Genomic DNA, 42,051 nt, shown 5'->3' with positions numbered 1-42,051 from the left:
GTCATCATTTCATGGGTTGAACCCAGCTCCTCCTGTTACTAGAAAATTTAGTTTCGATAATTCTTGATTGTGATATGGGTTTTGGTACATGATTATATACTTATATATTATTTATTATTGTCATTGCGAGCACTTTTTTTTAACGTCATTGCGAGGAGAGACGAAGGAACGACGTGGTAATCTGTATATTATATAGTCCGTTACTTCGAGTCAGCCAATACTGCGAGTACTAATAAGAGTATCCTTAAGAAAAACCCTCTAAGCCTTCATGAGATTACTCACGCGTTATTATTTTTATAACAAAGTGTTCTTGAATGTTCTACATTTGCCACGTCCGCTAGCTTCGCTACGTACCCTCAAGAAAGCAGTGCTTCCTTTCGTGTAACCTCGCAATGACGATAAGTGAAGGTACGTAATGACGCGTTTATGTTTTATTTTTTACTCACTCTTCCTCATCACCATAATCGAATCCTCCAAACGCCCTCTTTACCTCTTCATACAAGTCAAGCCATTCCGGATTGTTGCTATTTATTAAGGCTACTTTTTTTGATCTACTCCCAGCTTTTAATTGCTTTTCTCTTCCAATAGCATCTCCTATCATTTGAAAAGCTTCATAATATACTAGCTTTTCTAAATTGTACTTTGCAGTAAACGCTTTAAGCATATGTTTTTCTTTATGTTGTCTCACACGTAACACAATATTAGAAGTAACACCCACATATAAAGTGGTGTTATTCTTATTCGTGAGTATGTAAACAAACCCTGGTTTCATAACGCTTGTTGTCATAGCGAGCATAGCGTGGTATTCTCTTTAAAGGTGTTCGAGGTTTTATTAAACAGATTGCCGCGTCGTTCCTATGTCACTCCTCGCAATGACAGTAAATTACAACCTCCCGTCCACCGTATGCTTCGGTAATAAAGACTTGACATCGAAAATAACTCCAATGGGAGATTTTAACTTCTGTAAATTTATTTTAAGAAACTCTTTATGGCTCACAGCCAAAACAACGGCATCATAATTAGAACTTATTTCGGTTTTATTACAAAGCAAATCAAAACCATATTCTTCCTTCACCTCTTCAGAAGACGCCCAGGGATCAAACACATCTACCTCCACATCATAGCTTTCAAATTCCTTAATGATATCTATGACTCTAGAGTTACGAATGTCCGGACAGTTTTCTTTAAAGGTGATGCCTAAGACCAATACCTTAGCGCCTTTGATAGTCGCTCCTTTTTTAATCATCATTTTTACCGTTTCTGTAGCCACATAAGATCCCATACTATCATTCATCTTTCTTCCTGCCAAAATAATCTCTGGATTGTAACCAGATTCTATGGCTTTTTGTGCTAAATAATAAGGGTCAACACCTATACAATGTCCTCCAACTAAGCCAGGTGTAAAATTGATGAAATTCCATTTGGTTCCAGCAGCTTCCAATACGGCTTTGGTATCGATGTCTAACAATCTGAAGATTTTAGAAAGCTCGTTAACAAAAGCAATATTGATATCACGCTGTGAATTTTCAATAACTTTGGCTGCTTCTGCTACTTTAATAGAAGGGGCTTTATGAGTTCCTGCAGTAATTATTGATTTATATAATTCGTCGACAACCGTTGCTATTTCAGGGGTAGATCCAGAAGTAACTTTTAAAATTTTAGTAACCGTATGTTTTTTATCTCCCGGATTGATACGTTCAGGGGAATAGCCTGCAAAGAAATCTGTATTAAAAGTGAGCCCAGAAACTGATTCCAGAATAGGCACACAAATATCTTCGGTCACTCCAGGATAGACTGTAGATTCGTAGATAACAATATCTCCTTTTTTTAACACAGAGCCAATACACTCACTGGCTTTGATTAAAGGAGTGAAAATGGGTTTATTTAAGTCGTCGGTAGGTGTTGGAACCGTAATGATATAGATGTTAGAATCTTTTAAAGCTTCCAGTTGATTGGTAACATACAGCCCATTTTTAGAACTGTTTTCAGTAACAAGCACCTTTTTTAAATGGGCATCTTCTACTTCTAAGGTACGGTCTTTTCCTGAATGGAGTTCCGTGATACGTTTGGTATTGATATCAAAACCAACCACTGGGTATTTTTTGGCAAATTCAACTGCTAAGGGCAATCCTACATAGCCTAAACCAACAATGGTAATTTTATTTGAATTCATTCTTACTTAAATATAATTAATTAATAGCTTCTTGTATTATTGGCAATGATTTTAAGAGTTTAGGAAATTCGGATCCATATTCTCGAAATATCAAACACGCTCATCACACAACTCACAACTGACAACACACAACTGAAAACCTATATCCGCTTTAAAAACGCTTTCACTTTCTTAAATATGCCTTTATTATCAGACTCATGATAGGCATTTCCATAAACGCCATAGCCATAACCATAACCATAGCCATAGCCATAGCCATAATTATGATTGGTTTTATGCTTATAAAAATTAAGTACAATATGAATGTTCTTAATCTCTCCTGCTTTAAACTTGGCATTAATTAATTGCAACATGCCTTTTTTAGTAAAATCTAATCGTACCATAAAAATAGATGTATCGGCATACTTTACTAATTCTAAAGCATCGGTTACCAATCCCAATGGTGGGGTGTCTAAAATAATGATGTCGTATTCTAATCGCAGCTTATCAATAAGCGATTTTAGCTTGTCCCCCATTAATAATTCGGATGGATTTGGAGGGATAGGCCCTGCAGGAACCACATCTAAATTTTCAATATGGGTCTGATTATTAACTTCTTCAAAAGACTTCTCTCCAATAAAATAATTGACAATGCCGTTATCATTTTTTAAGCCAAAATCGTCAAAGATTTTTGGCTTCCGTAAATCTAGCCCTAATAGAATGGTTTTCTTCCCGCTTAAAGCATAAACTGTAGCAATGTTAATAGAGCAAAAGGTTTTCCCTTCTCCTGAAACTGAAGAAGTAATCATGATGGTTCTACCCCCTTCTTTGGGTTGTTTGTTTAAAATAAATTGTAAACTAGAACGAATGGAACGAAAAGATTCTGCTACTGCTGACTTCGGTTTTTCAAATACCACCAAATTGTTATGATACCGGTATTTACCAATCAAACCAATGATAGGGATGCTTGATAAGCGTTCAATTTCATCGGAGCCATGAATGGTATTGTCTAATAAAAAGATTACAAAGATTAAAAACATGGGAGTAAAAAAACCTATCATCAATGCCATCATGTAATTTAAGGACTTGTTAGGACCTATCAGGCCTCCTCCTATATCTTTGGCCTCATCAATAATAGAAATATCTGAAATATTGGCTGCTTTCACAATGGCTGCCTCACTCCTTTTATCCATATAGACATTATAGGCTTCCTGACTGATATCCAGTTTTCGCTGGATTTTTAAATACTCCTGCTGATCTTCAGGCAAGCCACTTAATTTGCTTTCTAATAGGGCTATATTTCTATTTAACGTATTTAACTGAATGTTAATGGTACTTTTAGTCGCCTGAATGGTTTCTAAAAGCACATTTTTTTCAGCATCGATGCGTCTGTCAATATCTTTAAAAATATCTGACCCTTCACGGGTTGTATATTCCAAACTTTGACGCTCAATGGCCAAGCCTGTTATTTTACCCACGCTAGTCAAAATGTTTCCTTCACTTATCCCTACTGAAGTAGGGGCTGCAATTTTGGTATAATCCGTCTTCGTTCTTAAATATGTTTCTAAAGAATTTAAATAATTTAGTTTGGCCTCTTCGGTTTCTTTTTGAAGCTCAAATTCTTTTAATTTGGATGACACATCAGACATCTCTGCTCCTACATCAAATACTTTGTTTTTTTTTCGGAAATCATTCATTTCTTGAGCCACGTCTTTTAAGCTGACATTTACTGCTGCCAAACTGCTATCGATGAATTTAATGGTATTAGAGGCATATTGATTTTTACGTTCCAACTCTGTACGACTTAAAATAACAGCTGTAGTATTTAAAAAATCTACTATTTTTTGTTTATTGTTTCCTGTAAGCGCTAACACAAGTACAGACGCTGAATTTCTATTAAAAGGTGCTACTGCAATACCTTTTTGGTAGGTATAAACAACACTGTCAAAATTTTTAAATAAAATATAAAACTCTGAATTGGGATTAACAAGTCTTTCAGACCTTAGTTCTATGGTCCCATTAAAAAAAGGTAAGTTTATTTGTTCACCTATTTGAAAGGTGTTTTTAACAGATCCCAAAGGCAACATAACTGGAAGTTTTTCTTTGGTATCATAGCGCTGTCCTGTTCCCTTTTCACTTTCAAATTGTGTAAATAGCTCAAAACTAGTTTCTGTAAGAAAACGAATCCCTATGAATTGACCAAGCACCTGTGGTTTAGTAAAATCAAGTTTGACTTCAAAGGGTGCTTGTTTGTAGATATCCACTTTTTGATATTTACCTTCAACCAAATATTCCATGTAGTACTGCAAAGAATCCACTACCTTTTCATTATGCGTCCTAGTTTGAAGTGTCGTGATGGTCTTTCCCATTTTGCCAGAAACCCCACCCCAGTTAAAAGAAATACTGGTATTGGCTGTAAAAAACGGATTCTGGTCGTTCTCTACAGAGATTAATGAATTTAATTTATAAATGTTTGGTTTTCTAACATTAATTAAATAGGCAATGATTAAAGCTGAACCAATACATAACAATACCAGTTTCCATAAATTCAAGGCTTTAAACAAAAAGCCTCTGAAATCGAAACTCACATGTTTTGATTCACTAGAATCTATATCAAAATTTTCCTGCGTGGACATGGTCTATATTCTATCAATTAATAAAAGCGTGGTAGTCACTAAAGACAAGGCGGTAATAATGGTTGCAATTGTTTGCATCCCTGTTTCACCAGTTCCCCAGGATTTCTGCTTTAAAGGTTTTACGTAAATAATATCATTGGGCTGGATGTAGTAATATGGGGATTGCATAACCTTAGCATCCAGCAAATTGACATGGTGAATTTGCTGCCCTTGAGGGTATTGCCTAATAATAAGCACATCTTTTCTATTTCCAGTCATTGAAATATCACCAGCATTGGCCAGAGCCTCAAACACATTGACTCTTGCTTGGTATAGGGTTTGCGTTCCAGTACTTCCAACTTCTCCATTAACCGTATAACGGATCCCTGTTAGCTTTACGGAGACAAAAATATTAGCGGTTTCTTTAAACTCTTCTTCTAATAATTTTTTTTCCAGGAGTTGCTCAATCTCTTCTGTGGTATAGCCTAAAACATTGATTTCCCCTAAAACGGGAATACGAATATTCCCATGTAAATCGACTGTAAAGCCATCGAAATACGCGCGCTCTTCCCCATCGGCTCCAAAATTTTCTTCTCCAACCGGGTTAAAGATCTGTACATTTTCCTGATCTAATGCCTTGACACGAATATTTAGAATATCGTTAATCTGGATGCGATAGGGCTTTTGGCTTTCTGTAATCACTTGCGTGGTATCCATAGCCGTTTCCATGTTTTGCAAATAGACCAGTTCCTTGTTTGGAATGCAGGACATAAAACCTATACTTATTAGTAGATATATAAAAACGAAGGGCTTCTTCATGAGGACAGTTATAGTTTAAACACAAATATACCTTTTCAATAGGAATATCAAAACTAATGTAGTTAATTTTGGTTTTTAGTCGTTTATTTGTAAAAAAATACAGTCCTCTTGAACTTTCTAACCGTTGAAAATATATCCAAGTCTTATGGAGAATTAACTCTTTTTAAAGACCTGTCATTTAGTATCCATAAAGATCAAAAAATAGCCTTTGTGGCTAAAAATGGCACTGGAAAAACTTCTATTTTAAACATGCTTTCTGGGAAAGACAGCCCAGATTCCGGGAACATTATATACAGAAAAGACATTCAGGTTGCTTTTTTATCTCAAGACCCACAATTGAATAATACCTTGAGTGTAGAAGACGCCATTTTCGATACCAAGAACCCCATTTTGGATGTTATAAAAGCCTATGAAAAAGCCTTAGAACGCCCTGAGGATACAGAAGCGTACCAGAAAGCTTTTGAGCAAATGGATAGTCACCAAGCTTGGGATTTTGAAACCCAATACAAACAAATTCTGTTTCAGTTAAAACTAGACAACTTAAGTCAGAAAGTTAGCACACTTTCCGGAGGACAAAAAAAAAGACTGGCTTTAGCCATAGCACTACTTCAAAAACCAGACCTCTTAGTTTTAGACGAACCTACCAACCATTTAGACTTAGAAATGATTGAATGGCTGGAAGACTTTTTTGCTAAAGAGCAAATGACCTTGTTTATGGTGACACACGATAGGTATTTTCTGGAACGTGTGTGCAATGAAATTATTGAACTGGACCAAGGTCAATTATATAGTTATAAAGGCAACTATTCTTATTACCTAGAAAAAAGAGAAGCCAGAATAGAAAATGAAGCCATAGAACTTGGAAAAACCAAACAACTCTTTAAAAAAGAACTGGACTGGATGCGCAAGCAACCTAAAGCCAGAACCACCAAATCGAAATCAAGAATTGACGATTTTCACGACATCAAGCACAAAGCGCAACAACGAAGAAACGACCATGAGATTCAGTTAGAACTTAATATGGAACGCTTAGGGAGTAAAATCTTGGAACTCCATAAAGTATCTAAAGCTTATAAAGACAAAACCATATTAGACAACTTTGAGTACACCTTTAAAAAAGGCGAACGCTTAGGTATAATTGGGAAAAATGGGACTGGAAAATCGACCTTTTTAAATCTATTAACACATACCCAACCACCAGATTCTGGAAAAGTGATTCTAGGGGAGACGGTTAAGTTTGGGTATTATACACAAACAGGGATTCAGGTAAAAGAAGATCAAAAAGTAATTGATGTTATTAAGGAGTTTGGCGATTATATTCCATTAAAAAAAGGCAGACAAATAAGTGCGCAACAATTACTAGAACGCTTTTTATTTGATAGGAAAAAACAATACGATTTTGTTGAAAAACTAAGTGGTGGCGAACGCAAACGCCTCTATTTATGCACCGTTTTAATACAAAATCCTAACTTTTTAATTCTGGATGAGCCTACCAACGATTTAGATATTGTGACTCTAAATGTCTTGGAAAGTTTTTTACTAGACTTTCCTGGCTGCCTGATTGTGGTGTCTCACGACCGATATTTTATGGATAAGGTGGTAGATCATTTATTTGTATTTCGCGGTCAAGGAGTTATAGAAGATTTTCCAGGAAATTACAGCGATTTTAGAACCTATGAAAACAGTCTGCCACAAGAAGCTTCGAATAGCGATTCTAAAAAAGATAAAAAGGAATGGAAAAAAGATAGTAATAACAAGCTATCTTATAATGAACAAAAAGAATATAAGAATATTGAAAGTAAGTTAAGCGCTTTAGAATTCGACAAAAAAGCCTTGGAAGAAAAATTTCATGACGAAAACCTTAGTCCTGAACAAATACAAGACTTATCTAATAAACTCCAAAGCATTTTGGATGAGATAGACGACAAAGAAATGCGTTGGTTTGAATTGAGTGCGAAGCTGGAGGAGTGACATAGTTTGCAGGAGTTAGTGGTAGTATGAAAAAAAGATGTCATTGCGAGCGAAGCGTGGCAATCTCTTGATGCTTTCGCAAACAAGTAACAGATTGCCACGTCATTCCTATCGTCACTCCTCGCAATGACATCAAATTTTATACTATGAAGTTACTAGTTTAAATATGATTTACCAACAAAAACAATACATACAATTCCTATTAAAGTCCACCAACCAACATGGTGTTCACTCGCCTTTTGTGTATGATTTGGTGACTAATTGCTTTTACGATAGAACAAAACATTTAGATTACACCCATTTAAAAACCTACAGAAACAGCTTGCTTAAAAACCATCAAACCCTTCAAATAACAGACTTAGGTTCAGGTTCTAAAGTTGCTTCCACCAATTTAAGAACCATTAAATCTATCGCAAAACATTCTGGGACTACCTTAAAAAGAGCAAAACTATTATATAGACTTGCAAGCTATTTTCAATTTCAACAGGTTCTTGAATTAGGAACATCCTTAGGTATTGCAACTCATGCCTTACAGTTAGGAAATCCGACTGCAACAATCACTTCCATTGAAGGTTGCCCAAATATTTCAAATACAGCCAAGTTACATTTAGAAAATACCCAGAATTTAAATCTACTTGTAGGAGATTTTGATCTGCATATTGATACACTTGAACAGGAGTCATTCGATTTGGTTTTCTTTGATGGCAATCACAACAAAGAAGCAACCTTAACCTATTTTGATAAGTTGTTGCCTAAAACTCATAACAACACCCTTTTTATTTTTGATGATATTTACTGGTCTAAAGGCATGACAGAGGCCTGGGAAACAATCAAGAAACATCCTAAAGTTTCTGTAACTATTGATACATTTTTTTGGGGCTTTGTGTTTTTTAGGAAAGAACAGGTAAAGGAGGATTTTGTGATTAGATTGTAATACCTCGATCAACAAACTACACAATGTCATTGCGAGCGAAGCGTGGCAATCTGTTTAATACGGCTTCCCATTCATGAGATTGCTTCGTCCGCTGTCCTCGCAATGACGGCAAGTTGGTGTTTGGTGTTTGGTGTTTGTTAATTTACTTTAAATAATGAACCAAGAGCCAATTACCAAGAATCTTTTATGAAACATCTATTACTACCAAACTTGACACTTTTAACTTATAACCTTTTGCCTTTTCACTTTTTACTTTTAACTTTATCACATGAAAATCTACACCAAAACGGGAGACAAAGGAACCACAGCCTTATTTGGAGGTACTCGAGTTCCTAAGCACCATATTCGCATTGAAAGTTATGGCACTGTCGATGAATTGAATGCACATATAGGTCTTGTAAAAGATCAAAACATAGACCCACATTATAAAAATGTGTTAATACATATTCAAGATCGACTTTTTACGGTTGGAGCCATTTTGGCTACCGATCCAGACAAAGCCCTTTTAAAAAGTGGAAAAGAACGCTTAAACATCCCTAAAATATCAAATGAAAATATTGAGCGTCTGGAACAAGAAATGGACCTTATGAATGATAGCCTCCCTCCTATGACAAACTTTATTCTTCCTGGTGGGCACCAAACGGTGTCATTCTGTCACATAGCACGTTGTGTTTGCCGTAGAGCCGAACGTTTAGCAGCTGCTTTAAACGACTTAGAACCCATAGACCCAAATACCCTGATGTATTTAAACCGTCTATCTGACTACCTTTTTGTCTTGGCACGAAAGTTGTCTTCAGACTTAGAAGCAGACGAGATTAAATGGATTCCCGAAAAACATTAATGCGTTTGTTAAATTTAAATCACTGAAAAGAAATAGGTTTTTTAAACCTTTAAAAACAGTGAGAAAATACGTTCTTTTTATTGATGAACAATTAATTGCTTTTTTTCTTGTATATATAAACTAAAAATTTATTTTTGCAGAAAATTAAAAACAATTAAAAATGTATTGGACATTAGAATTAGCATCTTATTTAAGTGATGCACCTTGGCCAGCAACTAAAGATGAATTAATTGATTATTCAATTAGAACTGGAGCACCATTGGAAGTAGTTGAAAATCTTCAGTCTATTGAGGACGAGGGAGACCAATATGAATCAATCCAAGAAATTTGGCCTGATTATCCAACAGACGAAGATTACCTCTGGAATGAGGATGAATACTAATAAGTAAAAAACATAAAAAGTCTCGTTTAGAGGCTTTTTTTATGCCTAAATTTTCGGGAAACTTAATAACAAACCGTAACTTTGTGAGTTGCAAAACTTAAAAGATACACTAGATATATTTATCAGCATGCAGCTGATACCACTTAAACTAATAACACATGACTTTTTTAGATTCTGTACTAAAAATATTTGTTGGCGATAAATCCAAACAAGACGTTAAGGCTATCATGCCTATAGTAGATAAAATTAAAACGTTTGAAGCTGCCTTAGAAGCACTTTCTCACGATGAATTAAGAGCTAAAACAGATATCTTCAAAGCTCAGATTGAAGCAGCAAGAAAACCTCATAACGAACAAATTGATGCCCTACTTATAAAAGCTGAAGCTACGGAAGACATCGATCAGCGTGAAGAAATTTATCAGGAAATAGACAGCATAAAAGACAGCATTTACGAAGTGACAGAAGGGGTTTTAAATGATATTCTACCTGAAGCTTTTGCTGTGGTTAAAGAAACTGCTAAACGATTTGTAAACAACTCCGAAATAACAGTTACTGCGAGTACTTACGACAGAGAACTTTCTGGCGAAAAAGATTATATCACTTTAGATAACGATCAAGCCATTTGGTCTAACTCTTGGGATGCTGCTGGGAAAGCCATTACTTGGGATATGGTACATTACGATGTACAACTTATTGGTGGTATAGCCATGCATCAAGGTAAAATAGCAGAAATGCAAACTGGGGAAGGAAAAACTTTAGTAGCAACCTTGCCGGTATATCTAAATGCTTTAGCAGGCAAAGGTGTTCACCTAGTAACCGTAAACGACTACCTTGCCAAACGTGATAGCGCTTGGATGGCCCCTATTTTTCAATTCCATGGATTGAGTATCGATTGTATCGATTACCATCAACCAAATTCTGCTGCTCGTAAAAAAGCCTATTTAGCAGACATTACCTATGGAACCAATAACGAATTTGGTTTTGATTATTTACGTGATAATATGGCACATTCGCCAGACGATTTGGTACAGCGTCCACACCATTATGCCATAGTCGATGAGGTCGATTCTGTATTGGTGGATGATGCACGTACGCCATTAATTATCTCTGGACCCATCCCACAAGGAGACAGACATGAGTTTAACGAATTAAAACCAAAGGTTGAAGATATTGTTGCTGTACAACGTAAATATTTAACTGGCGTGTTAGCCGAAGCTAAAAAATTAATTACCGAAGGCGACACGAAAGAAGGTGGTTTTCAATTGCTTCGTGTTTATAGAGGAATGCCTAAAAACAAGGCACTTATTAAGTTTTTAAGTGAAGAAGGTATCAAACAACTACTTCAGAAAACCGAGAATCAATACATGGCAGATAACAACAGAGAGATGCCTAAGGTAGATGCCGAGTTGTACTATGTGATTGAAGAGAAAAACAATCAGATAGAACTTTCAGATAAAGGAATTGATTATTTATCTGGGAAAGACCATCCAGATTTCTTTGTGATGCCAGAAATTGGTGTGGAAATTGCTAAAATTGAAGCACAAAATTTATCTTCTGAAGAAGAAGCCAACTTAAAAGAAGATTTATTCAGAGATTTTGGCGTGAAGTCTGAACGTATTCATACTTTAAATCAATTGCTGAAAGCCTACGCCTTATTCGAAAAAGACATTCAGTATGTGGTGATGGAAAACAAGGTTATGATTGTGGATGAGCAAACAGGTCGTATTATGGATGGGCGTCGTTATAGCGATGGACTACACCAAGCCATTGAAGCCAAAGAAAATGTAAAAATTGAAGATGCCACCCAAACCTTTGCAACCGTAACCCTTCAAAATTACTTTAGAATGTACCGTAAACTGTCTGGTATGACAGGTACTGCTGTAACGGAGGCTGGAGAGTTCTGGGAAATCTACAAATTAGATGTGGTTGAAATTCCAACCAACAGACCTATTGCACGTGATGATAGAGACGATTTGGTTTATAAAACTAAACGTGAAAAATACAATGCGGTTATTGATGAAGTAACAAATTTATCGCAAGCAGGAAGACCTGTTTTAATTGGTACAACTTCTGTTGAGATTTCTGAGTTACTTGGTAAAATGCTTAGTATTAGAAAAATATCTCACAATGTATTAAATGCGAAACAACACAAAAAAGAAGCAGAGATAGTTGCAGAGGCTGGAAATTCTGGACAGGTTACCATTGCTACCAATATGGCTGGTCGTGGAACAGATATTAAATTAAGTGACGCGGTAAAAGCTGCTGGAGGACTTGCTATTGTTGGGACAGAACGTCACGATTCCAGACGTGTAGACAGACAGTTACGTGGTCGTGCTGGACGTCAAGGAGATCCAGGAAGCTCTCAATTCTATGTGTCTCTTGAAGACAATTTAATGCGTTTATTTGGTAGCGAACGAATTGCCAAAATGATGGACAGAATGGGCTTGAAAGAAGGGGAAGTGATTCAGCATTCCATGATTTCAAAATCTATTGAACGTGCACAGAAAAAGGTTGAAGAAAATAACTTTGGGATTCGTAAAAGATTGTTAGAGTATGATGATGTGATGAATTCGCAACGAGAAGTGGTATACAAACGTCGTCACCATGCCTTATTTGGTGAACGTTTACGTGTGGATTTAGCGAATATGATTTACGATACCTCTGAAGGGATATCAGAAACAAACAAAGCAGCAAACGATTATAAGAATTTTGAATTTGAATTAATTCGTTATTTCTCTATGAGTTCTCCTATTACAGCTGATGAGTTTGGTAAATTATCTGTTCAAGATATTGCATCAAAAGTATATAAAGAAGCTTTTAAACATTATAGAGATAAAATGACTAGAAATGCTGAAATAGCTTTTCCAGTTATAAAAAATGTTTATGAAAATCAGCGTGATAAATTTAAACGTATTGTTGTTCCCTTTACAGATGGTGTTAAAACCATTCAGGTAGTAACAGATCTTGAAAAAGCTTATGAAACTGAAGGAAAACAGTTAATTACTGATTTTGAAAAGAATATTGCATTAGCCATTATAGATGATGCATGGAAAACTCATTTACGTAAAATGGATGAGTTAAAACAATCGGTTCAGTTGGCTGTTCACGAACAAAAAGACCCGTTGTTAATCTATAAGTTTGAAGCTTTCGAGTTGTTTAAAAACATGATTGACCATGTGAATAAAGACGTGATATCCTTTTTATTTAAAGGAGAACTTCCTACCCAAGAAACAGGTGCTATTCAAGAAGCCAGACAAACTAGAAAAAAGGAAAAATTAAAAACACAAAAAGACGAAATTCCGAATCTTGACGAGCGTTCTGCTCAAAATAGAGCTGCTGGAAATACGCAACGTCATCAAGAGGTTGTTGAAACCATTGTTCGAGACAAACCGAAAATTGGTAGAAACGATAAGGTTACCATCAAACATGTCATGAGTGGTGAAAATAAAACCCTTAAATACAAACAAGCAGAGCCTCTAATTTCTAAAGGAGATTGGGTGTTGATTGAAGATTAAATCTTGTTTAAAAATATAAAAAAAGTCAAGCTTTGCTTGGCTTTTTTTTATGCATTCACCTCCATAACCGATATATTTTCATTTTAACGAAAAGTCATTTTAAAAGTCATTCTTTTTAGAAAAAATTATTAATTTCACCATAGATTCTTCCTCCTAAATTGAATGTTAATTTTTCGATTAATAGCAAAACACCGAAAATTTAAAATTATGCCTTTATCGTCTATAATAAAAATTAAAAATGCATGGGTCTATTTTGCACTTTTTTGTTTATTAACCCTACCTATTACACTACATTCTCAAACTATTAGTTTTGGTTCTTCAGGTTTAATAAATGAAACTGTAGCAAATCCTACCTCATTAGAATTTGGTCCCGACGGACGCTTATATGTTTCTCAACAAAATGGTGTTATCTGGGCATACACCATAGAGCGTGATCTTTCACCAATGGGTGATGGTGTTTACACAGTAATCGCATCCGAACAAATAACAGCCATAAGACAAGGTATCCCAAATCATTTTGACGATGGCTCTCTAAATATGAGTCAACAACGTCTAATTACAGGAATTATGACAGCAGGCACGGCTGAATTCCCTATTCTTTATGTAACCTCTTCAGATTATTTGATTGGTGGTGGAGGCTCTGGAAGTGACTCTAATTTAGATACAAATTCTAGTATGCTTTCTAAACTTACTTGGAATGGAAGCAGTTGGGATAAACTAGATTTAATTCGTGGATTACCTAGATGTGAAGAAAATCATGCCATTAATGGTTTAGATATGTTTGAAAGAGATGGTATAACTTACCTTCTAGTAGCACAAGGAGGACAAACAAATAAAGGTGCTCCTAGTAATAACTTTGCAGGAACACCTGAATATTTTCTTTCAGCATCCATACTAATTGTAAATTTAACACAATTAGAAAGCATGCCTGTCCATACAGATTTAAGATCTGGTACAACATTTGTATATGATTTACCAACATTGAATGACCCTTCAAGAGCAGATATTGACAATACACATCCAGAATTCCCTTATGAGGCATCACACCCTTTGTATCATGCCACTATTGATATAGGAGACCCTTTTGGAGGGAATAATAGTTTAAACCAAGCTTTTCCAGAAACAGGTGGACCAATTCAAATATTTTCTCCAGGATATAGAAATGCTTATGATGTTGTAGTTACAGAAGGAGGGAAAATTTATAGCTCAGATAATGGCCCTAATGGGCTTTGGGGTGGTTTCCCTAAGATTTATGACAAAGCTACAGATCTCTTCTTAGGAGATGAAAGTACCATAACTTACGATCCTGCAAACCATTACATAACAAATGAATTTAATGAAAATGGAAGTAACTTACATGGAGACCCATTACACTATATAGGCCTTACTACTGATACAAACGGAACCTATTATGGAGGACATCCAAATCCCATCTTAGCCTTTCCTTCAAAAGCACAAGTAAAAGTTTATGAAGATACAGGTTCTACTTGGTCTCTTATAGAATCTCATGATCTAGAAGACCTTTTAATTGGAGTTTCAGGTTATTTTCATGCCTCTTTTTCTATGGATGATTTCCCAGAGCAACCAAGGCTAGGTGAATACTTATTAGATGAACCAATTGCAAGTACAAAAAATAATATTTTAGCTGTTGTAAACTCTTCTACAAATGGAATAACAGAATATACAGCTTCTAATTTTAATGGTGTCATGCAAGGCAATATTTTAACCGCTTCATTTAGTGGAGATATAAATAGATATATTCTAAATACTTCTGGCGATGCTGTTGTATCCAGCGAAACAACTTTTAATGGCTTTGGAAGTATTCCATTAGATGTCACTGCTCAAGGAGATTTAGATATATTTCCTGGAACCGTTTGGGCTGCTACCTATGGGTCTAATAATATAACCATTTTTGAGCCTACTGATATCAATTGTTTACTTCCTGGAGACATTGGATATGATGCCAATGCTGATAATGATGGGGATGGGTATAGCAATCAAGATGAAATTGATAATGGCACTAATATTTGTTCGCAAAGCAGCAAGCCAACCGATAATGATCAAGATAATATTTCCGATTTAAATGATACAGATGATGATAATGATGGTATTTTAGATGTTTTTGACGCCTTTGCATTAGATTCTGATAATGGGACAACTACCAACCTACCAATTGATTATCCGTTTTGGAATAATAATCCAGGTACTGGTATGTTTGGTTTAGGGTTTACGGGATTAATGATTGATCCAAATGGATCTACAGATTATTTAACTCAATTTGACATAGATAATATGTCTTTTGGCGGTGCTGCCGGAAAAGCAACCGTCGATGAAGTCTCTGGTGGTGATGCATTAGGGAATTTAAATACTCAGGATTACGGATTTCAATTTGGCGTTCAAGTTGATAGCAATTCTAATCCCTTTACCATACATTCGAAAATAGAATCTCCTTATTTTGGATCTAGTGGTGCTCAGCAAACACCAGTAGATTTCCAGTCTTATGGCATTAGCTTTGGAAATGGAGATCAGGATAATTATTTAAAAATAGTAATCATGAATGGGATTAGTAATCAAGATGCTATTTATGGCTTACAAGTGTTACTCGAACAAGATGGTGTTGTTATTAGTGATACTAAATATGATATACCAAATATTTTAAACTCGAGTTCGTTAGACCTATATGCATCCATAGATCCAGCAACCAATACAGCACAGCCATTTTATTCTATAGATGATGGGATGACATTAAACTTATTAGGGGCTCCTATTATTTTACCTCTTAGTTTTTTAGATGATTCTGATAATAAAGGGCTAGCTATTTCACTTATTTCTACTGGAAGAACAGCTAGTGGAACTGATACATTTTCAGCAACCTGGGATTTTATAGAAGTAACTGAAAATCAAGATGGCATCCTAAATACACAAAGTACACATTTAGATTTTGGATTAACTCCAGTACAAAATAATATTCGTAGAAAATATATTAGATTATCTAATGAAGGTGGCCCTACAGATAGTTCAATAGAAGTAACTGCAGCTAATTTTACAGGAATTAATGCCTCTCTTTTCTCGACCGAAGCTATTTTTCCAATAAGCATAGGACCAGGAGATAGCTATGATTTAGCTATAGATTTTGATTCTGACAACCAGATAGGAATTAAAGAAGCTAATTTAGAAATCATTCATTCAGGAAATAATTCACCCTTAAACCTAATAAGTTTAACTGGACAGCTAACGGATATTTATAAACCTATAGTAAGAATTAATGCAGGTGGACCAACAATCACGGCCTCTGATGGTGGTCCAGACTGGGAAGACAACACAACGGCTAGCGGCTCTTTCTACAGTGTGTCTGCAGGTTCGCCTTATGTTATTGTAGGACTTTCAGCCTTGGAAGACGAGTCTATTCCAGACTACCTAACACCATTAGAATATTATGAAGTAATGCGTAGTCAAAACGGTAATAGTAATAATTTTGAATATCCAATGATATATACCATCCCTGTACCAAATGGCGATTATATTGTTAATATGTATTTTGCTAACCTATATAATGGAACTAGATTACCTGGTCAACGCATTTTTAGTGTTAATATTGAAAACGAAAGACGCATTGAAAAACTAGATGCTTCAGCAGAATTTGGACATCGCATTGCTGGAATGATTCAAAATAATGTCACCGTTACAGATGGAAATTTAGAAATAGAATTTTTTCAATTTATACAAAACCCAATGGTAAATGCCATTGAAATATTAGGTCTTCAATATCCAGAATTAATAATTGAACCCATTGCAAATAGAACAGATTGTGAATTTGAAATATCTGATTTTTCTGCAGTAGGCTCTGGTGGTAACCCAAATGACAATTTAGTTTATGCCATAAGTGGGCAACCTCTTGGCATAGATATTGAACCAACCAATGGATTAATTTTTGGTAGTATTGATGAAACTGCTATTTCTGGTGGGCCAAATAATGATGGTGTTTACCAAGTAACCGTTACCTTATCAAAACCAGGGAGTTTAGATGTTGAAACAAGCTTTCAATGGACCGTTTTAAACGATAATGAAGCTCCAATTTTAACCTGCCCTATAGATATCATCGAACATGTTTCTGTTGGAACAACCGAAACCATTGTATCTATTTTAAATCCTACAGCAACAGATAATTGCGCAACTACTTTAACTTATAATGCTGTTCGATCTGACGCTTTAGAACTAAATGACCCCTATCCTTTAGGAGATACAACCATTACATGGACTGTTACTGATGTTTCTGAAAACACCTCTTTATCTTGCATGCAAACAGTAAGTGTTATCATACCAGAATTCACAATAGATTTGCAAGTTAGTTTGCAAGGACGTTCAGATTATAGTGGAGCTTACTCCGTGATTTTATACGATGTAAATGATTTACTTACGCCTGCATATAGCTTAACCGAAACCAGTAATAATGCTGGTCAAATAACTTTAAGTACGACAGTTAGTCAAAGTCAGTATAAAATTCTAGTCAAACATCCTATGTATTTACAACGCGTTTTAACAGTTAATTTAACTTCAAATGCTTCTGAAACTATCACAGAGCTTTTAGCTGGAGATGTTAATAACGACAATACAATTAATATATTCGATTTTGGTATCTTATCGGGTACTTTTGGACTAAATTCTGGTGATATAGGATTTGATCCTTCAGCAGACTTTGACCATAATCAAAACATAAATATTTTTGATTTTGGTCTATTATCTGGGAATTTTAGTTTAAATGGAGAAACACAAAACGATTAAATAATAATGATGATGAAACATATACTCACACACATTTCAAAAGTACTTATACTTTCAACCTTTGTTTTAGGAAGTACACTTGGAATGGCTCAAAATATCAATTTAGTAGCTTCAGTAGATGAAACCCCTCCTTTATCTATTGGCCAAACTTTCAATTATACCATTGAAGCTGTAGCTGGTACAACAGCTTATAGAGGTGTTCAAATATATCTAAATTATAATCCGGCCATTATTCAAATTAATAGTTTGACACCTAATAACAGCGTACTAAATGTTCCATTAGCAAATGATACCTCCACTCCGGGAATTATTAGATATGCAGCTGGAGCTTTTTCTGATATTACTGGAACAACCACTGTGTTTACAGTTTCTTTTGAAGTAATAAGTGTTAGTGAAGGAGTTATGATTACACATGATTTATTTGAAAATGGAAATCCAAATGGAACAGGAGTTACAAATACATTAGGACAAAATATTTTAGGAACTGCTAATAATATCCTATTAGAAACATTAGCTGTTGAATATAGGTCTTTTAGTGATATATTTAGCATCTATCCAAATCCAGTAAAAGGTGTTTTACACATAAAAACCTCGATTATGACAGAGTTAAGTGGAATTAGTTTTTATACTCTTGAAGGAAAATTAGTGTTTGAAGATAAAGAGGTTATATTATCTGACAATGGCTTAAGTCTAGATGTTTCAAATAAATTAATAAATGGCTTGTATTTAATGACCCTAACTTCAACCTTAGGTGAGCAGGCAACTTACAAGATTATAGTAAATAAATAATAAGGTATTAGATTTTACTACTACATCAAATGGTAATATTAATGTAATTCTACCTGACTGTACTTAGCATTTACAACAATGGTTTTGTTGCTTGATAAATTACCTGATGAGAAGGATGTATTGACCTCATTAGATGTTTTGGTAGGATGCTTCAAATTAGAGTACTTCCCTTTATACTGTAAATTATAATCAACATTTGGAAGGCTTAATCGAGCTTTACTATTTTCAAGTACGATATTTAAATTATTAAAGGAGTTAGTAATATTTTCTATAATTAAGTCTCCAAAACTACCATCTATAATAGCATTCCCTTGCAAGGTTCCAATATTTACATTGGATGAATTGGCATTTAAAACCAATCTATTTACAGTACTTATATGTGCTTTTTCTACATAGTTTAATTTTAATTCTCCCATCAACCAATTAGAAATAGTTACAGGTGAATATGATGCATTGATGGAAGTCTGGCTTCCATCAATGCTGTTTGCTATTAAAGTGGTATGTGATACATTTGCTTTTAAATTCTGTATTAAAGAAGCCATTTTCAATTCGCCATAACGCACATTCACTTTTAGTTTGGCACCTTTTGGCATTTTAATCTTTATGGTTTTATTTACTTTTTGATTCTTTAATTCAGAAGGAGATTCAAATAATCCTCGTTGCATTTCTTCTTTTACTTTATGTTGCTCTTCTATTAATTTGGCTTGCTCTTCCATTTGCTTTCCAAAATTATCACCCCAGGATTCCATCTGCTTTCCAAATTGTTCACCCCAAGCTTCCATGTCTTTACCAAATTTTTCGCCAAATTCCTTTCCGAATTTTTCTCCCCAAACTTCTATACGCTTTTGAAATTCTTTCATTTCTTCACTAGATTCAACTTCTTTTGCCCAAGCTTCCATTTGCTTTGCATAGACTTCCCCATAGGTTTCACTATACTCTCTACTCCACCTTTCCATATAGGCATCACCTTCTTTTTTGAATTTTTCAAAATCAAAATCTGAATTATGCATGCCTTCCGGTAATTCAGGTAATTTTGGCATTTTTGGCATTTTTGGCATGTCTTCCAAATGTAAAGACTCTAAAAGATTATCCACTATAGGCATATTTGCCAATTCAAATTCTAAATCTTGTAAAGCATTAAAAGATTGTTCATCGAACAAATTGTTGTTATTTGCCCAAGATTGATTGTCTGTTCCTGAAGTGATAGACACCAAGTTATTTGATCCTTCCACTTGAATTTTCCAGGCATCCAAATATTTCTTAAGCTCTTCTTTACTTAAAGACCTGCTTTCTACATAGGCTTCTATCTCTATAATGTCTTTATTCCAAGTATCTATTTCAATATTGGTATAATTGGTATTTAAGTTCAAAGTTACTTGATCTGTAACCCTTATGGATTGTGAGATTTTATCTAATTTTTCTTGAGCCCAAAGACTTAAAGTACTAAGAAAAAATAATCCTGTAATTATTATGTGTTTCATTTTATGATTGTTTTATACGTTTGTTCGTTTATTGATTGAATCTGTTGTTTGCAAGGTTTGCAATTGTTCTTTTAAGCGATACATTAGGTTTAAACGAAACTTTAAATTGGTAATTAATGCATTAACTGTTAACTCGTTTGGTCCTGAATTAGTTAGTTCTAAAGAGATACGTTTGTATTCTTTATTTAAAGCCTCTAACTGACTCATATACCCATTGATAAGTTCTTTATTATCTGGAGTTAATTTTACTTTAGACAATTCTAAATTGATGTTTGCCAAATAGTAATCTTCTACCTTTTTTAAATCTGGCGATATGTCTCTTAAGGATTTTGTTGGTATCTCTTCAAATTCTATTGGAGTATCTGCTACTTGGACTTCCATAGGCTTTTCAAAATATTTATATACCCCAAAACTAAAGCCCAACAGCAACACCAAACTAGCTGCTATTTGCAACCAAGACCAAGAAGGTTTGCCATGCTCTGGTAGTTTTTTATCTAATTTATTTAGAAAACGTAAATCATGTCCTTCAGACATTTTTTCTCTAAAGTTTTCATTGTCTTTTTTAAATAAATCTCTAATATCTTGTGCCATTTTTTCTAAGTTTTAATAGTTCCTGCAATTGTAATTTACCTCTGTAAAGTTGTGTTCTAGAAGCTACTTCAGAAATATTTAGAATGTCTGAAATTTCCTGATGGTCGTAGCCTTCCATTAAATAAAGCATGAGGACATATCTATATTTTTCTGACAGGCTGCTAATAGCTTCTTTAACGTCGTCTATTGTTACCTTATCGTCTACTAACCATTTGTCCTCATCCCTTGTGTCGACTACTTTTAAGTGCACATCTTCTAACTCAACCATAGGTTGGCTCTTAGATTTTAAAGCATCTAAACTGGTGTTGATTACAATACGTTTTAACCAAGCTCCAAAAGTTACTTCAGCTTGAAATTGATGCAGTTTAGAAAATGCTTTAATAAAAGCATCCTGTACTATATCTTCTGCTTCTGCATCGTGTTTCACAAATCGTTTTGCCACAATATACATTCCATGGCAGTACTGGTTGTATAACTGCATTTGTGCCTGACGATTGTTTTGTTTGCATTTTTCAATGATATCACTCTGAAACATGCTTTTCTTTTGGTTTTTGGATTAGTTCACTTTAAAGACGAACAAAAAAATGGGTTGTTGCAAAAAATGAAAAATATTTTTGAAGATATCGAAAATATTTGAAAAGAAATTTGCGTTTCACTTTTACATGATATATCTTTTAAAGTATCTTTATCTCTTAAAAATTAGTACCTATGAATAGATTTTTAAAATGGATTATTGGACTTTTAGTACTTGTAGCTATTGGTGTTTTTGTGTACTCTATTTTAAATGATGGCTTATTTAAAAAACCCTTAAGTCCTAAAAAAAATGTCAGTTTTGTTGTTGACGATGTTGAATTGAAAGTGTTTTATAACAGACCATTTAAACGCAATCGTGAGATATTTGGTGCTTTAGTTCCATACAATGAAGTTTGGAGAACAGGAGCTAATGAAGCCACAACTTTTGAAACCAATATTGCTTTAAAGGTTGGGAATGATTCACTTCCAGCTGGAAAATACACCTTATGGACGATTCCAAACGATTCTACATGGCACGTTATGTTCAACCAAAAACAATATTCTTGGGGAGTTGACATGGAAATGAAACCTATGAGAGAACCAGAATTTGACGTTATAGATATTGAAGTTCCTGTTCAAAAATTAGATACAACAGTTGAGCAATTTACAATTGGTTTTGATAATTCAACAGATAACTTATCTTTAACCATGGCTTGGGATGATACAAAAGTAGTTGTTCCTTTAAAATAAAAATAACTTCGTGGCAAAAGATAAAACAACAGCATTAAATGAAAAAGACGGTATTCCTGAACCTGATAGTGTCAACACTTCGTCTATTAAAAAATTAAAATCTATACGTCATCAACAGCCTTCTGCTAAAGATTTAATTTCTGATATATTGAAAGGCGATATGACGGCTTTAAGTCGAGCCATTACCATTATAGAAAGTAAAAACCCTCAACATTTTGAAAAAGCTCATGCTATTATTATGGGTTGCTTGCCTCATGCTAATAAATCCATTCGAATTGGTATTACTGGAGTTCCAGGAGTTGGTAAAAGCACCTTTATAGAAGCTTTTGGAACCCATTTAACTAGTATAGGCAAAAAAGTAGCAGTACTAGCTGTCGATCCTAGTAGTTCCTTAACCAAAGGCAGTATTTTAGGGGATAAAACAAGAATGGAAGACCTCGTTAAAGACACCAATGCGTTTATAAGACCTTCGGCTTCTGGAGACTCTCTTGGTGGTGTAGCCAGAAAGACTAGAGAAACTATTATTTTATGTGAAGCTGCTGGTTTTGATAGCATTATTATTGAAACGGTTGGTGTAGGACAAAGTGAAACGGCTGTTCATAGTATGGTTGATTTCTTTTTGTTACTTAAACTTGCTGGAGCTGGAGATGAATTACAAGGAATAAAACGAGGGATTGTAGAAATGGCAGACCTGATTGCCATTAATAAAGCCGATGGAAATAATTTAAAAGCTGCCAAAATAGCTAAAGTAGAATTTAACAGAGCCTTACATTTATATCCTAAAAAATCTTCTGAATGGCAACCAAAAGTTTTATTGTGTAGTGCTATAAAAAATGAAGGGATCGAAGCTATTTGGGAACAAATTCAAGACTATATCCAAAGGACTTCAAATAATACTTATTTTCAAAAAAAACGTAATGAGCAGAACAAGTTTTGGCTAATCCAAACAATTGAAGATCATTTAAAATCTAATTTCTTTAATAATAAAGAGATGAAACTGGCTTTAGATAAACAGTTGCAACTTATTGAAGACAATAAAACTACACCTTTTGCAGCTGCAGATTATTTGTTGCGTATGTAAGAAACTTACAAACGTTAAAATTCTGAACTTAATGACATTTTTATCACTATAATATGTCATCATTTTTTCTTGATATCCTATAAATTATCCAGACTAGTATCTCTTAAAAAATAAATAAAAATACTAGCACTTTTATAAATGATATTAGTTGAAATTTCTTGTTTTTCTAACTTCTTTTTTTTACTAAAGATTAAGGTTAAATATCAAATTCTTTCAAATTACACCCTTTTTAAACTTTGTATTTAACTATTCTAAAAAATAATCACATAAATTTACAAACACCTGTTTTACAGTTGATTATTTATCATTTTTTACTTTCAAATTTCGGGAAATACAAAAGACATCCTCTTTATTTATAGTATTTCTATTCATACATTTCAACTTTGAATGATATTTCAAAAATGCTTCCATTCATGTTTTGCATCTCTAAAAATCATTCTTTAAAACTTAACAAATAATTATTTTAAAACTAAAACAATGAGAAAAATTACCTTTTTATTAATGATGCTCTTAAGCATTACGGCCTTCTCCCAAGTAGAGATTGTTGAAAACTTCGACTCCGGATCACAATATCAATTACCTAATGGTTGGACAGAAAGTGCGCTTTATGCCTTTACTGCATCGTCAGAATTTGCTTGTGGCAATACAGGGTTAAGTACTACGGCTGTTATTGCAGGAACAGGAACCTCAACTTTAACGACACCAAACTACACAGCTGTTACAAATGCAACAGACTTATCTATTAGCTTTAGTATAAATGTCTTTGAACAAGACAGTCAGTTTCCTCCTAGAACTTATAGTCCTCCTGCATCAAACTGGGGGAGTTTAGTAGTAGAATATACTACAGATGGAGGTACAACATGGACTAACGCTGTTACAATAGACGATTCTAATTTTACCTATGTTGGCACTACAACATGTATGACAGTTCCTACAGTAAATGCTGGTGCTCTAGTAGCTGGAAGCGATTTCCAGGCTCGTTTTGTTGCAACTTCTGTAAATGTTAACGGTTTTGCACTTATGGTAAAAGTAGATAATATTTCTATTACTCAGGTAGCAACTACGGTTCCTAATTGTGATCTTGTATTATTGAACCCTACTGATGGTTCATCTACTGCAGATACAAATGTTGAATTAACATGGCAACCAGCAACAGGAATACCAACTGGATATAAAGTATCTGTAGGTACAACTTCGGGAGGTACAGATATTGTAAATGAAGATACTACAACTGGTACCACTTATTCCTTAAATGGATTAGGATTATTATATGAAACTGAATATTTTGTAAATATTGTGCCTTATAATAGTTATGGTGATGCCATGGGTTGCATTGAAAAAAGTTTTACAACTCGTGTAGAACCAATAGAAGGTGCTGCTTGTAGTAGACCTCATGTAGTAAGTTCATTTCCTTATCTTGTAGCTGGAGGCAACACTGCAAATTACGAAAACAATGTTAATACTGGAAGTTGTGGTGCCAATAACACATCTTATATCACATCAAACGATGTCTTTTATGAAATAACTCCTGCCGCAGACATGTCTATAAATATAGATTTGGTAAATATTAATAATAATAACGTAGGTATGCACCTAATGAAAGGTTGTCCTACAGACACAGATAAAGAGTGTATTGGCTTTGATGGAGAATGGAATACTTCTGCTGGTTTAGGAATATACGATGCCGTATTATATGCTGGTAATACTTATTTTTTAGTTTTAAGTGCTGGAGGTACATCTACCACTTATACGTATGATTTAATTATAACTCAAAATTCGTGTATCAACCCAACTTTTACATTAACAAATGTTCCAGATTGTGGCACAGGTATGTTCTCAATTGATGTTGATGTAACTTCTTTAGGTTCTGCAACAACTTTAACATTAACAGATGGTACAAGTTCTACAGCTATTAATGCTTTAGGTCTTGTTAATATTGGTCCATATCAAAGTGGTGAAACTATTACCGTTTCAATAACTAACGATCAAGATAACTCTTGCTCGTATACTGAATCAATATATTTCTATTGCCCTCCTTCAAATGATGAGTGTGCTAATGCCATTTCACTTTCTGTTAATACAGATGATACTTGTACGCTAGTTACATCTGCAACTAATGCAGGAGCCACAGAATCTATGTCAGATCCTGCTTCATGTAATGGAAATACTAATGATGTATGGTTTAGTTTTGTAGCTGATGGATCTTCAATGATTTTAGAATACTTGAATGTAACTGAAGCTATAGGTACAGGTGGAATATTTCAATCTACTGAATTATATGAAGGATCTTGTGGTACTTTAACTAGTTTGGCTTGTTTTACTGGACAATATGCTGAATTAGTTAATTTAACGGATGGTAATACTTATTATTTAAGAAACAAAACTAACATTACTGGTGAATACGCACAAAACTTTGATGTTTGTTTAAAAACACCTCCAGCAGCTCCTTCAAATGATGAGTGTAGTAATGCAACCATATTAACTTTATCTACAGATGACCAGTGTGACAATCAAGCGACAGGTACAACTTTAGGCGCTACCCCATCTGCCGAAAATACGTGTAACACTCCAACTAACCAATATAAGGATGTATGGTATATATTTACACCTACTGAAATGGCTTACTATTCATTTTCGGTAACAACATCTGCTCCTGCAAGCCCTAGTTTTTCTATATACAGTGGAACTTGTGGTGCTCTAACAGCAGTTAGTTCATATTGTTCAACAGGTGTACAAACTCACCAATTAAATAGTGGGGAAAGCTATTATGTTATGGTTCGTTCTAATAGTACAAGTCCAGGTTTTGAATTTAATTTATGTGTTTGGCAATTACCTCCTGCTGTAAGTAATGACGAATGTTCTAATCCAACTATTTTGTTAGAATCTATAGACTCTAATGGTAACAATGCTATTTCTGGCACTCTAGATAATTCATACCCTTCATCTGAATCTTGTTCATCTAACAATAGAACCATCTGGTATAGTTTTACGCCTACTTATACAGGATTATATAATTTCAATTTAACACAAACTACTGGTTATCCTAGCTTTACAGTTTATAATACAGACGACTGTTTGTTAACTTCTGGTAATTATGTTAGTGGATTTTACTGCTACAATTCTGGTCTTAAAACTGCAGAAGTAGTTGCTGGTACAACTTATTTAATTGCAATACATGGATCTAGAACTCAAGCTAGTGCATTCGATTTAATGGTGTATCCAGACCCATCATTAAGTATCGAGTCTACTATTTTCGAAACTTTTAAATATTATCCAAACCCAGTTGTTAATACATTAACAGTTGAGGCTAAGAATACCATTTCCAAGGTAAGTGTTTACAATATTGTTGGACAACAAGTGCTAATGGTTAATCCAAATAGCATAAAATCTACAATTGACATGGATGGATTAAAAGATGGTGTGTACTTTGTTACAGTAACTATTGATGGTGCTCAAAAAACTATTAAAGTGGTTAAAAGATAAGCTATAAAAGCTTTGAATATATTAATAGCAATTTAATATCCATGGGCTTATATTAAAACAGCCCATGGATTATAAAAAATAGATATCTTAATAATAATTAATATGAGTGATTAACATATTAGTTTTGGATATTTATTACATACTCAAAAATGAGTAGTTTTTTTCAGAAAAAAGCAGCTGTAATGGCTGCTTTTTTTATGCATTAAAATAATAAAGCAATCCTTAACACTTTTTATTATACCATTTAATTACAATCAAACAGTACAAAAAAAAAATACATTTTAAATAAGTTTAGTATATTTACTTTTCTATAGTTTTCTTAAAAAAGATTTAGATTAAGAGTTTGAAAACTATATTTGCATTTAAACTATAATACAATATGCTGTTTGACAAATAAAAACACACATCCATATTTTAAAGAATTTCTGTTAACTAAGACCTTATTTATTACAATTATTAGTTTTTTGCTATCAATAAGTTTTTATTCACAGGAGAATGATCTTGTCTTAAAATCAAAAGAGCTTATTTATTCAAATCCTGATGAAGCTATTAAAATAGCCAATCATATTTTAACTACAAGTCCAAAACTTCAGGATAGAGCCTTCGTTAATTTACTTTTATCTAAAAGCTATTTAGTAAAAGGAGATTATAATAATGCGACTATTCATGCTTTTGATGATATTTACCAACTAGAAGAGATTGATATACATACACGAATAGAAAACAATATAATTAAAGCCACCCTTTTAAGAGAGTTATATCTAGATAGACAATCTGAAGAGTATCTTAAAAAAGCGAGCCTACTTACCTCTAAGTTAACTTCTGAAAAAGAACTCTTTGAAAGTTATATTTATCTAGAACAGATTAACATGCTTCTTGACAGACTACATACAAATGAAGCTATGACAGCTATTACAGAAGCTGAAGTTATATTTAAACACTTTTTTAAAAAAAATTCTACAGAAAACAGGGCTTTTATTCTAACTAAAGTCCGTGCATATAATACCCTTTCTAAATACGATTCTGCTTTTGTTTATATTGATAAAACTCTTAACTTATTAAATGTTTCACAAGAAAACAATCTTTTTGAAAAAGCCATAATCTACAAAGAATTAGGTCACCTTTACTTACAAAAAAAAGAATATAAAAAAAGTGAAGAAACACTTTTTATAGCCTTACGTTTTGCTGAAATATTAGACAATCCATTTCTATTAGAACAAATAAATCGAGATTTAGCCATTAGCTATCTAGCATCTAATCAAAGAAATAAACATAAAACTTATAACGACGTCTTCTTAGTTTTAAATAATACAATCGAACAGATTGAGCAAGAATCGGTAAGTACATTTTATAATATTATTAGTGGACAACAAGAGAAACAATTGCGAACAGAAAATCTAAAATATAACAACTACTTATATTTATCTTTGGGAGTTTCTCTCTTTTTTATAGTTGTTGGCATGTTTATTTTATTAAAAAGCGAATACAAAAAAAAACGTATCAAAGAAATTATTAATTATTTAGAGATAAGCAAAAATAACTTTATAAAAGTATCTCCAAAACCAAAACAAAAATCAAAAAGATTAATAATTCCTAAAAAAACTGAACAAAGTATCTTATTAAAGCTTAGTCACTTTGAAAAATCTAAAAAATTTTTAAACAAAGATATGTCATTAGCTGTTTTAGCTGGTCAATTTGAAACTAATACTAAATACCTCTCAGAGATTATTAATAATCATTATAATGACAATTTCAATACTTATATAAATAAACTTCGTATTAATTATATAATTAAAAAATTAAAAAATGACTCAAACTACATAAATTATAAAATTAGTTATTTAGCGGAGGATTCTGGTTTTGCAACCCACAGTAGTTTTGCTACAGTCTTTAAAACAATAATCGGCATGTCTCCAGCTACCTTTATAAGTTTATTAAAAGAAGAAACTAAAAAGAATAAGAATACTAATGAATAATAAAACTAAATATCAGTTTCTTTTCTGTTTGTTTTTTTTACAAACCATTTTACTTTCTGCATCAGATATACAAAACAAACAGGTAGATAGTATTTTAAAAGTTGCAACACAAAATGTGTATGAAAACCCAAACAAAGCAATTACTCTTGCTTTATCAATATTTGATAACACATCCCTTTCATTAAATTCTAGAATACAAGCTTTAATTGTCGTTTCTTCTGGGTATACATCAAAGAGAGACTATAAAAAATCTTTGGAATATATTAATATAGCAAAAGATTTATCAAGTGATATAGACGATAAAAAACTCCAAATTAAAATTTTATTTATGACTGGTATTCAATATCAGCAATTAAAAATTTTCGATAAATCCATTGAATATATGGAAGAAATAGAAAAAAGATCACTTCTACATCCTGAAAGAGATTCTGTTGGAGGTTACCTGGCTACTAGTTATTTAGTAAAAGGATTTATATATAAAGATAATTTAAATTGCGACATCGCTTTAGAGTATTTTAATAAAGCTCTTAAAGAATATGAAAGACTTGGAATTAATTATCATAATAGAAGTATAGGTTATTACAACAAAGGAAATTGCTATATTTTACTTTCCGAATATACTAATGCTAAAGAAAGCTTTAACAAAGCTATTGAATTAGCTCAAATTGAAAAAGCTAGTAGTTTAATTTCTTTTGCCCAAAAAGGATTGGCTGAAGTAAATACCTTAGAAGGTAAATATAATGAAGCCATTTTATTATTACAATCTGCTTTAGAAAAATCTAAAAATGTAGGAGACTTGGTTTTAAATTTAGGAATTTACAAAGGTCTTTTTGAAAATTATTTAGCTTTAAATCAATTGAAAGAATACCAGAATTATTACGAATTATATTTAAAAACTCAATTAGAAGTTAAAATTTCTGAACGTAATTCTATTAGTGATTCAGTTGCTGAAAATTCAAAAATAATCAATGAAGAATTAACTTTAATACAGTCTGAATTTAAAAATAAATTTGATTGGATTGGCATAACAGTTTTAACTTTTATAGCCATCATTTTAATTAAAGAAACAAAAAATAAAAAAACCATAAAAGCACTTCAACATAAAATTAATACCCTACAAGACAGAACACCTCTCTCAAAAGAATAACATCGCATAAATATTTTAAACTATTTATAATTAAATAGTTAATAAGCATTTTAACCTTTTAAAATTCGGGAAATACCAAAGACTAAATTTATATATATAGAATTATTCTCTATATATTTATCCATTAAAATTACTAACTGAAATTGTTTGACAATGAGAAATACGTTACAAAATAATGTAGCTAAAACTTATCTAGTTTCTACAAGAAATTTAAATGAGTTTAATTCAACTGCTCCAAAAAAAAGCATCAAAAAAAGAATATTTTATTTTGTAGCTTCTTTAGCTATAATTTTAATGATTTCTAACAAGGGGTATGCCCAAATAAACGAAACATTCGACACAGGAATTCCAAGTTCTTGGACATTATTTGGAAATGGCATAGGAACCTCTGAATGGAGTTCTACACCAGATGGTTATTTAGGAACACAGGGAACATCCATTAACCCAAGTGCAGATAATATTGGTAGTGGAAACACTGCACAATACTTTTTAGTAACACCACAAATTTCTGTTCCAGAAAACGGTGAAATCCACTTCTACACAAAACAAGCAAGTGCCATTGATAATGGTGCTCAATACCAGATTCGTATTTCAACTGCAGCACAACCAGACATTAATGGTTTTAATATTGTTTTGCAGTCTTATACAGAGACAAATTTAAATTTAGGATTACAAACAGAATACGAAAAAAAAGTTGTAGAAATTCCATCATCAATCCCAGTTGGTTTTAATATCTATCTAGCTTTTGTTGCAGTTAATACACAAAATGGAGCCTCTCCTTCAGGAGACGAATGGTTTGTAGATGAAGTTGCCGTATTAGAAGGTTGTACAGAAATTGATAGTGACTCTGTAATAATAGATAATATAACAGTAGATTCAGCCGAGGTAACTTGGACACACCCTACAGCAACTAATTTTGAAATCCAAATATTACCTTCTGGTGGTACACCAGCAGATAGTGGAATTCCTGTTGTAGGAACAAGCTATACATTAGTAAACCTTGATGAACAAACAGAGTTTGACATCTATATAGCTGCTATTTGTGATAACGACACACAAAGTGACTTCACTGGTCCTTACACCTTTGAAACATTAAAATACGGACTTTCTTGTGATGAACCTATAGTAATTCCAGATATATCAACTAACCCATATGTTTTAGTTGATAATCTACAAAACTGGGCCAATCCAAATGAGACATATACTACAGAAGGTACTAATTGTATTAGTGGAGGTTTTCCTGGAAGAAACTATTTAAATGGAGATAAAGTCTTTTTAACTTATACACCTACCGAAGATGGTCTTCTTACTTTAACAACAACAACTGCCGTTGTAACTGGTGGTGGAACCAATAATTGTTACAATAACCAAACATCTCTTTTAGTTTACGAAAGCTGTGATGATGTAGGTGTTAACTGTATTGCAGGTGTTAATACCGTTGAAGAATTTGCACCTCGCACAATCTCCAACCTTGTAGTTCAAGCTGGTCAAACATATGTTATTGTATTATCTTCTGAACACAATTCTGGAGCTGGTATTTGTTTTGAACTTGTAATTTCTAGTCCAACATGTGCACCTCCTGGAGAAATTGTTTATAATAGTTTAACAGATTCTAGTGTAAGTCTTTCATGGGATAATAATGGTGGTTTTGCAGATTCATGGGAATATGCAGTTGTTCCAACAGGTGCAGGTGAACCTACAGGTTTAGGCACCCCTACTAATTCCAATTCTGGAAATGTAGTTACGGGTTTAACAACCTCTACAACTTACGATGCTTATGTAAGATCTGTATGTAACGGAGCACCTGGTATTTGGAGTCTACCAAGTACATTCACTACACAATGTTCTACTTTTGGAGTACCTTATTCAACAGATTTTAATACGGCAACAAATGAAAATCCTGAACCTTGCTGGACGACTATTGATGTTAATAGAGATAATGTTACTTGGGGATTTTTAGCTGGATATGCTACACTTTGGACTGCAGATAGTCGTAATGTTAATAATGATTATTATGTATCCCCTAGAATAAACTTTGATGGCACACCTAAACGTGTACGTTATAAACAAAGAGCTACTCAAGGGGTATCAACCTATTCCTTAAAATTATCAACAACAGGTATTGGACTAGATGATTTTACAACTGTTTTATTACCACAAACACAAACTAACAGTACTAGTTTTACAGAAATTATAGTTGATATTCCAGAAAATATAACTGGCGATGTAAATATTGCTTGGATAGTTGAACCTAACTCAACCGAAACGGCTTCTAGATTCTCTATAGATGATGTTTTTATAGAAGACAAACCGACATGTCCTGACCCATTAAACCCTTTAGCTTTACAAATAACTACCAATTCAGCTTGGTTTCTTTGGACAGCAGGAGATATAGAAACACAATGGGAAGTAGCTATTCAAGATTTAAATTCTGGTGTTCCAACAGGAAGTGGAATTTTAACAACTAGCAATTTTCCTCATATAGCAACAGGTTTAGAATCTGGACACAGATATGAGTATTATGTTCGTGCTTATTGCGATACTGATGATCAAAGCGATTGGATTGGTCCAGTTGCTTTTACTACCCTTTGTGAATCTTATGATACCCCTTTTTATGAAAGCTTTAATGAAGCTGATCCAAATACTCAAAAGTTTTGCTGGAAAATCACAGATGGAAATGGAGATGGTACTAAATGGATGATTGATGATGAACATGCATTTATGCAAACTTCAGCTTTTCAACCAGCTACTAGTTATAATGATTATTTAATATCTCCAGCAATAAACCTTGATGGCAATACAAAAGAAATTAAATTTAAATACAGAGCAGATTTTACATTCTTTACTGCTTTTCCTAGATTTGGTTTAGAAGTGTTGATGTCTACAACAAATACAAGTTTAGGAAGTTTTTCAGTAATCAGCCCTCTGGAAATATTTAATAATCCAGAATATCAAGAAAGAAGCATCATTATTAATGGTACAGGAACCGTCTATATTGCACTTAGAATTCCTCCTGAATTTAATGTGGCTGAAGGGTATTCATTGTTAAGTATCGATGATTTTAGTATCACAGATGCACCAGCTTGCCCTAACCCTTCAGATTTAACGGTTAATTCTGTTACTGTTAATAGTGCAGAACTATCATGGACTCTAGGTTACCAAGAAACAGATTGGGATATCGTAGTACAAACAGCTGGATCTGGAGTACCAACTGGTAATGGTGAAGCTGTTACAGCCAGCAATTACTCAGCGACAGGATTATCTCCAGACACCGAATATGAGTTTTATGTTATGGCTAATTGTGGTACAGAAGAAAGTGAATGGGTAGGTCCTGTTACATTTAGAACACCATGTACTCCTTACTCGACACCTTTTGTAGAAACGTTTAACTCAGACTCTAGCACTCAAGATTGTTGGATGGTTGTAAATAATAATCATGATTTACGTTTCTGGGAATTAGATAGCGCATTTTATCCGTATGAAGGAGATCAAACTGCAGCTATGTTTACAGGGACAAATGGACAAAACGAAGATTGGCTAATCTCGCCAACTATAACCATTACAGAAAATCAACGTTTAAGATATTACTATAGAGTAAACGATAGCTTTTTTACAGAAGATTTAGAAGTATTACTCTCAACTAATGGCACTAGTTTAGATCAATTTACAACTGTTTTATACGACTCTGATGATGATCCTGTAGTACTTAATAATGATGAGTATTTGGTTAAAATAATTAATTTCCCAGATGGTCTAACTGGCGATATTAATATTGCTTTTAGAGTACCATTCTTCCCTAGTACAGGTCCATATAGAGGACAGACTTTAGCAATAGACAATGTAAATATTGAAGATATCCCTAATTGTCCTCCTCCAACAAACATATCATTAACAGGACTTACAGATACTCAAGTTCAAGTTGGTTGGGATATCAATGGTGCAGAAACAGCTTGGGAAATTTCTGTACAACCTTCAGGAACACCTGCTCCTGTAGGAGATACAGACCCTAATTATTTATATAATGCTTCTACAAACCCATTTTTAATAACTGGACTCACCTCCTCTACTATGTACGACATCTATGTTAGAGCTGTTTGTAATGGAGAAAGCACTTGGACAGGTCCAGTTGAAGTTTTAACACCATGTAGCTTTGAAAATTTATGCCAATATACTTTTGTTTTAACTAGTGATGCTGCTCTAGGTTCATTAGAAATAACACAAAACAATCAAGTAGCACAGTCTATTGGATTTAACGGCAACGTAAGTGGTGCTCAATTCCCAATTTTCTTATGTTCAGGAGTTCAATTTTCAGTTTATTTCCATACTTCAGGTTGGGCTGCATCACAATATGAAAATTTCCAGTTTGAAATTCTAAATGATCAAGGTGTTTCTGTTTTCACAAGTCCTATTGGTTTAATTCCTAGAACAACTTACTATACAGGCACCGCAGTTTGTGGAGCAATAGCTTGTCCACAACCTACAGACTTAACTATAAATGATACAAATACCATTTCATGGACACCAGGAGGAACTGAAACTCAATGGGAAGTAGCAATACAACCTTTTGAAAATGGTACCATACCTCAATCTGGAACTGTTGTTTCTAACAATTTTTACACTCTAACAGATGTGGATTTCAGTAATCCAAATGCAGCCTCGTATGAGTATTTTGTTAGAGCCATTTGTGGCACTGACAATCAAAGCTATTGGTCAGGTCCATTTGAGTTTATACGAAATAATGATATTTCGAATGCTATAGTTGCACCTATAAACTCAAGTGAAACATGTGATCAATTAATATCAAATGTCTCATTTATTGGAGCAACTCCATCGCCAGAAACAATGAGTTGTGATGGAATAAACGATGGTGATGTATGGTTTAAATTTGTAGCTGAATCGAGAATTCATATTATTAAAGCTATTAATTATTCTGGAACCTTACGAGATACTGATATTGGATATCCTGAATATCCAAATACTATAATGACTTTATATAGAGAAATTAGTGATGGAAATATTGAAGAAGTTATTTGTAGTTATGATAATATTATTACTGCAATGTACTCTTCTGAATTAATAGTAGGTGACACATACTTTATTCGCTTTACAAAAACTGAACCAGCAACAACAGAATACACATTAGAATTATGTATTACAACACCTGAAAATTTCTGTAATGTTGAAACTGAAAATGGAGGTTTTGAGCAACCTGTTGTTCCTGGTTTAAGCGGGCTTAACTCCATGATAACATCTAGAGTGGTTCCTGGTTGGAGACAAAATTTTGATAACAGAAATCAAATCCTAGTTTGGGAATCATTAAACGCTCCAGGAATTTCTTCTTTTGAAGGTAGCCAATGTGCTCAAATTCTAGAAGATGAAGAAATGATAATAGACCCTAATGATCCTGAAGTATATGGAATATTTCGTGAATTTGACACTTCAGAATCTACGGTAATGGATTATAATTTTGCCTATTTAGGAAGATTCGATGGAAATGCATTACAATTATTTGCAGGCCCTCCTGGAGGCCCATACACATTGGTTCGAGAACAAATAGCTAATACATTTGAATGGATTGTAGTTTCTGGTCAATATCAAGTTCCTAATAACCAAGACTTGACTCGCTTTATTTTTAGAGCTTCAGGTAGTGATGTTATAGGAAATGTTATTGACGCTGTGAGTTTCAATTCTAACAATGATATAATAACATCATCTTCTGAAGTTGATTGTACAGACCCAACTATCATTGTTGAAGCAAATGGTACAGGAACCTGGATTCCGGATCCTAATAATCCTGGAGAAGTGATAATTGATGATGTAACAAGTAATAACACAAGTATTTCAGGATTCTTACAATCTGGTGTTTACACATTTACCTGGCAAACACGCTATTGTGAAAATACTGTTGAATTTACCTATAATGGCATCTCAGACATGCCAACTGTTGAAACTCCAGTTGCATATTGTTTAAATGCTACAGCACAACCCTTATCGGCAACCCCTACGGGTAGCTATAGCTTAATTTGGTATACACAGCCTGTTGGAGGAACTGGTAGTACTACTGCCCCAACCCCAGACACCTCTGTAGTTGGAGACACGTCCTACTATGTTGCTAATGCAGATACTAATGGTTGCGAAAGTCCACGTGCTGAAATTATAGTAACGGTTAATGATGCTATAATTCCAGAATTATCATTTAGTTATGAGACTACTTGTATTGTTGTTTCTGATAATCCAATACCAACTTTAAGCACAGGTTTTGAAACTGGTGGAATCTTTAGTTCAGCAACACTAACTGTTGATTCAACTACGGGAGAGATAGATTTAAGTTCGGCAACTGTAGGTATACACGATGTTTTATATACTTTTGATGGAGATTCAGAAACATGTTTAATTGCAGAAACTTATACAGCAACCATAGAATTTACTGCTGCTAGTACACCTGTTACAACCTTTGATTATGGTACAGAACCATTCTGCTTAATAACAAGTACTACTGTGCTTCCTAATTTAGCTACAGGATTTACAACTGGAGGAATATTTAGTTCTACAACTCTGACAGTTGATGCTAGTTCTGGTGAAATCGATTTAACTTCTGCAACAACAGGTATGCATGATGTTATATACACCATTGACGCAGATTCAACAATCTGTATGGAAGCTAGTACCTATACCACTTCAATAGAAGTTCTAGAGACTATAGTTCCTGTAACAATGTTTAGTTATGCAGAAGATTTCTATTGTACAAGTTCAGGAAATGTATTCCCTGACTTAGCCACTAACTTTACATCTGGTGGTGTCTTTAGTGCTGAATCAGGTTTAACCATTAATGCTACTACTGGTGAGATAAACTTTTCTACAAGTACTGCTGGTAGTTATACTATTAGTTATACAATTACAGAAGATTTAACAACGTGCTTAGAGGCTAGTGTTAGTACTTTTATAATGAATATAGCAGCATCTGTGACTCCTGTTACCATGTTCGATTACGGTACTACTCCATTCTGTTTATTATCAGGAGATTCCGTATTACCTAATTTAGCTACTGGATTTACAACTGGTGGTACTTTTAGTTCGACAACACTTACAGTAGCTGCAACAACTGGAGAAGTTGATTTAACTTCAGCAACTGCTGGAACACATGACGTGATTTACACTTATGATGCAGATGCCAGTAATTGTATTGAATCCGGAACTTATACAGCTTCTATTGAAATTATTCAAGTTACAAGTACCATTTCTGAATTCAGCTATACTGAAGATCTTTACTGTGAAGACAGCCCTAACATTCTACCAAATTTAGCTCCTGGCTTTACAACCGGAGGTACTTTTAGTGCTGAATCTGGATTGTCTATCAATGCCTCTACTGGAGAAATTAATATTTCGTCAAGTAATATTGGAAACTACACGATTGTATATGAAATTACTGAAGATTTAACTAACTGTGTTGAAGGTAGCATGAGTACATTTGATATGACTATTTTAGATACTATTGAAGTTTCAATTGATGGTGAATGTAACCAAAGTGACTATCTTTTAACCGCCTCTCCTGTAGGAAATTCATTTGACCCAAATGATGTAACCTATACTTGGATGGATGCCAATGGAAATGTAGTAGGTAACGATTCTGAAGTATTTAATGTGACAGGCTATGCAAATCAAAATCAAAACGTTACAGTACCTGCTCAATTTACAGTAACCATAACATTTGGAAGCTGCTCAGTAACAGCATCATTTACAACAGACATATTATCTTGTGGAAACATTCCTAGAGGTATTTCTCCTGATGGAAATGGTAAAAATGACACGTTTGATCTTACAGGTTTTGGTGTAACTCATATAGAAATTTTTAACCGATATGGTAAAACAGTCTTTAAGTATAATGGCAACTATACCAACCAATGGCATGGTCAATCCGACAAAGGAAAAACACTTCCAGACGGCACCTATTATTATAGCATTAAGAAAGAAGATGGTAGCTCTGTAACAGGGTGGGTATTTATAAACGGACCAAAATAATCATAATTGAAAAAGCAATATAAAATAAAGATGAAAAAAATATATTTTACAATCGCATTAGCACTTATGATTTTAGGTAGTGCCCAAGCGCAACAAGACCCTCAGTACACACAATACATGTATACCATGAATGTTATAAACCCTGCATATGCTGGCTCTCGTGGAGATTTAGCTATTGGATTATTATATCGTTCTCAATGGGTAGGCATAAATGATGCACCTAAAACAGCAACATTTTCTGCTAGCAGCCCAGTTGGTAAGAATGTAGGTGTAGGACTCTCTATCATTTCAGATAAAATAGGGCCAGTAGATGAAACTAATACCTATGCAGATGTTTCTTATACCCTTAATTTAGGTGGAGAACACCGATTAGCATTTGGTATAAAAGCAGGTGCAACGTTTCAAAAAATTGGTTTATATAGTGATATTGGTAATGGTTATGTACCAGACCCAAACGATGAAGCATTTAGTGAAAACACGAATAACACCTATTTAAATGTTGGCGCTGGTTTCTTTTATTATACAGATAATTACTATGTATCTTTCTCTATTCCAAATATGTTGAAAAGCACCTATTTAGATGTTACAAATAATGGACAAGAATATAAATATGGATCAGATGTCATGCATTACTTCTTATCAGCTGGGTATGTATTTAACCTATCAGATAAAACTAAATTTAAGCCTTCCTTCTTATTAAAATCTGCTTTCGATGCGCCTACATCCTTAGATGTATCAGCTAACTTCTTATTCTTCGATAAATTTGAATTAGGTGCAACCTATCGTTTAGACGATTCTGTTGGAGCCATGGCTAATTTTGCTATAACACCTGAAATTCGAATTGGATATGCTTATGATTATACCACATCCGAACTAAATGTAACAACATCTGGTTCTCATGAAATCATGTTATTATTCGATTTAAATTTCCCTAAAAAAGTATCTGTTTCACCTAGATTTTTCTAACATAAAAATGTTTAATATGAAAAAAATATATAGTCTCTTAAGTATTGCTTTAATAGTTACTGCTAGCTTTGGACAAAACAAACAATCAGAAAAAGCTGATAATCTTTTTGAAAGTTATCAGTATGTTGATGCTATTAATGAATATTTAAAACTAGCGAAAAATAATCAAGCAAACGCACATGTTTATAAACAACTAGCTGATTGTTATTACCATGTTTTTAACATGGAAGAAGCTGCTAAATGGTATGACAAAGCAGTAGCGTCAGATCAAGATGCTGAAACCTATTTTAGATTTGCCCAAGCTCTAAAATCTCAAGGAAAATATAAGGAGGCTAATATACAAATGGATATGTTTGCAAAAAAAATGCCTGAAGATTCTCGTGCTAAAAGTCATTTAAATAATCCTAATTACATACCTCAACTAACAGATAAATCGACACTATTTACTATTGAAGAAACAACAATAAATAATAATGAAAATAGTGACTTTGGCGCTATTTTATCTAACGATGATATTCTGTATTTTGTTAGTACAAGAAATACTGGTAAAAAAGAAGATTACTGGACAAATCAACCTTATTTAGATATCTTTAAGTCGGTGAGGCACGAAGATGGTTCACTTTCTGAACCAGAAGCTGTAAAAAGTTTAAATACACCCTATCACGATGGTCCAATAACTTTAAGTGCCGATGGTAATACCATGATTTTTTCACGTGATGGACACAGCGAAGGATCTTCTAAAAAAGATAAAGACAAAAAAGTAAAAATAGCTCAACAAGGGTTATACAAAGCAACTTTAGTCGATGGCAAATGGGTTGATATTCAAGCATTACCATTCAATAGTACAGCTTATTCTGTGAGTCATCCAAGCTTAAGCAATGATGGAAAAACTCTTTATTTTGCTTCAAACATGCCTGGTGGTTTAGGTGATACAGATATTTGGAAAGTTTCTGTTAATGGTAATTCATACGGTAAACCAGAAAATTTAGGACCTAATGTAAACACATCTGGAAAAGAAGGGTTTCCTTTTATTAGTGAAAACAACATCTTATATTTTGCTTCAAATGGGAAACAAGGTTTTGGTGGATTAGATATTTTTAAAATAGATTTAAGCAAAAACGAAAACGCCAATAATCTGGGAAACGCAGTAAATACTAATAGAGATGATTTCGCTTTTAGTATTAATACTCTAAAGGAAATCGGATATTTTTCATCTAATCGTTCTGGTGTAGATAATATTTATATTGCTATTCCTATTTGCCAAGTTGAGATTATTGCTTCTGTTACAGATGCAAAAACAGAAGCCCTTATTCCTGGTGCAAAAGTAGTTCTTACAGATTCGCAAAATAAGGTGATTACTGAACAGATTAGTGATACAAAAGGGAACGCATCTTTTAATGTATCATGCAACCCTGATTATATTATCAAAATCTCAAAAGATGGCTATGATAGTCTTTCTATTCCTGTTACGGGTTCTAAGAGAAATGAACTAAAGGTAAATGCATCATTAAATCCTATAAATGAAATTATTACTGAAACCGAAGTGAAATTAAATAACATTTTCTTCGAGTTTAATAAAAGTAATATTACACAACAAGGTGCTTTTGAATTAGATAAATTAGTGACAATAATGAATGATTACCCAGATATGAAGATATTGGTACGTTCACATACAGACACTAAAGGGAATTTAGAATACAATTTAAAATTATCGGAAAGACGTGCACAATCTACTGTTCAATATCTTATTTCTAAAGGAATAAATAAAGACAGACTTTCTGCTGAAGGTGTTGGTAGCTCAAATCCTAAAATAGATTGTCAATCTAATTGTACTGAAGAAGAAGATGCTCAAAACAGACGTTCAGAGTTCTTAATAATCAAGGAATAAAAATTTAGATAATATTTTATTTATCTTTACTGGTAATTAAAATAATTACAATAAACATCTAATATTACAATAAACATCTAATAGTCAATCTGAAATAAAAAGCAGCTTGGCTATTAAGATTTTAAAACTGAAAGCGTTCAAAATGAACAAATATTTAATTTTAGGTTTTTTTATAGTATTTTTTTATCAAGTTCAAGCCCAAGAACCAAATGATTGTGTGAATGCTATAACTGTTTGTGGGAACGGCAATTTTTCTTCAAATGCTACTGGTTATGGAAATACACAAGAAGTCGCTGGTTGTGGTGGTTTTGAACATAATTCTTTATGGTTAGAAATAAATATAGTTCAAGCAGGAACCCTAGGTTTTAATTTAATTCCTGATGATCCTGATATTTTGGTAGATTACGATTTTTGGGTATATGGTCCAAATCGTCTATGCTCAAATTTAGGAAGCCCTATTCGTTGTGCCACAACAAATCCAGATGCCGCAGGTCTTTCAAATAATCACACTGGGATTGATGGAAGTACTACATTAACACAAACTGGTCCTGGACCTAACGGAAATGGCTATGTATATTGGTTAACAGTAAATCCTGGTGAAACCTATTATCTTGTTATAGATAGACCTCATGGTGATGGTGGTTTTGAATTAGAATGGACTGGATCTGCCATGAATGGTACAGGTGCGTTCCCCACCCCTCCAACAGCTAATGCTATTAACGATGTGGTACAATGTAGTTCAAATTTCCCTATAGGCCTTTTTGATTTAACGAGTTTAGATAGTAGCATTAGTAATGATTTAGCTAATGAAACGGTTCAGTATTACGCCACTTTAGCCGATGCTACCGATGGAATAAATCCATTACCTTGGCTTTATTCAAATACTACAAATCCACAACAGATTTATGCAAAAGTGTTTTCTGGCATAACAGATTGTTATAGTTTAATAGACTTTAATTTAGTAGTTTCTCCAATTCCTGATGCCATAGTTACCGTTTCTCCTGCAACAATTTGCGAGGGAGAAACAGTAACTTATACAATTACTGGAACTCCAGATGCGAGAGTACATTATACCTTAGATGGTGGAACAACTATTCTAGATATTATTTTAGATGCCACAGGAACTGCAACTATCACTCTAAACCCAACAACAAATACAACCATTGATTTAATTGATGCACAAGTATTAAATAGTTCTAATGCTATAGTCTGCTCACAACCCTTAAATGAATCTACTACCGTTACTGTAAATCCAAATATAACACCAATATTTACACAAGTAACTCCTATTTGTGAAGGTGATACTTTAACGGCTTTACCAACCACTTCCAATAATGGTGTAATTGGTAGCTGGAG

22 protein-coding genes and 1 pseudogene are annotated in these 42,051 nt (G+C 33.7%); 16 read left to right on the top strand and 7 right to left on the bottom strand.

Annotation, left to right across the window (positions count from 1 at the left end; all coding sequences use genetic code 11):
• Positions 1-442: 442 nt before the first annotated feature.
• The 4 genes from FVF61_RS05715 to FVF61_RS05700 form a co-directional block, all read right to left on the bottom strand.
• The gene (locus FVF61_RS05715) at positions 443-787 is read right to left on the bottom strand and encodes a GIY-YIG nuclease family protein (RefSeq protein WP_317131659.1); all 345 of its coding nucleotides are present in this window, start codon (positions 785-787) and stop codon (positions 443-445) included.
• Between the two features lie 96 nt (positions 788-883).
• Positions 884-2,173, bottom strand: a complete 1,290-nt coding sequence (locus FVF61_RS05710; RefSeq protein ID WP_148454266.1) for a nucleotide sugar dehydrogenase — start codon at positions 2,171-2,173, stop codon at positions 884-886.
• A 140-nt stretch (positions 2,174-2,313) separates the two neighbouring features.
• The gene (locus FVF61_RS05705) at positions 2,314-4,788 is read right to left on the bottom strand and encodes an exopolysaccharide transport family protein (protein ID WP_148454264.1); all 2,475 of its coding nucleotides are present in this window, start codon (positions 4,786-4,788) and stop codon (positions 2,314-2,316) included.
• 3 nt (positions 4,789-4,791) lie between these two features.
• Positions 4,792-5,586: a polysaccharide biosynthesis/export family protein gene (locus FVF61_RS05700; RefSeq protein WP_199757275.1), complete on the bottom strand. Its 795-nt coding sequence runs from the start codon at positions 5,584-5,586 to the stop codon at positions 4,792-4,794.
• 108 nt (positions 5,587-5,694) lie between these two features.
• On the opposite strand from FVF61_RS05700, the gene FVF61_RS05695 reads away from it, so the two are divergent.
• The 7 genes from FVF61_RS05695 (at position 5,695) to FVF61_RS05665 (ending at position 18,800) form a co-directional block, all read left to right on the top strand.
• Positions 5,695-7,557 carry an ABC-F family ATP-binding cassette domain-containing protein gene (locus FVF61_RS05695; protein ID WP_148454263.1) on the top strand — a complete coding sequence of 621 codons (1,863 nt, stop codon included), beginning with the start codon at positions 5,695-5,697 and terminating at the stop codon, positions 7,555-7,557.
• Positions 7,558-7,723: 166 nt separating this feature from the next.
• Positions 7,724-8,491, top strand: a complete 768-nt coding sequence (locus FVF61_RS05690) for an O-methyltransferase (RefSeq protein WP_148454261.1) — start codon at positions 7,724-7,726, stop codon at positions 8,489-8,491.
• A 268-nt stretch (positions 8,492-8,759) separates the two neighbouring features.
• Complete coding sequence (locus FVF61_RS05685) at positions 8,760-9,332, top strand: cob(I)yrinic acid a,c-diamide adenosyltransferase (protein WP_148454259.1); 573 nt, start codon at positions 8,760-8,762, stop codon at positions 9,330-9,332.
• Positions 9,333-9,492: 160 nt separating this feature from the next.
• Complete coding sequence (locus FVF61_RS05680) at positions 9,493-9,714, top strand: DUF2795 domain-containing protein (protein ID WP_007648604.1); 222 nt, start codon at positions 9,493-9,495, stop codon at positions 9,712-9,714.
• A 158-nt stretch (positions 9,715-9,872) separates the two neighbouring features.
• The gene (gene secA / locus FVF61_RS05675) at positions 9,873-13,229 is read left to right on the top strand and encodes a preprotein translocase subunit SecA (RefSeq protein WP_148454257.1); all 3,357 of its coding nucleotides are present in this window, start codon (positions 9,873-9,875) and stop codon (positions 13,227-13,229) included.
• 207 nt (positions 13,230-13,436) lie between these two features.
• Positions 13,437-18,011: a malectin domain-containing carbohydrate-binding protein gene (locus FVF61_RS05670; protein ID WP_158635183.1), complete on the top strand. Its 4,575-nt coding sequence runs from the start codon at positions 13,437-13,439 to the stop codon at positions 18,009-18,011.
• 12 nt (positions 18,012-18,023) lie between these two features.
• A complete protein-coding gene (locus FVF61_RS05665) occupies positions 18,024-18,800 on the top strand; it encodes a T9SS type A sorting domain-containing protein (protein WP_158635182.1) in 777 nt (258 codons plus the stop codon).
• A gap of 38 nt (positions 18,801-18,838) precedes the next feature.
• Here the strand turns inward: FVF61_RS05665 and FVF61_RS05660 are convergent, their stop codons facing one another.
• From FVF61_RS05660 to FVF61_RS05650, 3 genes are read right to left on the bottom strand one after another with little or no spacing between them, the layout of a single operon-like run.
• Positions 18,839-20,281 carry a hypothetical protein gene (locus FVF61_RS05660; RefSeq protein ID WP_148454251.1) on the bottom strand — a complete coding sequence of 481 codons (1,443 nt, stop codon included), beginning with the start codon at positions 20,279-20,281 and terminating at the stop codon, positions 18,839-18,841.
• A 12-nt stretch (positions 20,282-20,293) separates the two neighbouring features.
• Positions 20,294-20,872, bottom strand: coding sequence for a hypothetical protein (locus FVF61_RS05655; protein WP_148454249.1), 579 nt, complete (start codon positions 20,870-20,872; stop codon positions 20,294-20,296).
• Complete coding sequence (locus FVF61_RS05650) at positions 20,856-21,407, bottom strand: RNA polymerase sigma factor (RefSeq protein ID WP_148454247.1); 552 nt, start codon at positions 21,405-21,407, stop codon at positions 20,856-20,858. The genes FVF61_RS05655 and FVF61_RS05650 overlap by 17 nt, the downstream gene beginning before the upstream one ends.
• 173 nt (positions 21,408-21,580) lie before the next feature.
• Between FVF61_RS05650 and FVF61_RS05645 the strand changes: the two genes are divergently transcribed.
• The 9 genes and pseudogenes from FVF61_RS05645 to FVF61_RS05605 form a co-directional block, all read left to right on the top strand.
• Positions 21,581-22,135: a DUF2911 domain-containing protein gene (locus FVF61_RS05645; protein ID WP_148454245.1), complete on the top strand. Its 555-nt coding sequence runs from the start codon at positions 21,581-21,583 to the stop codon at positions 22,133-22,135.
• A 10-nt stretch (positions 22,136-22,145) separates the two neighbouring features.
• The gene (meaB, locus tag FVF61_RS05640; RefSeq protein WP_148454243.1) at positions 22,146-23,216 is read left to right on the top strand and encodes a methylmalonyl Co-A mutase-associated GTPase MeaB; all 1,071 of its coding nucleotides are present in this window, start codon (positions 22,146-22,148) and stop codon (positions 23,214-23,216) included.
• 477 nt (positions 23,217-23,693) lie between these two features.
• Positions 23,694-26,699, top strand: coding sequence for a T9SS type A sorting domain-containing protein (locus FVF61_RS05635; RefSeq protein ID WP_148454241.1), 3,006 nt, complete (start codon positions 23,694-23,696; stop codon positions 26,697-26,699).
• A 386-nt stretch (positions 26,700-27,085) separates the two neighbouring features.
• Positions 27,086-28,675, top strand: coding sequence for a helix-turn-helix domain-containing protein (locus FVF61_RS05630; protein WP_148454239.1), 1,590 nt, complete (start codon positions 27,086-27,088; stop codon positions 28,673-28,675).
• Positions 28,668-29,822 carry a tetratricopeptide repeat protein gene (locus FVF61_RS05625; RefSeq protein WP_148454238.1) on the top strand — a complete coding sequence of 385 codons (1,155 nt, stop codon included), beginning with the start codon at positions 28,668-28,670 and terminating at the stop codon, positions 29,820-29,822. The genes FVF61_RS05630 and FVF61_RS05625 overlap by 8 nt, the downstream gene beginning before the upstream one ends.
• Positions 29,823-29,975: 153 nt before the next feature.
• Entirely contained in the window at positions 29,976-37,841 is a 7,866-nt protein-coding gene (locus FVF61_RS05620) for a choice-of-anchor J domain-containing protein (protein WP_148454236.1), read from the top strand.
• Between the two features lie 30 nt (positions 37,842-37,871).
• Entirely contained in the window at positions 37,872-38,807 is a 936-nt protein-coding gene (locus FVF61_RS05615) for a PorP/SprF family type IX secretion system membrane protein (RefSeq protein WP_148454234.1), read from the top strand.
• Positions 38,808-38,823: 16 nt separating this feature from the next.
• Entirely contained in the window at positions 38,824-40,695 is a 1,872-nt protein-coding gene (locus FVF61_RS05610) for an OmpA family protein (RefSeq protein WP_148454232.1), read from the top strand.
• A 142-nt stretch (positions 40,696-40,837) separates the two neighbouring features.
• A pseudogene (locus FVF61_RS05605) lies at positions 40,838-42,051 on the top strand (hypothetical protein); the annotation flags it as partial.

It is taken from the genome of Xanthomarina maritima, from assembly GCF_008084905.1.
GTDB lineage: Bacteria > Bacteroidota > Bacteroidia > Flavobacteriales > Flavobacteriaceae > Xanthomarina > Xanthomarina maritima.
This window is presented reverse-complemented; position numbering and strand designations above follow the sequence as displayed.

Bases quoted from the DNA above. Each gene is read 5' to 3' on its own strand.
- FVF61_RS05620 (WP_148454236.1), top strand. From the start codon at position 29,976: ATGAGAAATACGTTACAAAATAATGTAGCTAAAACTTATCTAGTTTCT.
- secA (WP_148454257.1), top strand. From the start codon at position 9,873: ATGACTTTTTTAGATTCTGTACTAAAAATATTTGTTGGCGATAAATCC.
- FVF61_RS05690 (WP_148454261.1), top strand. From the start codon at position 7,724: ATGATTTACCAACAAAAACAATACATACAATTCCTATTAAAGTCCACC.
- FVF61_RS05680 (WP_007648604.1), top strand. From the start codon at position 9,493: ATGTATTGGACATTAGAATTAGCATCTTATTTAAGTGATGCACCTTGG.
- FVF61_RS05710 (WP_148454266.1), bottom strand. From the start codon at position 2,173: ATGAATTCAAATAAAATTACCATTGTTGGTTTAGGCTATGTAGGATTG.
- FVF61_RS05655 (WP_148454249.1), bottom strand. From the start codon at position 20,872: ATGGCACAAGATATTAGAGATTTATTTAAAAAAGACAATGAAAACTTT.
- FVF61_RS05660 (WP_148454251.1), bottom strand. From the start codon at position 20,281: ATGAAACACATAATAATTACAGGATTATTTTTTCTTAGTACTTTAAGT.
- FVF61_RS05635 (WP_148454241.1), top strand. From the start codon at position 23,694: ATGAGAAAAATTACCTTTTTATTAATGATGCTCTTAAGCATTACGGCC.
- FVF61_RS05670 (WP_158635183.1), top strand. From the start codon at position 13,437: ATGCCTTTATCGTCTATAATAAAAATTAAAAATGCATGGGTCTATTTT.
- FVF61_RS05650 (WP_148454247.1), bottom strand. From the start codon at position 21,407: ATGTTTCAGAGTGATATCATTGAAAAATGCAAACAAAACAATCGTCAG.
- FVF61_RS05645 (WP_148454245.1), top strand. From the start codon at position 21,581: ATGAATAGATTTTTAAAATGGATTATTGGACTTTTAGTACTTGTAGCT.
- FVF61_RS05705 (WP_148454264.1), bottom strand. From the start codon at position 4,788: ATGTCCACGCAGGAAAATTTTGATATAGATTCTAGTGAATCAAAACAT.
- FVF61_RS05610 (WP_148454232.1), top strand. From the start codon at position 38,824: ATGAAAAAAATATATAGTCTCTTAAGTATTGCTTTAATAGTTACTGCT.
- FVF61_RS05685 (WP_148454259.1), top strand. From the start codon at position 8,760: ATGAAAATCTACACCAAAACGGGAGACAAAGGAACCACAGCCTTATTT.
- FVF61_RS05615 (WP_148454234.1), top strand. From the start codon at position 37,872: ATGAAAAAAATATATTTTACAATCGCATTAGCACTTATGATTTTAGGT.
- FVF61_RS05625 (WP_148454238.1), top strand. From the start codon at position 28,668: ATGAATAATAAAACTAAATATCAGTTTCTTTTCTGTTTGTTTTTTTTA.
- FVF61_RS05700 (WP_199757275.1), bottom strand. From the start codon at position 5,586: ATGAAGAAGCCCTTCGTTTTTATATATCTACTAATAAGTATAGGTTTT.
- FVF61_RS05715 (WP_317131659.1), bottom strand. From the start codon at position 787: ATGACAACAAGCGTTATGAAACCAGGGTTTGTTTACATACTCACGAAT.
- FVF61_RS05665 (WP_158635182.1), top strand. From the start codon at position 18,024: ATGAAACATATACTCACACACATTTCAAAAGTACTTATACTTTCAACC.